Below are 50,576 nucleotides of genomic sequence, written 5' to 3' on the forward strand. Positions count from 1 at the left end.
GTTTCGGTAACTGCCGGGGATGACGACGCCGTCGGAGCCGCGGTCATAGGTGACCGAGCCGTCGGTGCCGGACAACACCGAGTCGAGCGACTCCTCCAGCCCCAGCAGCCCGTGCCCGTCCCAGTCGATGCCGCCGACGATGTTGGCCGCCAACGACCCGCCCGGATATTGCCGCAGATCTTGGCGCTCCGAACCGACCTCGGGGTACTTGTCGGAGATCGCGCTGGCCACCGCGGGGTCGACGGCGCGGGCCAGGTACACGAACGTCTCGTCGCTCTGCAGCTTCTTCAGCACCGTCGCGGAGTCCGGCTTGTTGCCCAGCCGGGTGGACACCTCCTTGGCGATGTCGCGCAGCCGCTGCGCGGGATCGGGCGCCACCGAGTTCTTGGCCTTGGCCTCTTCCAGCTGCTTACGAATCCGCTTGGGCTGCAACGTCAACGCGCGCGACTCGGTGGTGAACGCCAGCTGATCCTTATTGCGGTCGACGATGCTCCCGCGCACCGCCTTCTCGACGTCGGTGACCTTGAGCTGGCCCGCGGCCTGGGCGCGCAGCGTCGGCGCGTTGGTCACCTGCAGGACGAACAGCTGGACCGCCGCCACCACGACCAGGATCCCGATGGCCGCGTTGCCGGCCCGGTGCCGGAAGACGAACGACGCGCCGCGGGTGCCCGCCTGCACGAGCTGCCGGGTGCGCCGCTCCCGCGCCGAGTGACCGGTCGCCACCGCGTCCGGGGCATTCTTCGCGTCCTTGGCCTTGCCCTTGCCCTTGCGGAACCGCTTCGGTTCGCTCAGATCCTGCGCCTGTTGCTTCGCGCGGCGCTTGGGTTGCCGAATCCCCTTGGCGTCCTGCGCCTTCCGGGGTCCGCGGGTGGCCTGCGACCGGCGGGCCCGCCCGGAGTCGCCGCGGCTCATCGGGGCGCACCCGGCGCCGCGACTGGGCCCGGCGCCACGGGCTGCGGCGTGAGCACCGGCGCCGCAGGGACGACGGGCGCGGCGGGGATCACCCCGCGCTGCACCGGGACCGGCACCTCCGCGGGCAGCGGTGCGGGCACCTGGCCGGGCGGCGGAACGGGCATGCCGCCCAACGGGATCGGCACCTCGGCGGGCGAGGGGGTGCGCGCGGGCCCGGCCGGCGCGGGCAGCCCCGGCACCGGCGCGCCCGGCGTGGGCATCGCGGCGGGGGCCTGCCCGGTGACGGGCGCCCCGGGCACGGCCGGCGCGCCCGGCAGCTGCGGCGCGGTCTGGCCCAGGTGCTGGCCGCCGAGCGTCGATGACCCGTCCGGTGCGCGCAGCAGCGCCTCGGGGCCGGACCGGGCGGGGACGGGCGCCGCCGGATCGGGTTGCAACCGGATCGGCACCTCCGCCGGCGGCGCCGGCGGTGCCGGGGGCGCCGGCGGGCCCTGTTCGGGCAGTTTGCTGTTCAACGGAGGGGGCGGCACGCCGTCGGCGGGCTTCGGTGTGCCGACCACCACCCAGTTCCCGGACGGGTCCTGGACCAGGTGCGCGGTGTCCCGCGTCGGGATCATGCCCTGTTTGCGGGCCGCTTCGGCGAGCGCCGGCGCCGATTCCGCCTCGCGCACATCGCGTTCCAGCGCCTCCTTCTGCTGTTGCAGCAGCCGGGTCTTCTCGCGGGCGTGACTCAATTTGTAGGAGCGCTCGGCGGAGTCCGTGGACAACCACAGCGTGAGACCCAGCCCGACGCCGAGCGCACCGATGACCAACACGACAAACGGAACCTTGCTCGCCAGGGTGCGGGGCCGCAGGTCGATCGAGGCCAGCCTGGCCGCCAACCGTTCGCTCAGGCGGGGACGAACCACCTTGGGCGCCTTGGCCTTCCGCGCCTTGGCCCGGGCCTTCGCCTGACTCGTGCTCTTGGGCCGTGCCGGCCGCTCGACCGGCCGGGCGATGGGGCTGGTGTGCGGGCCGGACTTGGGCGCGCGGCTCTCACGCGTGGGCGCCGACGCCCGCCCCGGCCGGGTCCGACGCGCCGGGCCGGGATCGGTCGACGAGCGGCCGCTCCGCCGGGCGGAGCCGCCGCGCCCGCCGCGGCGATTCGGCGTCTCCCGCTTTGCTTTCATGCGTCGCCCTTTCCGGTTGCCTGCTGGACCCGTTGGACAGCTCGTAGTCGCACCGCGGCACTGCGCGGATTGCGCTCCACCTCGGCGGCGTCCGCACGTTCGGCGCCGTGCGTCAGCGACCGGAATCGCGGCTCGTGGCCGGGAAGTTCGACCGGCAGATCCACCGGCGTGCGGGACGCGACCGCGTCCGCGAACAGCCGCTTGACGATCCGGTCTTCCAGCGATTGGTAGGCCAGCACCACCATGCGTCCGCCCACGGCGAGCGCGTCCAGCCCGGCCGGGATCGCGCTGCGCAACGAGTTCAGTTCGTCGTTGACCGCGATCCGCAGGGCCTGGAAGGTCCGCTTGGCCGGGTGTCCCCCGGTGCGCCGCGCGGGGGCCGGGATCGCTTGGTAGAGCAGCTCGACCAACTCCGCCGTCGAGGTGAAGGGTGCGCGGGCGCGCCGGCGCACGATCTGCGCGGCGATGCGGCGCGCGAACCGCTCCTCGCCGTAGCGGTGCAGGATGTCGGCCAGCGCGGCCTCGTCGTAGGTGTTGAGGATGTCCGCCGCGGTCAACGGCGACTCGGGGTCCATCCGCATGTCCAGCGGCGCGTCCTGGGCGTACGCAAAGCCCCGCTCGGCGCGGTCGAGTTGCATGGACGACACCCCGAGGTCGAACAGCATCCCGTCGACCGATGCCGCTGGGGCGTAACCGTTTTCGGCCAGCGCGGCGGCGACGCCGTCATAGCGGGTGTGCACCAGCGTGATCCGGTCGGCGAATCGGTCGAGCCGCGCCCGGGTGATCGCCAGCGCATTGGGGTCGCGGTCTAGTCCGATCAGCCGCAGCCCGGGCAGGTCGCTCAGGAATCGTTCGGCGTGCCCACCCGCACCCAGGGTGGCGTCGAGCAGCACCGCGCCCGAACCGTCGGCGTGGTGACGGGTCAGCGCGGGGGTGAGCAGTTCGACGCAACGGTCCAGCAGGACGGGTACGTGCCCGAAGTCTCCCGAATCGTCAGCCACCGCAACACCTCCCCGGATCGGGCGAGACGCCCCTGCATCGAGGTCCCTGTCCGAAGGCACGAACCTGGCGTTGGGGAAGTACGCCAGGGTCGGTTCGGGCAGAGGCCACGTTGCACGGGCATGCGCCTCAGATGATGTCGCCGAGTGCTTCATCGCTGGCCGCGGAGAAGTTCTCTTCGTGGGTCTGTTGGTAGTCCTGCCAGGCTTGCGCGTCCCAGATTTCGAGGTAGTCGACCGCTCCGATCACCACGCAATCCTTGGACAGGTTGGCGTAGCGCCGGTGGTCGGCCGACAGCGTGATGCGCCCCTGCGCGTCGGGATGCTGCTCGTCGGTTCCGGCGGCGAGATTGCGCAGGAACGCGCGGGCGTCGGGGTTGCTCCGCGAGGCCTTGCTCGCCCGGCGCGCGAGCTGCTCGAATTCCCCGCGCGGGTAGACGGCGAGGCTGTGGTCTTGGCTCTTGGTGACCATCAACCCCCCTGCCAGCGCGTCACGGAACTTGGCGGGCAGCGTGAGCCGCCCCTTGTCGTCGAGTTTGGGCGTGTAGGTGCCGAGAAACACCTGCTCACCTCCCCTGTGGGGTCACCCAAACACTGCAGCCACCATACCCCACAATCCCCCACTCTGCCCCATTCCTGGAGTGTCGCGGCGGAGTTTTTCGGGTTATCCGCCACCTACGGCCGCTCCCATCCCGGCGCGGCGGCTTCCAGGGCCACGGCGCGCACCCCGGCGGCCGGAGGAAAACCCCACTTCAAGGCCTCGACACGGGGCCAGTGGGGCATAGTGGGGCCGCACGGTGGGGCCGGGTGGGGCGTGGGTCCTGCGCCAAAGCTCGGTTTGGGCTCGATCCGGCGTCAAAACGGCATCGACCGCCCGGCGGTCGCCGGCGGTCCGGGCCGCGTCGGCGATGATGGCCCCGCCGGCCCGCTATGGGCATGAAAAAGGGGTAGCCGCGGGGCTACCCCGATGGGTTGACGTTGCCGCTAGTCGTCGAAGCGGCGGCGGAACCGATCTTCCATCCGGCTGGTGAACGAACCCCCGCCGCCCTTGTTGCGGCGCTGGCGCGACGAGCCGGACGCCGATCCGGGGAGGTCGGGCCGGCCGGACAGCCGTGGGCCGGTGATGGCGAACACGACGCCGCCGAACATCACGATGAATCCGAAGACGCTGAGGATCGGGAAGTTTCCGATCATGGTGGCCTTGAACGCCACTCCTGAGACCAGCATCGCCAGGCCGATGACGAACAGCGCCGCGCCCTGCAGGCGGCGGCGCGCGGTCGGCGCGCGGAACCCCCCGCCGCGGACGCTCGACGCGAATTTGGGGTCTTCGGCATAGAGAGCGCTCTCGATCTGATCGAGCATCCGCTGCTCATGATCGGAGAGTGGCATTCGTCCCTCCTTGCCGACAGTTTGACGCGTAACTATCGATAGCACGCGGATGCCCGTTGCGGGGGCAACTATTCGAAATGATACGAGGTCAATCTGTGCCTTACCACTGGTTCGGTGCCGATTCTATCCCCGCCCCGGCCGGGCATCAGCCGCAGCCGCAACGTCGGTGCGCTACAACCGGCTTGCCGAACCGGCGCGGTTCCTCGGTTGATTGCCGTGACCGCTCGTCGGGGAACCCGCCGCGGGTCCGATAATGACGGTGGCAGCGCGCCGTTGGACCACGGGATGAGGAGGGCACCGCGAGTTGGCGATATTCCTCATCGATCTGCCGCCCACCGATATGGAGCGCCGTCTCGGTGACGCCCTGAAGGTGTATGTGGACGCGATGCGCTACCCGCGGGGCACCGAGAACCAGCGCGCGGCGATGTGGCTCGAGCACATCCGCCGCCACGGGTGGCAAGGGGTGGGCGTCGTCGATGTCGAACTGGCCGAGGGCGCGCCGATCCCGCCGGCGGCCGAACTGAGCAAGGCGCCGCTGCTCGGCGTGGCCTACGGCTACCCGGGGGCGCCCGGGCAGTGGTGGCAGCAGCAGGTCGTCCTCGGCATGCAACGCGGCGGGCTGTCGTCCCAGGAGATCGCCGGCCTGATGAGCAGTTATTTCGAGTTGACCGAACTGCACATCCACCCGCGCGCGCAGGGGCGCGGGCTCGGGGAGGCGCTGGCCCGACGGCTGCTGGCCGGCCGGGCCGAAAAGAATGTCCTGCTGTCCACCCCGGAGACCAACGGCGAGCCGAACCGGGCCTGGCGGTTGTACCGGCGGCTGGGTTTCACCGACGTCATCCGCCGCTACCACTTCGCGGGTGACCCACGGGCCTTCGCGATCCTGGGCCGCAAGCTGCCCCTGTGACCGTCGGCTCGAGGGCGCGCCCGGGCGGACGTGCCGAGGCGGCGCGCCGCATCTGGCACGATGACCTGGTGCGCGCCAGCCTCGCCCCGTGCCGAACCGCCGGATTCACCGCGCGGCGGCGCCGCTTGGTGGCCATCGCGATGCTGCTGATGCTGGTGCCGCTGGCCACCGGGTGCCTGCGCGTGCGGGCGTCGCTCACCATCTCGCCCGACGACCTGGTGTCCGGTGAGATCGTCGCCGCCGCTAAACCCAAGACGCCCAAGGACACCGGCCCGCAGCTCGACAGCAACAACCTGCCGTTCAGCCAGAAGGTGGCGGTGTCCAACTACGACAGCGACGGCTACGTCGGGTCGCAGGCGGTGTTCTCTGATCTGACCTTCGCGGAGTTGCCGCAGCTGGCCAACATGAACTCCGACGCGCAGGGCGTGAACCTGTCGCTGCGCCGCAACGGCAACCTGGTGATCCTGGAGGGCCGGGCGGACCTGACGTCGCTGACCGATTCCGAGGCCGAGGTCGAGCTGACCGTCGCCTTCCCCGGCGTGGTGACTTCCACCAACGGCGATCGGGTCGAGTCCACGGTGGTGTCCTGGAAACTCAAGCCGGGCGTGGTGACCACGATGACCGCCCAGGCCCGCTACACCGACCCGAACACCCGGTCGTTCACCGGGGCCGGCGTCTGGCTAGGCATCGCGTCCTTCGCGGCGGCCGGCGTGGTGGCGCTGCTTGCGTGGATGAACCGCGACCGCTCCCCGCGGCTCACCGCACCACGCGACCAGTCGCCGAGCTAGCCCTGCGGGGCGGGTGACCAGTACGCCAGCATCTCGGCGAACGTCTGGAAGGCGGGCGCCGAGACGCCGTAGGTCGCCTCCAGGTGGATGCTCAGCGGGAAGCCCAGCTCCGCGACCCCGTCGATCACGCGTTTGTACAGGTCGACCATCAGCCGGCGCTTCTCGGGCGGTTCGCTGGCGGCCAGCCGCCCGACGAATTCCTGCTCGGCGGCCACCGCCGCGTTACCCGGGTCCTGGATCAGCCAGTTGATCAGGCCGACCCGGCTCTCCATCTTCGGCACGAACCCGAACGACAGCAGGATCTCCGGCCGGTGGTCGGTGTTGGCGGCGAATTCGCGCAGGAATCCCACGATCGCGTCCGAGTACAGCAGCTGGGTCATGCCGTAGGTCGCGCCCTGGTCGCACTTGAAGTTGAACCGGCCCTGTTCGCCGTCCCGGGTGGGGATCAGGATCACCCCGCGGTTGGGCACCAGATCGCGGTAGATGGACAGGGCGTCGGTCGGGGCGACGCCGGAGCCTTCACCGTCGTTCATGGTGCGCGGGACGCCGACGAAGACCACGCCCTCCATTCCGGCCGCGCGCAACTCGGTCAGCCGCCGGCGCAGCGACGGCTCGTCGGAGAAGGCGGTCACCTGCGTGCACAGGCCGTGCAGCCCGGCCAGCTCGGGCTTGACGATCGACCAGAAGTCCAGCACGTCCAGTTTGGTTTTCATCGTGATCGGACGGTCGTCGTCCTCGGCGATTATGCCCGGGATCATCACGTGCCGCAGCCGGCCGTCCAGACCGGTTTCCGCCGAGAACTGCACCACTTTTCGCGCGTCTTCGAGCGCCCGCTCCCGGCCTTCGTCGGCGTTGGGCGGCACCAGCTCGAGCGCAATGGTGTTGAGTGTCACGCGGCTTCTCTCCATCCGACGACTAGCGGCTTGAGCTTCCCCGGCCGCACGGCAGTGGGCGGTCCCGGCACCCCGCCAGCATAGGCGGGGGGCTACTTGCCAAGATCCCCGGTGCGGCGCCGAATACACTGGTCGGGCCCGCGACAAACCGTGCGACGTCGAGCAGAAAGGGGTGCCGCGCTGAGCCCGAACGCCCCAGCGGCAGCGGCAACCGTCGAGTTGACCGGCGCGATCACCGATCGGCTTCGGCAATACCTGCGCGACCGCCGCGCCGACACCGCCTACATCGGCAGCGACTACGAACTCATGGTCTCCGCGCTCGAGGATTTCGTGCTCAACGGGGGCAAGCGGCTGCGGCCGGCCTTCGCCTACTGGGGCTGGCGGGCCGTCGCGGCCGGGGAACCCGATTCCGAAGTGCTGCTGCTGTTTTCCGCGCTGGAACTGCTGCACGCCTGCGCCTTGGTGCACGACGACGTGATCGACGACTCCTCGACCCGCCGCGGCCGGCCCACCGCCCATGTCCGGTTTGCGGCCCTGCATCGCGACCGGCAGTGGCGCGGCTCCCCGGAGCGGTTCGGGATGTCGGCCGCCATCCTGCTCGGCGACCTCGCGCTGTCGTGGGCCGACGACATCGTGCTTCGCGCGGGCCTGGCGCCCGACGCCGCGCGCCGCGTCCAGCGGGTGTGGGCCGAAATCCGCACCGAGGTGCTGGGCGGCCAGTTCCTGGACATCGTCGCCGAGGCCAGCGCCGCCGAGTCGATCGCGTCGGCGATGAACGTCGACACCTACAAGACCGCCTGTTACACCGTGTCGCGACCGCTGCAGTTGGGGGCGGCGGCCGCCGCCGACCGGCCCGACGTGCAGGAGGTCTTCGGCCGGTTCGGGACCGACATCGGGGTGGCGTTTCAGCTCCGCGACGACGTGCTGGGCGTGTTCGGGGATCCGGCGGTGACCGGCAAGCCGTCGGGCGACGACCTGCGGTCGGGTAAGCGCACCGTGCTGCTGGCCGAGGCGGTGGAGCTGGCCGAGCGGTCAGATCCGTTGTCCGCCAAGCTGTTACGCGATTCGATCGGCGCCCAGCTGACCGACGCGCAGGTGGACCGGCTGCGCGAGGTGATCGAGTCGGTGGGCGCCCTTGCCGCGGCGGAGCAACGCATCGCCGAGCTGACCCGACGCGCGCTGGCCGAGCTGGCGGCCGCGCCCATCGACACGGCGGCCAAAGCCGGACTCACCGACCTGGCCAGACTGGCCACCGACCGGTCCGCCTGAACCGATGACCACTCCGACGCACACCCCGCCCTCCGGCTCGCCGGTAGCGAAACCAGCTGGGGGCGGCCGCTTTTCGCGGTTGCGCGCGTTCGCGGTCTCCGAGGACGCCCGCCCCGCGAAGCTGGGCATGCTCGGCGCGGCGCTGATCACCGTGGGCGGCCTGGGCGCGGGCAGCACCCGCCAACACGACCCGCTGCTGGAATCAATGCACATGTCCTGGCTGCGTTTCGGCCACGGCCTGGTGTTGTCGTCCGTGGTGTTGTGGACCGGCGTGGGCCTGATGCTGATCGCGTGGCTGGGCCTGGGCCGGCGCGTGCTGGCCGGCGAAGTGACCGAGTTCATGATGAAGGCCACCACCGGCTTCTGGCTGGTGCCGTTGCTGGTGTCGGTGCCCGTCTTCAGCCGGGACACCTACTCGTACCTGGCCCAGGGCGCGCTGCTGCGCGACGGCCTGGATCCGTACGCCGTCGGACCGGTCGCCAACCCGAACAGCTTGCTGGACAACGTGAGTCCCATCTGGACGATCACCACTGCCCCCTACGGCCCGGCGTTCATTCTGGTGGCGAAGCTGGTCACCATGGCCGTCGGCAACAACGTGGTGGCCGGAACGGCGCTGCTGCGGCTGTGCATGCTGCCGGGGCTGGCCCTGCTGATCTGGGCCGCCCCCCGCCTGGCCCGCCACCTGGGCAACGACGGCTCGACGGCCCTGTGGATCTGCGTGCTCAACCCGCTGGTGCTCATCCACCTGATGGGCGGGGTGCACAACGAGATGCTCATGGTGGGACTGATGGCCGCCGGCATCGCGCTGAGTTTCGCCGGGCGCCACGTCTTGGGCACGACGCTGATCACCGTGGCGATCGCGGTCAAGGCCACGGCCGGGATCGCCCTGCCGTTCATGGCGTGGGTGTGGATGCGGCACCTGCGCGACCGTCGCGGTTACCGGTCGGCCACGGCGTTCGTGGCCGCCGCGGCCATGTCGCTGCTGATCTTCGTCGTCGTGTTCGGCATCCTCGACGCCGTGGCCGGCGTCGGGCTGGGTTGGCTGACGGCGCTGGCCGGTTCGGTGAAGATCATCAACTGGCTGACGGTGCCGACCGCGGCCGCCAACATAATCCACGCCGTGTTCAGCGGGTTCCTCCCGGTGCACTTCTACCCGATGCTGCGGATCGCCCGCCTCGTCGGGATCGCCGTCATCGCCATGGCGCTGCCGCTGTTGTGGTGGCGGTTCCGGCGCGACGATCGGGAGGCACTGAGCGGCATCGCGGTCTCGATGCTCGTCGTGGTGCTTTTCGTCCCCGCGGCCCTGCCGTGGTACTACTCCTGGCCGCTGGCGGTGGTCGCCCCGCTGGCGCAGTCCCGCCGGGCGATCGCGATCATCGCCGGCCTGTCCACGTGGGTGATGGTGATCTTCAAACCCGATGGCTCACACGGGATGTACTCGTGGCTGCACTTCTTGCTGGCCACCGCCTGCGCGCTGATCGCCTGGTACAGCCTGCACCGCGCCCCCGACCGGCGGGCCGGCCAAGCCGAGGAAGCCGCGCTCGCCGCTCAGTAAGCCATGGCCTGCGCCCGGCGCACGACCTCCCGCGCCTGATGCGCGTGCAGGGCGTCGACGGGGCGGGCGTTGCTGATGGCATCCCGGCTGCCGTCGTGGGTGATCGTCAGCGACGGGTCGGGGGTGAACAGCCACCGCACGATCTCCGTGTCGTGGTAGCCGCCGTCGTGCAGGATGGTCAGCAGCCCCGGCAGGCTCTTGACCACCTCACCGGACTTGGTGAAGAACACCTGCGGCACCACCACGCCGCCGTCGCGTTTCACCGCGACCAGGTGGCCTTCCCGGAGTTGCTGCTGCACCTTGCTGACCGAAATCCGGAGCAATTCGGCGACCCGCGGCAGGTCGTAGGTCGGCTCGTCGGGGTCCAATACATCGTCGCCGGCAGGAACACTGCTCACGGCGCAAGTGTAGGCCCTGCCACCGCCCTGTGAAGGCATGTTTTTCCGCCCAATTGCACCGTCACACCTACGATGGCCCCGTGGCCGGACCCCCGACGCGAGACCCTTTGGAAAGCGCGTTGCTGGACGGCCGCTACCTGGTGCAGTCCAAGATCGCCAGCGGCGGCACGTCGACCGTGTACCGCGGCCTCGACACCCGGCTCGACCGCCCCGTCGCGGTCAAGGTGATGGACTCCCGCTACGCCGGCGACGAGCAGTTCCTGACCCGCTTCCAGCGCGAGGCCCGCACGGTCGCGCGGCTCAAGGACCCCGGCCTGGTCGCCGTCTACGACCAGGGCCTGGACTCCCGGCACCCCTTCTTGGTGATGGAGCTCGTCGAGGGCGGGACGCTGCGCGAGCTGCTGGCCGAGCGCGGGCCGATGCCGCCCTATGCCGTGGCCGCGGTGCTGCGCCCCGTGCTGGGCGGGCTCGCGGCCGCGCACCGGTCCGGTCTGGTCCATCGCGACGTCAAGCCCGAAAACGTGCTGATCTCCGACGACGGCGACGTAAAGATCGCCGATTTCGGCCTGGTCCGTGCCGTTGCGGCCGCCGGAATCACTTCCACCAGCGTCATTTTGGGCACCGCCGCCTACCTGTCGCCCGAGCAGGTGCGCGACGGCGACGCCAGCCCGCGCAGCGACGTGTACTCCGCCGGGATCCTCGCCTACGAGCTGCTGACCGGGCGCACCCCGTTCACGGGTGACTCGCCGCTGGCCATCGCGTACCAACGGCTGGACACCGACGTGCCGCCGCCCAGCGCGGCGATCGACGGTGTGCACCCGCAGTTCGACGAGTTCGTGCGGCGCGCGACCGCGCGCGAGGCGGCCAACCGGTACGCCGACGCGATCGAGATGGGCGCCGAGCTGGACGCGATCGCCGAAGAGCTTGCGCTGCCGGACTTCTCCGTTCCCGCGCCCCGCAACTCCGCGCAACACCGGTCGGCGGCGCTGCACCACAGCCGCGTGAGCCAGCGTCCGGCCGGCGTGCAACAGCCCGCACCGGTCCGCCACCCCACCCGCCAGCTGACCCGCGGCCCCGAGGACTGGCCGGATCCCCCGCGCGCGCCGGTGTCCGATGACGAGCCCGACGAGGACTACGAATACTCCCCTGTCACAGGCGAATTCGCGGGCATTCCGATCGCCGAGTTCGCGTACGCCCGCCAGCGTGGCCGGCGCCTGGTGCTCATCTGGTTCGCGCTGGTGCTGGCGCTCACCGGGATGGTCGCCACCGCGGCGTGGACGATCGGCGGCAACCTGAACGGACTGTTCTAGTCGCGCAGCATCTCCGCGACCAGGAACGCCAACTCCAGCGACTGCTGGGTGTTCAGCCGCGGGTCGCACGCGGTTTCGTAGCGCCCGGCCAGGTCAAGGTCCGAAATGTCTTGCGCCCCACCGAGGCATTCGGTGACGTCCTCGCCGGTGATCTCGACGTGGATGCCACCCGGGTGGGTCCCCAGCGCGCGGTGCACCTCGAAGAAGCCCTGCACCTCGTCGACGACGCGGTCGAAGTGCCGGGTCTTGTACCCGTTGGACGACTCATGGGTGTTGCCGTGCATGGGGTCGCACTGCCAGATCACCTGGTGCCCGGTGGCCTGGACCTTCTCCACGATGGGGGGCAGCAGATCGCGCACCTTGTTGTTGCCCATCCGGCTCACCAAGGTCAACCGGCCGGGCTTGTTGTTCGGGTCGAGCCGTTCGACGTATTCGACGGCCAGTTCCGGGGTCATCGTCGGGCCGATCTTCACGCCGATCGGGTTGGCGATCACCTCCGCGAACGCGATGTGCGCGCCGTCGAGCTGACGGGTGCGCTCGCCGATCCAGACGGTGTGCGCCGACAGGTCGAACAGCTGCGGCTCGCCGTCGTCGCTTTCCGACAGCCGCAGCATGGCCCGCTCGTAGTCGAGCACCAAAGCCTCATGGCTGGCGTAGATTTCGGCGGTCTGCAGGTTGCGGTCGGCCACGCCGCACGCGCTCATGAACCGCAGGCCCCGGTCGATTTCGGTGGCCAGCGCCTCGTAGCGCGCGCCGGCCGGCGACGTCCGCACGAATTCCCTATTCCAGTCGTGGACCAGGTGCAGCGACGCCAGCCCCGAGGACGTCAGCGCGCGCACCAGGTTCATGGCCGCACTGGCGTTGGCGTAGGCGCGCACCAGCCGCGACGGGTCGTGCTCGCGGGCGGCCGCATCCGGCGCGAAGCCGTTGATCATGTCCCCGCGGTAGGACCGCAAACCCAGGGCGTCGATGTCGGCCGACCGCGGCTTGGCGTACTGGCCGGCGATGCGGGCCACCTTGACCACCGGCATGCTGGCGCCGTAGGTGAGCACCACGGCCATCTGCAGCAGCGCGCGGATGTTGCCCCGGATGTGGGGTTCGGTGTTGTCGGTGAAGGTCTCGGCGCAGTCGCCGCCCTGAAGCAGGAACGCCTCGCCCTTAGCCACCTGGGCCAGCTGCTCCTGCAGGCGCAGGATCTCCGACGGCACGGTGACCGGCGGCACGCTCTCCAGGACGGTGCGCATCGCCGTCGCCTGGTCGGCAGGCCAGCTGGGCTGCTGGGCCGCCGGCTTGGCCAGCGCGGCGTCCAGCCGCGCCCGCAGGTCGTTCGGCAACGGGGGCAGCGACGGCAGCTGGTCGATCGGGATGTCGACTGTCCAGTTCATCGGTCCATGGTAACCGGGCCGCGAGGGTGACTGATCAGCGCGAACGCCGTTCGGGCGATGCTCCCCCGTCCGGATGGCCCCCGTGGCCGCCGGCGTCCGCAGCGGTGATCAGACGGAATCGGCGCAGCTGGTCGCGGGCGTCGACCAGCGCGTCGTGGGCGTCGCGGGACCGCGGCGGCATCGGCGGGCACCCCCGGTCCTCCCACAGTTGCCGCAGGTCGCGAGTGAAGCGGGGCAGCGCTCGCGGCAACTCGGGCATCGTGCCCCACAGCTGGCACAGGGCCACGTGGTCGTAGGCACCGATCCAGGCCCACAACTCGATCGGCTCGGTGCCGGCGACGCCGAAGAACTCCTCCAGGTCCAGGCGAATCTGCCTGCGGGAGCGCCACAGCTGCGACGCCGGCGACGGCAGCTTGGGCAGCACGTTGGCGCGCACCCAGGCGCCGGCGCGCTCGGGGTCGAATTCCGTGGAGACTGCGTAATATTCGCGGCCGTCCTCGGCGACCACCCCGATCGAGATCAACTCGATGGTGCGGCCGTCTTCGATGAATTCGGTGTCGTAGAAGTACCGCACCGGAGCAAGCCTACGGCCGGCGACGGCGAGCGCGGGAACCGCGCGAGTGTGGGGGCACCCCATCGATACGGCCGGCGAGCCGGCTATCTGCCGATCAGGATCGGCTCGGTGGGCGGCGGGGCCGCGTGGACGTCGTGGTCGAGCTGGGCGTCGACCGCGCGTTCGTCGGGCAGGCTCGGGGTGCCCGCGATCGCACACTGGACCCACAACTTGGCCCGAACGACCGGGCGACGCAGCCGGCGTTCCCGCTGCAGCGCGCGCCGCATCTTGTCGGGCTGGACGGTATAGCGCCAGCGGGCCCAGGGCGCGTGCGGGCGCGACAACCGGATGGCGCCGATGACCAGCAGGACGACGATGAACATGCCGAGCAAACCGGTCCACACCTTGCCCTTGAGCACCACCACCACGGCCATCGGCAGCGTCAACACCAAGGCGCCGGCCACCGCGGCCCGCAGGGGCCACGAGGCGGCGCCCTCCCAGATCGGCAGGAAGAACATCAGCGGGTGCAGGCCCATGATCAGCAGACCGGCCACGCCCACCGCCGCGAACACCGCGTCCACCGAGGTGCGCCCATCCTCGGACCAGTAGACGTCCGACAGGTGCAGGATCAGCGCGTACTCGTCGAGCACCAGGGCGGCCCCGATCCCGAAAAAGATTGCGGCCAAGGTGAAGTCGGGCTCTTGCCCGTCGATGGACAGCGTGACCAGCGTCAGGCCCGACAGCAACACCAACACCACCCCGAACGTCACGTGGTGGATGTGGATCCCACCGACGTGCACGTTGCGCGGGTGCCACCATCGGGCGGGGCGTCCGGCGTCGGCGCGGTGGCGGATGAAGCGCACGAACGATCGGGTGACGAAGAACGTCAGGATGAACGCCACCAGGCAACACAGCAGGGGCAGCCGGCCGGCCTCGATGATGTCGTGCGCGAACCAGCGGGTCACCCGCAGCACGAACCAGTGGAGCACTCTTGAAACCTACGCCTGTGAGCGCCGACGCCGCGGGAGCCGCGCTGTGCCACATGCCACGCCCGCCCACCGATTACGCTGTTGTGCGACATGAGTAGATTGCGGGCGCCCGACCAGGGCTTACCAAGCAGACGTGGCCCCGGTCAGGTGCTGTTGTGGTGCGGACTTTGGCTGCTGGCGGCGGCGGGGCTGGGCTACGTGGGTTGGCAACTGTTCGGGCACATCCCCTACCGCATCGACATCGACGTGTACCAAATGGGCGCGCAAGCCTGGATGCACGGGCATTCGCTGTACCACGGCGAGGTGCTGTTCCACACGCCGATCGGCCTTGACCTGCCGTTCACCTACCCCCCGCTCGCGGCGATCGTGTTCTGCCCGTTCGCCTGGCTGCACATGCCGGCCGCCAGCGTCGCGATCACCGCGCTGACCTTGGTGCTGCTGGTGGTGTCGACGGTGATCGTGCTTACCCGCCTGGATGTCTGGGCCACCTCGTCGGCGTTGCCGGGCCCGGCCTGGCCGCGCCGCTGGTGGCTGGCCATCGTCATCACCGTCGGGGCGACGCTGTGGCTGGAACCCATCACCTCCAACTTCGCCTTCGGCCAGATCAACGTCGTGCTGATGACCCTGGTGATCGCGGACTGCATGCCCCGTCGCACGCCGTGGCCGCGCGGCCTGCTGCTGGGGCTGGGCATCGCGCTCAAACTGACGCCGGCGGTCTTTCTGCTCTACTTCCTGCTGCGCCGCGACAACCGTGCGGCGCTGACGGCGGTGCTGTCCTTCGTGGCGGCGACGACGGTCGGTTTCGTTCTGGCGTGGAGCGATTCATGGGAGTACTGGACGCACACCCTGCAACACACCGACCGGATCGGCGAGGCGGCGTTGAACACCGATCAGAACATCGCCGGGGCGCTGGCCCGGATCGCCCTGGGTGAGCAGCCGCGCTTCCTGCTGTGGGTGGCGGCCTGCCTGCTGGTGCTGGCGCTGACCGTATGGGCGATGCGCAGGGTGCTGCGGGCCGACGAGCCCGCGCTGGCGGTCGTGTGCGTCGCGCTCTTCGGCCTGGTGGTCTCGCCCGTCTCGTGGTCGCACCACTGGGTGTGGGGGTTGCCGACGGTCGTGGTGCTCGCCGTGCTGGCCTGGCGGCGCCGCAACGTGGCGCTGGCCGTAGTCGGCCTCGCCGGTGTCGCGCTGATGCGGTGGTCGCCGATCGACCTGCTGCCCAAGCACCACGAGGCGACCGCGGCCTGGTGGCGCCAGCTGGCCGGGATGTCCTACGTGTGGTGGGCGCTGGCGGTCCTGGTCGTGGCCGGGCTGACGGTCACCGCCCGCACGCCGTCACGGGATACGGCACCGCAGCAATTGACGCCGGTGACAGCCGCCGGCTAACCGAGCCGCCTAGCCGGCGGCGGTTTCCGGGATCCGCTCGGCCTGGCTGGACGATCCGTCACCGTTGCGGCTTTCCTTGAGGCTGGCGGCGTAGATGTCCACGTACTCCTGGCCGGACAGCCCCATCAGCTCGTAGATCACCTCGTCGATGACGGCCCGCTCGATGAATCGGTTGCCGGCCAGCCCCTCGAAACGGGAGAAGTCCATCGGCTTGCCGAAGCGCACGGTCACCCGCCCGAAGCGCAGCATGTTCGTGCCGGGCGGGTTGACGACGTTGGTGCCGATCATCGCGACCGGGATCACGGGCACCCCGGTGTGCAGGGCCAGCCGCGCCAGGCCGGTCTTGCCCTTGTACAGCCGGCCGTCGGGCGAGCGGGTGCCCTCGGGGTACATCCCCAGCAGCTTGCCCTGGGACAGCAGCCGTTCGGCGGTGGTCAGCGCGGCCTGCGCGCTGTCGGCGTCGGTCCGGTCGATCGGCACCTGGCCCACGGCGGTGAAAAACCAGCGCTGAAACCAACCCTTCAGGCCGGTTCCGGTGAAGTATTCGGCCTTCGCCAGGAAGGTGATCCGCCGACGCACCACCAAGGGCAGATAGAAACTGTCCATCACCGCCAGGTGATTGCTGGCCAGGATCGCCGGACCGGAGCTCGGAATGTGTTCCAGCCCTTCAACTTTTGGGCGGCCGAGCAAGGCCAGCAACGGGCCGAGGAGCACGTACTTGAATAGCCAGTACCACATGGCCCTCCCTCTCGCCCGCCGTTCTGCGCCAACTGTACCCATCGCTTGCGCACGGGACCACCTTCGGCGCAGGCGGTTACTCCTCGACGGTGACCGGGATCGGCTGGTAGCGGGTCCGGGTGGCGGCGTCCGGGGTCTGTGTTTCGGTGACGCCGTCGCCGGGCGGCCCGTCCGGCGGCGGGGGCGCCGCGCCGTTGACGTCGTCGAGCATGGCGCGTACCACCTCGAGCAGGGCGATGCTGTGGTCGGCGATCACGGTGATCAAGGGGTGCTGGTCGCCGGTCGCCAGCGCGGCCAGCGCGCACACCGGGCACCACACCTGCTGACACTTGCCCGTCCCGACGCCCCGGCCCGCCGTCAGCGCGGCCGCCGTCCGCATCGCCGGATCGATTCCGTCCAGGATCGCCTGGGCGAGCCTGCGCAGCTCCGGACCGATCTCGGAATGACCCTCACTCACTTAGGCCACACCTCCGGGTCTGGTCGAAATCGGACTGTCAGCTCGCCGCCCCGCAGGTGTGCGTCCAGCACCGTGCACCGCCGGAGCACAGATGCCAGCCGAACCCTGCGCCGCAATCCGCCCGCGCTGATGATGAGGTCGTCATCGACGCGACCCAGCGTCAGCCCAGACGGATCGAGTTGCGGCAACGCTAGCCGCATTCGGTAGACGGAACCAAGTCCCGTTCCGGATTCCAGGTCCACCGTCGGCCGCAGCGGTCCCGGCGGCGCGGTCCCGCCGCGCCGGCGCGCGCTGTCGAGCAACGCGCCCAGCGCCTTCGCGCCGATCGGCTCGCCGGACAGGTGCGGAGTCATCACCAGGGCCACCTCACCAATGGTGGCGTCGAGCTCGTCGAGAACACCACGTTGTTCGGAAATGCGTTCGGCGTACCAGTAAAACGCGGGGTGATCGGGCAGGTTGCGGTATTCGTAAGAATCGTCTTCGGTCAGAACCTGATTGACGATCAGCTCCTCGACGCGCACGCCCATCAACGCCAGCGAACCCAGCGTCCGGGCCGCCTCGGCCGCGACCACCCGCTCCGGGGTCAACACCAAATGCGCGCTGACCAATTCGCCGTCGGTCAGCAGGGCGCCCAGCCCCTCGACGCTGGCGCTGATGCGTTCGAGCAGTTCCACCACCGCCGCCGACCGGGCGTCGTCGGCGCCGATGGACAGCCGCCGATGCCGCGGCCACGCCCGCTCGACGTAGAGCCCGAAGGTGGCGGGCAGGGTCAACATGCGCAGCGCGTCGGCGGTCGAGGCGCAGTCCACGACGACGCGATCCCAGCGCCCGGAGACGGCCAGCTCACCGACCGCGTGCAGGCCGAGCACTTCCTGAACGCCCGGTAGTGCCGAAAGTTCTTCCGGCGCAATGGTACTCAGTTCGGATTCGGGGAACCGCCGATCCAGGGTGTCGACCACGTCGCGCCAGCGAGACTCGAGCAGGGCCAAGGTGTCCAGCGCCAGCGCGTCGAGGAAGCCCCCGCCGGCCTGTTCGTCATCGGCAAGCACCCGAACCAGTTCGCCCTGGCTCGGCGGAACGGGGACGCCGAACACGTCGCCGAGTGAGTGCGCCTGGTCGGTGGACACCACCAGCACCCGCTGGCCGGCGCTCGCGGCACTGACCGCGGTGGCGCACGCCAGCGTGGATTTTCCTACCCCGCCCTTGCCAACGAATAGACTGATCCGGGCCGGGGTGGACGCCCGCGATTCGTTGGACTCACTCAGCCCTCGACTCGTTTCTTCAGATCCTTCAACGCGGTGTCGGTCAGCCGGCGCTCGGCCTTGCGTTTGAGCAATCCGATCATGGGGACGGCGAGGTCGACCGAGAGCTCGTAGGTGACCTCGGTGCCAGATCCCTTGGGCGCCAACCGATATGTGCCCTCCAGGGAACGCAGCAACGAGCTGGAGACCAGCGTCCAACTGACCGACTGCCGGTCCTTTGGCCACTGGTAGGACATGACCAACGTGTCCTTGAGCACCGCGGCGTCCAGCACCACCCGCGCGACCTTGGGGTAGCCGTCGGCGTCCGTCTCCTGGACCTCGGCCTCCCGGTATTCGGAGATCCACTGCGGGTAGGAATCGATATCCGCGATCACGTCCATCACCGTGCCCGGGTCGGCCTCGATGTAGATGGTCTGCGACGTCTTCTCCGCCACCTGGTGTTGCCCTCTCTCCTGCAAGCGGTCGACGCCGCCGGCGGGGAAACTACCGTGCGGGTCTACCCCCCGGGCCTCCGGTCCGAAACGGTACTCTCCCCTGCAAACCTGACCCGGCTAAACTACCGGAGAAACTCCGACCGGGCGGAGGCGTTCCAGCGTCGTCTTCACCTCGAAGGCCATTTTCTTTCCCGCCACCCGACGGCGGTGTGTCATTTTCGCCAGATTGAGCTTCGCCAGCTGCCAGGCCGCCACCCCGGTGGGTTCGGCGTGCAGGAAATAGTGCAGCACCACCCCGTCCAGCGACGGTTCCAGCCAGATCTCCATGGTGCCGGTCAACGCGCCGGTGACCGCCCAACGGATGCCCTTGTCGGCGCGGTCCTCGACGACCTGCAGGCGCAGGTCCGGCCACCAGCGACGCCAGCTGGACTGATCGGAGACGGCGGCGCCGACCCGCGCGCCGTCGGCGGCGATGAACGTCTCGTCGGCGATCTGGATGCTGTTCACCACCTCAGCTTCACACACCTCGCCAAAGGCCCGGCAGACTGCCACCGTTCCTGCGTCAATGCGCGGATTAGGCTGGACGACATCAAGCCGTCCCCCCGGATACGTCACTAGCCAAACGAGGTCAGTAAGAGTGCGTGAGTACAGTGTCCCCGCCCGCTTCTCCGTCGGCGAGCACGACAACATCGCGGCCATGGTCTTCGAGCACGAGCAGCAAGACCCCGGCTTCGTCATCTTCCGGCGCCAGGTCGACGGCGTCTGGACCGACGTCACCTGCGCCGAGGTGGCCCACCAGGTTCGCTCGGCGGCGCTGGGCCTGATCGGGCTCGGGGTGCAGGCCGGTGACCGGGTGTCCATCTTCTCGGCCACCCGCTACGAGTGGGCGATCATCGACCTCGCGATCCTGTCGGTGGGCGCGGTCACCGTGCCGATCTACGAGACGTCGTCGGCCGAGCAGGTGCGCTGGGTACTGCAGGACTCCGAGGCGGTGCTGGCGTTCGCCGAAACCGACGCGCACGCCGCGATGGTCACCGAGCTCACCGCCGAGCTGCCGGCGCTGCGCCGCGTGCTGCACATCGACGGCTCGGGCCCGAAGGCGCTGGACCAGCTCGTCGAGGCCGGCGCGTCGGTCGAGCCCGCCGAGCTGACCGCCCGCCAGGAGGCGCTGCGCGCCGACGACCCGGCCACGCTCATCTACACCTCGGGGACCACCGGGCGGCCCAAGGGCTGCCAGCTGACCCATTCCAACCTGCTGTACGAGACCCGGGGCGCCAAGGAATGCCTGCCCACCCTGCTGGATGAGGGGCAGCGGCTGCTGATCTTCCTGCCGCTGGCCCACGTGCTGGCGCGCTCGCTGACGCTCTCGGCGTTCGCCAACAAGGTGACGGTCGGGTTCACCAGCGACATCAAGAACCTGCTGCCGATGTTCGCGGTGTTCAAGCCGACGGTGGTGGTCTCGGTGCCGCGGGTGTTCGAGAAGGTCTACAACACCGCCGAGCAGAACGCCGTCAACGACGGCAAGGGGCGGATCTTCGCGGCCGCCGTGCAGACCGCCGTCGACTGGAGCCAGGCGCAGGACCGCGGCCGGCCCGGGCTGGTGCTGCGCGCCAAGCACGCGCTGTTCGACCGGCTGGTCTACCACAAGTTGCGCGCCGCCCTGGGCGGTGAATGCCACGCGTCGGTCTCGGGCGGGGCCCCGCTGGGGGCGCGGCTGGGCCACTTCTACCGCGGCGTGGGTTTGACGATCCACGAGGGCTACGGCCTGACCGAGACCAGCTCGGCCATCACGGTCAACCAGGTCGGCAACGTCAGGATCGGGACGGTCGGAACGCTGTTGCCGGGCAACAGCATGCGCATCGCCGAGGACGGCGAGCTGCTGGTGCGCGGCGGCGTGGTGTTCAGCGGCTACTGGCGCAACGAGCAGGCCACCAACGACGCGTTCACCGACGGCTGGTTCAAGACCGGCGACCTCGGCGCGCTGGACGAGGACGGCTTTCTGAAGATCACCGGCCGCAAGAAGGAGATCATCGTCACCGCCGGCGGCAAGAACGTCGCGCCGGCGGTGCTCGAGGACCAGCTGCGGGCGCACGCCCTGATCAGCCAGGCCATGGTGGTGGGCGACGCCAAGCCGTTCATCGGCGCCCTGATCACGATCGACCCCGAGGCGTTCGGCGCCTGGAAGGAACGCAACCACAAGGCCGCCGACGCGTCGGTGGGCGACCTAGCCACCGACCCCGACCTCGTCGCCGAGGTGGACGCGGCCGTCAAGCACGCCAACCTGGCGGTGTCGCACGCGGAGTCCATCCGCAAGTTCCGCATCCTGCCGGTCGACTTCACCGAGGACACCGGCGAGCTGACGCCGACGATGAAGGTCAAGCGCAACGTGGTCGCCGAGAAGTTCGCCGCCGACATCGAGTCGATCTACGAGAAGGAATAGCTAGGCCCGCAGCAGCTCGGCCAGCCGCGCCGCGAGCACGTCCCACCGCCAGTGGGCCAGCGCCCACTCGCGTCCCGCCGCGCCCATCGCGGCCGCCCGATCCCGATCGCCGAGCACCTCGCTGACCGCGCCGGCGACGGCGTCCCGCGAGCGGCCATCGACCACCAGCCCAGTCTTGTTGTGCTGCACGGCTTCTGGAGCGCCGCCCGAGTCGCCGGCGATCACCGGCTTACCCGTCGCCGACGCCTCGAGGAACACGATGCCCAGCCCCTCGACGTCCATGCCTGCGCCGCGGGTGCGGCACGGCATGGCGAAGACGTCGGCCAGCGCGTGGTGGGCCGGGAGCTCGGCGGCCGGCACGCCGCCGGTGAACGTCACCTGGTCGGCCACCCCGCAATCGCGGGCCAGCTTGCGCAGCGAGTCCAGATAGGGGCCGCCGCCGACGATCACCAGGGCCGCCCCGGCGACCTGCTGCCGGATCACCGGCAGCGCCTTGATCAGCATGTCCTGGCCCTTGCGCGGGACCAGGCGGGACACGCACACGACGGTGGGCCGCTCACCGAGCCCATACCGCTCGCGCAGCGCGGCGCCCGCGGCGGGGTCGGGCCGGAACCGGTCGGTGTTCACCCCCGGCGGCAGGTATTCCAACGAGGCGTGCGGCCCGAACGCCGGCGCGAACCGGTCGCGGGTGTAGCGGCTGACGAAGGTGACGACGTCGGTGGTGTCGCCGATGCGGCGCAGCACCGACCGCGCGACCGGCAGCATCGACCAGCCCACCTCGTGCCCGTGCGTGCTGGCCACCACCCGGGTCGCGCCGGCCGGGCGGGCGCGCTGCGCGAGCAGCGCCAGCGGCGCCGCCGCGCCGAACCAGACGGTGTCGATGCCGTGGTCGGCGATCAGCCGGCGCATCCGGGAGTCGACCGCCCGCCCCGGCAGCATCAGCGTGCCCGGATGGCGGACCACCCGATAGCCGGCCGCTTTGGCGGAGTCGTCGAAGGCGTCGGCGCCCTTCCACTGCGGCGCGTACACGGTCACCGAATGCGACCCGGCGTCGACCAGCCGACCGACGAAGTCGTTGAGGTAGGACTGGATGCCGCCCGGCCGGGGCGGAAAGTCGTTGGTTACCAGCAGGACCCGACTCACTGCGACAGGCTAGCCTGGCGCCGCGCGCGGGCCGTGCGGGGCATCCGTCAGGCCGGGTGGGTCAGCCAGCCGTGCCAGCGCACGAGCAGGCCCGGCGTATCGGTGGCCAGGACGTCGTGGACGGCGGTGGGCACGTCGGTGTGGCCGACCCCGCAGACCGCCAGATACAGGTCGCGCAGCTTGGCGGCCCCGTAGGTGTCCGCGACGAAGCGGGCGAACCACCACGCGCGGTCGTAGGAGAGTGAGCGCTGCGGCCCGGGCGCGTCCAGGTCGGTGTCCGAGGGCAGCGTCAGCGGCACCGGAAGCGCGTCGGGGGGGACCGGCGTCTGGGGCCGGGCGATGAAGTCGGCCACCCCTTCGGCCAGCCATCGGGGCGCATCCGGGGCGGTGTCCACGCGCGCGGCGTAGTGAAAAAGCTCGTGTGTCAACACAATTCGTAGCGCACCCGCGGTCATGCTGGCCGCACCCGGCGCGAACACGATCCGCTCATTGATGGCCACCCGGCGCGCGGGATCGACACGGTCGACGACGGTTACCGCCGCGATGTCGGCCCATTGTGCCGGCGGGCCCCCGCCCGCGGCGGCGCGGAACTCCTCGTCGGTGCGGGCCGCGATCACCGCGATCTCCCGCGACCAGTCGACACCCCAGAACGCCTCGACCGCGTTGATCGCGCCGCCGATATCGGCGGAGACCCGCGACAGCAGACGGTCGCCGCCGAGTCCCAGCAGCCGAACGGTGCGGTCGCCGGCGACTTGCGACCTGGTCGCCGCGGCGACCTCGCTAGGCGCTGGAGTGATCAGCTGCGCGGGGCGTGCGCGGCTGTCGCGTTCGGCGTCGAAGGGCACGGCCGCGGCGACGATCAATTCGACGACGAATACCCAGGCCAGCAGCATCGTCAGCCGCTGGCGCGGCGTCCGGGGGCCCCTGCTAGTAGCGGCGGGCGTCGTGGACCGGGCCTGCGGCATTCATCGGCACCACCCGCACCGGCTGGCCGTAGGTGGAGGAATGGATCACCATGCCGTCACCGACGTAGAGGCCGCTGTGTGACGCGTCGTTGTAGAAGGTGATCACGTCACCGGGCTGCAGGTCCGACAGCGACACCGGTTGGCCGCCCGTGGCCTGCGCCTGGCTGGAGTGCGGGAGGGAAATGCCGGCCTGCTGGAACGCCCACATCACCAGCCCGGAGCAGTCGAACCCGCCGGGTGCGGCGCCACCCCACACGTAGGGCGAGCCGACCTGGGTCAGCGCCGCCTGCACGACGGTCGCGCGGTCACCGCCGCCGGCCCCGCCGCCGAACGGTCCGGACATTCCGCCGGGCGGCGGCGCCTCACCGGGTACCTGTCCGGCCGGTGGCGGCGCGCCCGGCGGCGCGGCCTCCGGCGCGGGCGCGCCGGGTGCCGGGAGCCCGGCCGGGATGGGGCCGGGATCGGCGAGCGCGGTGCGCTGCTCGGGCGACAGGGATACGTATTGCGACTTGACCACCGCGATCTGCACCTGCAGCTGACTCTGCTTGGACTGCAGGCTCGCTCGCACCGCGGCGGCCTGCTCGGCCGCGCTCTTGGCGTCGGCGGCGGACTTCGCGGACTCCCGCTCGGCCTTGGCGGCCTGCTCGCCGGCGACCCGGAAGTTCGTCATCTGGTCGGACATCTGCGTCGCCATCAGCCGCTGCATGGCCAGCTTGTCGATCAACCCCTGCGGCGATCCGGCGGTCAGCATGGCCGTCATGCCGTCGACCCGGCCGCCCATGTACGTCGCGGCGGCGAGCTTGTTCACGGCGCCCTGGAACGACGCCAGGCGGGCCTTGGCCGCATCGACGGCGGCCTGGGCGTCGTCGTGCTTCTTCTCCGCCGCACGCTGGGCGACCAGCTTGTTGTTCAGGTCGAGCTGCGCGCTGTGCATCGCCTCGGTGGTCTGCTCGGCCTGGCGGGACAGCTCGTTGAGCTTCGCCAGCGCGTCCTCGGCCGGGTCGGCCGAGACGTTCGCGGCAACGACGCCGGAAAAGACCGTGAAGCCCGCTAGGGTCCCGATGGCAATTCGTGTGAGGACACGCGCAAACGGGTATCTAGAGTCAAGCCTCAAGATTTTGCTTCCTTAAACGGCCATCGACGACCGCGCGTCGTCGAGCTGGTTTAGGTCTCAAACAGGTTACGAAACGATATCGACGTTTGTCCAAAGCGAGCGGTTAAGAAATTGGAAAGATTTCTGTCATAACCATGTGAACGCCGATGTCCCCCTCGTAAACCTTTGGCACACAAAGCATCCTAAGCCACGCCAAAATCGTGTCCGCGGCGGATGGGTACCAGCCGCAATCGCGGTGCCAGTCCCGCATCGGCAAGAACCGCCAATGCAGCGCATTCGTCCTCCAACAAAGTTTCCGGGACCCCGAGTAACACGCTGACGACGCAGTCGCGGCATCCCGGGCCGCGCACCGCGCAGTCGTCACAGTCGATCACCACCGGCGCCCCCGCTTCCGGCACCATCGCGCCGTAGCTGTCGGGCCCACTGCTTCGTGCCATCGGATCGGTCCTCTCGGTCAGGCTTGGCGAACGTCAGGTCGGACTACCCGAACGGTAACCGCGGCCACCGACAACCCGCCGGGGTCGCGTTTGGGCTGGCACCGGGCCCGGTTCGATCGGCGTGGCGGCCGCGCTGGTGTCGGTGGTGGCGCTTAACGTCGCGGCCATGGGTGCCGGTGGTGCGACTCAGCTCAGCTTCGCCGAGTTGGGGCCGTCATTTGCCAGCACCGAAGTCCCGCTGCGGGACACCACCTTCGTGGTGGTCGACCTGGAAACCACCGGCGGGCGCACGAAGAGCACCGACGGAAGCGTTCCCGACGCCATCACCGAGATCGGGGCGGTCAAAGTCCGCGGCGGGGTGGTCCTGGGCGAGTTCGCCACGCTCGTCGATCCGCAGCGCAGCATCCCGCCCCAGATCGTGCAGCTCACCGGCATCACGACGGCGATGGTGTCCGACGCCCCGACCATCGACGCGGTGCTGCCGATGTTCCTCGAGTTCGCCGGCGATGCGGTGCTGGTCGCCCACAACGCCGGGTTCGACATCGGGTTCCTGCGCGCCGCGGCGGCGCGGTGCGATATCGCCTGGCCCCGGCCGCAGGTGCTGTGCACGGTGCGGCTGGCCCGCCGGGTGCTCAGCCGCGAGGAAGCGCCCAGCGTGCGGCTGGCCGCCCTGGCGCGGTTGTTCGCCGTCGCCACCCAGCCCACGCACCGCGCGCTCGACGACGCCCGCGCCACCGTCGACGTGCTGCACGCGCTGATCGAGCGGGTGGGCAATCAGGGCGTACACACCTTTGCCGATTTGCGTTCCTACCTGCCGGACGTGACCCCTGCCCAGCGGCGCAAGCGGGTCCTCGCCCACGGCCTGCCCCACCGGCCGGGGGTCTACCTGTTTCGGGGGCCGTCCGGCGAGGTGCTCTACATCGGCACCGCCGTCGACCTGCACCGCCGGGTCGGCCAGTACTTCACCGGCGCCGACCCGCGCGGCCGGATGAAGGAGATGGTCAACCTGGCGACCGCGGTCGACCACGTCGAGTGCGCCCACGCGCTGGAGGCCGGCGTCCGCGAGCTGCGGCTGCTGGCCGCGCACGCCCCGCCCTACAACCGCCGGTCGAGGTTCCCGCACCGCTGGTGGTGGGTGGCGCTCAGCGACGAGGCGTTCCCGCGTCTGGCGGTGGTGCGGGCGCCCCGGCACGACCGCGCCGTCGGCCCGTTTCGGTCCCGCGCCGACGCGGCCGACACCGCCGACCTGCTCGCCCGCTTCACCGGCCTGCGGACGTGCACCGCCCGGCTGGGCCGCTCGGTCCTGCACGGCCCGCGCTGCGCCGAGGCGGAGGTCTCGCCCTGCCCCGCGGCCCGCGACATCACGGCCACCCAATATGCCGCGGCCGTGGCGCGCGCCGCCGCGTTGATCGACGGAATGGACAACGCCGCCCTGTCGGCCGCCGTGGACCAGGTCAGCGCGCTGGCCGACCGGCACCATTTCGAGAGCGCCGCGCGCCTGCGCGACCGCACCGCCACGGCCGTCGAAATATTGTGGCGCGGCCAGCGATTGCGGGCCTTGGCCGCGCTGCCCGAGCTGATCGCTGCCGCACCCGACGGCGAGGGCGGCTACCACCTCGCCGTCGTGCGGCACGGCCAGCTCGCCGCGGCCGGCGCGGCGCGCCGCGGGGTGCCCCCGATGCCGGTGGTCGACGCCATTGTGGCTGCGGCACAAGCGATCTTGCCCACCCCGGCGCCCCTGGGCGGCGCGTTGGTGGAGGAATCCGCGCTGATCGCGCGCTGGCTGGCCGGTCCGGGCGTGCGCATCGTCCGCGTCGACGACTCCCCCGACGCCGCGGGCTGGGCTTCGCCATTGCGTTCGGCCGGCGTGTGGGCGGCGTGGGCGGCCTCGGCACGCTCGGCGCGGCTCGCGTATGAGCAAGTGGCCCAACGCGACTCAGAGCTGCTGGCTGAACCGCACCCATCGCGCGAGCAGCTGTTCGGCCGCACCGGAGTCGATCGCCGCGCAGGCGCGTTGCAGCCCGTCCTCCCAAGCCGGCAGCCATTCAGCGCGGCTGGATAGCCCGGCGTGCGCGACGATCGCCCCGGCCGCGTTCAGCACGACGGCGTCCCGGACCGGACCCTTGGCGCCGGTCAGCACCGCACGCACCTCCGCCGCGTTGGCTTGCGCGTCACCGCCCAGCAGGTCGCCGAGATCGGCTCGGGCGAAACCGAATCCGGCCGGATCGAAGGTCAACTTGTCCACCGTCCCGGCCTGCACCCGCCAGATCGTGCTGGTGGTCGTCGTGGTCAGCTCGTCCAGCCCGTCGTCGCCGTGCACCACCAGCACGCTGGATCGACGCGCCGCGAACACCCCCGCCATCACCTCGGCCAGGTCGGCGAACGCGCAGCCGATCAGGCCCGCCCGGGGCCTGGCCGGATTGGTAAGCGGCCCAAGGAGATTGAACACCGTCGGCACCCCGACCTCGCGGCGCGCCGCCGACGCGTGCCGGTACGACGGGTGAAACAGGGGCGCGAAGCAGAACCCGATGCCGACTTCGGTCAAGCTCCGCGCGACCTGCTCGGGTCGTTGCTCGATGCGCAGCCCGAGCGCCTCCAGGGTGTCGGCGCCGCCGGACAACGACGAGGCCGCCCGGTTGCCGTGTTTGACCACCGGCACGCCCGCGGCCGCGACCACGATCGCGGCCATGGTGGACAGGTTGACGGTGTTGACGCCGTCACCGCCGGTCCCGACGACGTCCACCGTGTCGTCGCGCATGCCGGCGGGCATCGGCAGCGCGTGGCTCAGCATGACGTCGGCCAGCTCGCTCACCTCGGCCGCGGTCGGCACCTTCATCTTCATCGCGACCGCGAACGCGGCCACCTGCGCCGGGCTCGCGTCACCGGCCATGATCTGCTCCATGGCCCAGGCGGCCTGGCCTCGCGCCAGATCCTGACCGTCGGTCAACCGGGCCAGCACCCCCGGCCACGACGGCGCCGCGCCCGCGGCGGAACCGCCGAGGGGCGAAGCCTCAGATGACAGAGCCACGCGCCGATGGTCCCACGAGGAGCGAACCTCCCCCAACCGGCGCGGACGGCCGCCCGCGTCCGGCGCGGTCGCGACGCGAAAAGATCAAATGCCGCCCCGGGTGGAGTTCAACAACTACAAAGCGTCATACTTGCGGATGTGACCAGCGCTGTAGGGACCTCGGGTACTGCAATCACGTCGCGGGTTCATTCGTTGAATCGACCCAACATGGTCAGTGTCGGCACGATCGTCTGGCTCTCCAGCGAGCTGATGTTCTTTGCTGGCCTGTTCGCGATGTACTTCACCGCGCGTGCCCAGTCCGGCGGCAAGTGGCCGCCGCCGCCGACCGAACTCAACCTCTACCAGGCCGTGCCGGTGACGTTGGTGCTGATCGCGTCGTCGTTCACCTGCCAGATGGGGGTGTTCGCGGCCGAGCGCGGCGACGTCTTCGGGCTGCGCCGCTGGTACGTGATCACCTTCCTGATGGGCCTGTTCTTCGTTTGCGGGCAGGGCTACGAGTACTTCCACCTGGCGACGCACGGCACCACCATCCCGGGCAGCGCGTACGGCAGCGTGTTCTACCTGGCGACCGGCTTCCACGGCCTGCACGTCACCGGCGGCCTGATCGCCTTCATCTTCCTGCTGGCCCGCACCGCGATGAGCAAGTTCACCCCGGCGCAGGCCACCGCGAGCATCGTCGTCTCCTACTACTGGCATTTCGTCGACATCGTCTGGATCGCGCTGTTCACCGTGATCTATTTCATCCGATGAGCCGACGGCTCCGAATAAAGCAATGAACAGGAGTGCTCGGTTGAAGAAGCTGGGGTCCATGCGAAACCGGAAGCCGCGACAAGCACAGCGTGACCGCTCCCGGCGTCGGCTGCGCCGCCGCCTGTCGGGCGGGCTGTTGCTGCTGATCGCGCTGACCATCGCCGGCGGCCTGGCCGCCGTGCTCACGCCCCGTCCGCAGGTGGCCGTCGCCGACGAGTCGTCCTCGGCGCTGCTGCGGACCGGCAAGCAGCTCTTCGAGACCTCGTGTGTGTCGTGCCACGGCGCCAACCTGCAGGGTGTGGCCGACCGCGGCCCCAGCCTGATCGGCGTCGGCGAGGCGGCCGTGTACTTCCAGGTGTCCACCGGCCGGATGCCCGCGATGACCGGCGAGGCCCAGGCGCCGCGCAAGGAGCCGATCTTCGACGAGGCGCAGGTGGACGCGCTGGGCGCGTACGTGCAGGCCAACGGCGGCGGCCCGACCACGGTGCGCAACCCCGACGGCAGCCTGGCGATGAAGTCGCTGCGCGGCGAGGACACGGGCCGCGGCGGCGACCTGTTCCGGCTCAACTGCTCCTCGTGCCACAACTTCACCGGTCGCGGCGGGGCGCTGTCCTCGGGCAAGTACGCGCCGCCGCTGGAGGCGCCGAACGAGCAGCAGATCCTGGCGGCGATGCGGACCGGCCCGCAGAACATGCCGAAGTTCTCCGATCGCCAGCTGTCCTTCGAAGCCAAGAAGGACATCATCGGCTACATCAAGGCGGTGACCGAAGAGCGCCAGCCCGGCGGCTACGGCCTCGGTGGATTCGGGCCCGCCCCCGAGGGCATGGCCGCGTGGATCATCGGGATGGTCGCCGCCATCGGTTTGGCACTGTGGATTGGGGCACGAGCATCATGAGCGAAAACGACGTTCGCGGCTCGGACACCGACAAGGGCGCCGCGCCAAACGAACCCGACGAGGCGGCCCTGGCCGCCATGTCGCAACGGGAGCTGGTGGCGCTGGGCGGGCGGCTCGACGGCGTCGAGACGATCGTCAACGAACCCCGCTGGCCCGTCGAGGGCACCAAGGCCGAGAAGCGCGCCGAGCGCGGCGTCGCCGTCTGGCTGTTGCTCGGCGGCGGTTTCGGACTGGCGCTGCTGTTGGTCTTCCTGTTCTGGCCGTGGGAGTACAAGCCCAAGGATTCCGCCGGCAGCCTGCTGTACGACCTGGCCACCCCGCTGTACGGCCTGACCTTCGGGATGTCCATCCTGTCGATCGCCGTCGGCACCATCCTGTATCAGAAAAGGTTTATCCCGGAAGAGATTTCGATCCAGGATCGCCACGACGGCGCTTCCCGGGAGATCGACCGCAAGACGGTCGTGGCGAACCTGACCGACGCCCTGGAGGGCTCGACCGTTCGGCGCCGCAAGGTCATCGGGCTGTCGCTGGGGCTGGGCCTCGGCGCGTTCGGCCTTTCGACTCTGGTGGCGTTCGCCGGCGGCCTGATCAAGAACCCGTGGAAGCCGGTGGTGTCCACCGCCAACGGCAAGAAGGCCGTGCTGTGGACGTCCGGCTGGACCCCGCGGTATCAGGGCGAGACCATCTTCCTCGCGCGGGCCACCGGATCCGCGGGCGCCTCGCCGTTCATCAAGATGCGTCCGGAAGACCTCGACGCCGGTGGCATGGAAACCGTCTTCCCGTGGCGGGAGTCCGACGGTGACGGCACCACCCCGGAATCGCAGGAAAAGCTTCGCGCGATCAACCAGGGCGTGCGCAACCCCGTGATGCTCATCCGGGTCCGGCCGACCGACATGCCCCGCGTGGTCAAACGCCAGGGCCAGGAAAGCTTCAACTACGGCGAACTGTTCGCCTACACCAAGGTCTGCTCGCATTTGGGTTGCCCCGCATCGCTTTTCGAGGAGCAGACCTACCGGATCCTGTGCCCCTGCCACCAGTCGCAGTTCGACGCCCTGCACTTCGCCAAGCCGATCTTCGGTCCGGCGGCGCGTGCGCTGGCGCAACTGCCCATCACGATCGACACCAACGGGTATCTGGTCGCCAACGGTGACTTCATCGAGCCCGTCGGACCGGCATTCTGGGAGAGGACGACAACATGAGTCCAAAACTGAGTCCCCCGAAACCGCCGAAGATCGGCGATGTCCTGGCCCGTCAGGGCGAGGACATCGACACGCGTTATCACCCGTCCGCGGCGGTGCGCCGGCAGCTCAACAAGGTCTTCCCGACGCACTGGTCGTTCCTGTTGGGCGAGATCGCGATGTACAGCTTCATCGTGCTGCTGCTCACCGGCGTGTACCTGACGCTGTTCTTCGACCCGTCGATGGCCGAGATCACCTACAACGGCGTCTACCAACCGCTGCGCGGCGTGGACATGTCCAAGGCCTTCGCCTCGACGCTGGACATCTCGTTCGAGGTGCGTGGCGGTCTGTTCGTCCGGCAGGTACACCACTGGGCCGCACTGATTTTCGCCGCGTCGATCATGGTTCACCTGGCGCGCATCTTCTTCACCGGGGCGTTCCGGCGGCCGCGCGAGGCGAACTGGGTGATCGGCTCGCTGCTGTTGATCCTGGCCATGTTCGAGGGCTACTTCGGCTACTCGCTGCCCGACGACCTGCTGTCGGGCATCGGGCTGCGCGCCGCGCTGTCGTCGATCACGTTGGGAATGCCCGTGATCGGCACCTGGCTGCACTGGGCGTTGTTCGGCGGCGACTTCCCTTGCGGCGGTGTGGGTGACGAGTGCGCCGCGGCGGGCTACATCATCCCGCGCATGTACGCCCTGCACATTCTGCTGATCCCGGGGATCATCCTGGCGCTGATCGGCCTGCACCTGGCGATGGTCTGGTTCCAGAAGCACACCCAGTTCCCCGGCCCGGGCCGCACCGAGCACAACGTCGTCGGCGTGCGCGTGATGCCCATCTTCGCCGTCAAGTCCGGCGCGTTCTTCGCCGCGATCGTCGGCGTGCTCGGCCTGATGGGCGGCCTGCTGCAGATCAACCCGATCTGGAACCTGGGCCCCTACAAGCCATCTCACGTCTCGGCGGGCTCGCAGCCCGACTTCTACATGATGTGGACCGAGGGCCTGGCCCGTATCTGGCCGCCGTGGGAGTTCTACTTCTGGCACCACACCATCCCGGCCGCCGTCTGGGTGGCGCTGATCATGGGGCTGATCTTCATCCTGCTGATCGTCTACCCGTTCCTGGAGAAGCGGTTCAGCGGCGACTACGCGCACCACAACCTGTTGCAGCGGCCGCGTGACGTCCCGGTGCGGACTGCCATTGGCGCCATGGCGATCTCGTTCTACATGCTGCTGACGCTGGCGGCGATGAACGACATCATCGCGCTGAAGTTCCAGATCTCGCTGAACGCGACGACCTGGATCGGCCGCATCGGAATGGTCATCCTGCCGCCGGTGGTGTACTTCATTACCTACCGGTGGTGTATTGCCTTGCAGCGCAGCGACCGCGAGGTGCTCGCGCACGGCATCGAGACCGGCATCATCAAGCGGCTGCCGCACGGGGCGTACATCGAGCTGCATCAGCCGCTCGGCCCGGTCGACGACCACGGCCACCCGCTGCCGCTCGAGTACCAGGGTTCGGCGCTGCCCAAGCGGATGAACAAGCTGGGCTCGGCGGGTTCACCGGGTAGCGGCAGCTTCCTGTTCGCCGACCCGGTGTCCGAGGATGCGGCGCTGCGCGAGGCGGCACACGGCTCCGAGCAACGCGCTCTGACCGCCCTACGCGAACACCAGGAGAGCACCGTCGGTTCGCCGAACGGCAAGAACGGCGAGCACCACTAGGTTTCGCGCCGGTCCGGCTTCAGGCCGTCGCGCACTGTTGCTGGGCCGCCCGCAGGATGGAGCCGGCGGTCAGGAACGCCTGCTTCGTCTGGTCGCGCGCTTCGACGGGAAGGTCTGCCGCGCAACGCAACACCATCAGGGCAAGCGCGCTGTGGGTGGCGTACGGGATGACCAACAGGTTGATGCTTGCGTCTCCCCCGACGAGGGTCATCACGTGCTGGCGTTTGCGTTCCCAGCCCGACCAGTTCAAGTCGGGCGGCCGTTGCAGCGGTGGCCAGTTGACGTTGATGGAGCGGATGTCTCCCAGCAAGGGAGTCAAAATCGCTACCAGGCCGGGCAATTCGTTGGTGATGCGGTCCGCACGCGGCCACCACGCACCGTCGATGACGCGACCGAGTTCGCGTGCCACCGACAGCCGGACCGGATTGGTCCCGCGTCGTCGTTCAAGCGATTCGGTCATTCCACGGCCTGGTGAACTCGGCCAGGCAATTTCCCAGCATCCACGGGCGTCCCTTCAGTCGGCGTCGTCCGCCCCGGCGAGCGCGGGCGGACGGAGGAATCGCATTCCCCGTGGGCGACCTCCGCCCGGGGGCGGGGGAAACCTCTGACAACGAAACAGCTCGCGGTCGACGCTACGCCACGGGTGAACGGTCGCAACCGCCAGGGTTGACGGCTCAGCCCGCGGGCGATCGCGATGGTGGGCTCGGCCCGGGCTTGCACTACAGTGGCGAGTGCCTGACCGTGGCGCTGTCCGGGTGAGCGGGGGGCCGACACCGTGAGGATGGGCCTAAGTGGCGATACAAGACTGGGGCGACGCGCCGGAGATCCATCCCTCGAAGATCCGGGTCGGTGACATCATCGGAACGCTGCGCCCCACGCAGCTGCGTTACACCGTCAAGATGATCAGCGAACCGCGCTCGGTTCCCCGGCGCTGGACCTTCTTCGGCCGCGACGACAACGGCACTCAGCACACCGGAACGTTCAGCGAGGACGAACTGGTCCGCAGGTACGCCAAGGCGTCCTGACCGGCCCCTAAGTCGCGGCGACCGCGCGGCGCAGCTGGCGAACGTGCAGCCACTCGATCGCCGGCATGCCCGCGGTGATCGCGCCGGCGATCCCGTAGGCGACCCAGGACGGGCCGTCGTGACCGACTGCCATCAGGTAGGTGGCCGTGGCGACCGCGACCAGCGCCGCCCCCATGGCCCCCACAAGCAACACGGTGCCGCGCAACCACGCCCGGTCGACCGCCTCGCCCGACCAGTCGGAGTCGGCCGTCGGAGCCGACGCCTGCACCTTCGGTTGCCGCGCCCGTTCGGCCGCGGTGCGCGGCGCCTGCGACATCAGCCGCACCGGCGGCCGGTTGGGCGCGGTCATCCCCCGGGCGGCCGGGTCGGTCTGGGCCATCCGGCGGGCCCGCAGCAGCATCGGGATGGCCCCGGCGATGATCAGCGCGGACACGACGATCACGGCATACAGCACCCACGAGGTGCTGTGGGTGCCACTGGACGCTTTGTGGAAGCCCCGCCCGAGGTCCGACAGCGCGACGGCCGCAGCCACGCTCACCCCCAGCAATATCAGCCAGACGGCCGCGCAGGCGCCGATCAGGATGCGGTCGACGACGTCGGGCGAGATGGTGTCGTCCCCGACCCCACGGCGGTACGCCGCCGAGTATCTGCCGACCATCAGCAGCTCGTCTGCGGCGCGTCGTTGGTGTTGGACGAGAGGACCGTCCCATCGCTCGTCGTGATCGAGCAGTTGAGCCGGCTCACCCGGAACAGGCTGGACGCCTCGACCGAGCCCACGTCGGACTGGGAGATCGGCGTCACGGTCATCGACCACGGGATGTACACGTTGTGCTGGGTGCGCCGGCGCCCGGACGCGTCGACGTACGTCACCGAGATGATGTCGCCGGGCGCCTTGGTGCCGGTCACCGAATAGGTGACCTGTCGCGGTCCGGCCGGTGTGGTCGGCGGCGGTGGGGGCGGTTTGGTGGTCGTTATCTCGTCCTGCAGCGGCGGCGTCGACGGGACGGTGGTCGTGGTGTTGGGGTTGGCCAGCTTGTTGGTGTAGGTGCGCGCGAACAGCAGCGACACCGACACCACGAGCGCGATGGCGGCCACAATGGCGGCGACCCCGACCACCCACGGCCAGCGGGGTGCGCCGTGGGTGTCCTCGTCGTCGACCGACTCGTCGAAGGCGTCGTAGTCGTAGAGCCGCAGATCGGCCGGCAGGTACGGTCCGCTGATGAAATGCTCCGACTCCGGGGCCGAATAGGCCCGCGAGTAGGCGTCGGTCTGGCCCGTCTGGTCGGCCGCGGGCTCGGCCGCCTCGTCCAGGGGTTCGAGCTCGTCGTCGGGACCGGGTTCGGCGACGTCCGCCGGCTCGGCACCCGGATCCGGTTCGTGGGGAGCCTCGTTCACGGAATCGGGTTCCTCAGGTTCCCATTCCGGGGGTTTCGGCCCGCTCATCGTTTCCTGCCCTGTCCAACTGCCTCACCAGCGCGCAAGGCACCACGGCTATCTGGTTGCGCGCGCGCTTGGGAAATTCTCATTTGCCTGGGCAAAACATTACCGAACGGACAGGGGCAGAGAAGTCCTGGCGAACCCGCCACAGAGCACGTGATCTGATTGTGACCTTAATGCCGGCGAATCAGTGCTTCTCGGGACCGACGTAATACTCGAAGACCAATCCGGCGACCGAAGCGAGGATGAACATCACCCCCGCGGTGATCAGCCACGGCAGCCACAACGCGATGCCCACCGCGGTCACCGAGCCGGACAGCGCGATCAGGATCGGCCACCAGCTGTGCGGGCTGAAGAAGCCCAATTCACCTGCTCCGTCGCTGATTTCGGCGCCCTCGTAGTCCTCGGGCCGGGTGTCGATGCGGCGTGCCACGAACCGGAAGAAGGTCGCGACGATCAACGCGAGCCCGCCGGTCAACGCCAGCGCGGTGGTGCCCGCCCACTCCTCGCCGCCGGTGGCGAAAAGCGCGGTCAGCACGCCATAAAGCACGGCAACCAGAATGAAAAACCCGGCGACGAATTCGAAAAGCCTGGCTTCAATATGCATTTGGTGTCCTTACCTACTGACTTCCGGACAACTGGCCGCGCTTGGTGTCGAACGGATGGGTGGTCACCGCGAGCGGCTGCTGGCCGATCGCCTGCAACGCCTGCGCGTTGCTCTTTCCGTCCATCCGCTGCTGCAGGTAAGCCTTGAAGTCGTTGGGCGGCACCACCCGCACCTCGAAGTTCATCATCGAGTGATAGGTGCCACAGAACTCCGCGCAGTGTCCGACGAAGGCGCCCGGCTTCTGGATGTCGTCGACCTGGAAGACGTTGACGGAGTTGTTCGCCTCGGCGTTGGGAATCACGTCGCGCTTGAACAGGAACTCCGGCACCCAGAAGGTGTGGATGACGTCGGCGGAGGCCAACCGGAACTGGATGCGCTTGCCCGTGGGCAGCACCAGCACCGGGATCTCGTCGCTGGTGCCCAGGATCTCGACCTTGTCGAAGTTCAGGTAGGTCCGGTCCGAGGTGTTCAGCCCGCGCACCGGGCCGACGAGCTCCTCGCCGTGGGCGTCCTTGCCCTCGGGCCTGGACACCATTGCGTTTTTGCGCGCCTGATCGACGCCGTCGTAGGTCAGCGTGCCGTCCTTGAAGTCGACGCGCTGGTAGCCGAACTTCCAGTTCCATTGGAAGGCCGTGACGTCGACCACGACCTCGGGGTCCTTGTCGACGTGCAGCATCTTCTCCTGCACCACCACGGTGAAGTAGAACAGCACCGAGATGATCAGGAACGGCGTCACCGTCAGCACCAGCTCCAGCGGCATGTTGTAGCCGAATTGGCGCGGCAGCTCGGTGTCGGTGGCCTTCTTGCGGTGGAACGCCGAGGCCCAGAAGATCAGGCCCCACACGATGACGCCCACGACCAGCGAGGCGATGGTCGCTCCGACCCACAGCTCGCGGTTGATCTGGGCCTGCGGGGTGATGCCCTTCGGCCAGCCCAGGCCCAGCACATCCGACCAGCTGCATCCGCTCAGGGTCACCGCCAATACGGCGAAGGTCCCGGCCAGCGCCAGCGGCCGCAGTCGACGCCGCAGACCCTTACCAACGCCCCCGGACCGGCTGCGAAAAAGGCCCCGAAAACTGCCCTGCGACAAACGTTGCGAACGGGCCTGCTCGCGAGGTGTCACGTTGGCGCCTCCTGCTCGGATATCGAATACTACGCAGCGTAGACCACGCCGCTCAGCGGGGCGCGGGTGCGTCCGCCACGGGCGCGTCCAAAGTGCGGCATACTGGGGCGCCGTGTGTGGTCTGCTGGCGTTTGTCGCTGCCCCGGACATTGCCAGTGCCGACTCTGCCGCCCGGGCCGACGATGCGATCGCGCGCGCGTCGCACCTGATGCGCCACCGCGGCCCCGACGAGCCGGGCACCTGGACCGACCCCGGCGCCGACGGATCCGTCGTTTTCGGCTTCAACCGGCTGTCCATCATCGACATCGCGCATTCGCACCAGCCGCTGCGCTGGGGACCGCCGGAGGCGCCCGACCGCTACGTGCTGGTGTTCAACGGGGAGATCTACAACTACCTCGAGCTGCGCGCCGAGCTGGCCGACGCGCACGGCGCGGTCTTCGCCACCGACGGCGACGGCGAGGCCATCGTCGCCGGCTACCACTATTGGGGCGCCGGGGTGCTCACCCGGTTGCGCGGCATGTTCGCCTTCGCCCTGTGGGACACCGCGACGCTCGAATTGTTCTGTGCGCGAGACCCTTTCGGCATCAAGCCGCTCTTCATGGCCACCGGCGCCGGCGGCACCGCCGTGGCCAGCGAGAAGAAATGCCTGCTGGACCTGGCCGAGTTGGGCGGATTCGACACCCGGATCGATGAGCGGGCCGTCCAGCACTACACCGTGCTGCAGTACGTGCCCGAGCCCGAGACGCTGCACCGCGGGGTGCGCCGGCTGGAATCGGGCTGTTACGCGCGGATCCGGCCCGGGCGGCCGCCCGAGGTCACCCGATACTTCGTGCCCCGCTTCGCCGCCACACCGATCACCCGCGACACCGAACAGGCCCGCTACGACGAGATCACCGCGGTGCTCGAGGATTCGGTGGCCAAGCACATGCGCGCCGACGTCACGGTCGGGGCGTTCCTGTCCGGGGGCATCGACTCCACCGCCATCGCGGCGCTGGCCATCCGGCACAACCCCAAGCTGATCACGTTCACCACCGGTTTCGAGCGCGAGGGGTTCTCCGAGATCGACGTCGCGGTGGCCTCGGCCGAGGCGATCGGCGCCCGCCATATCGCCAAGGTGGTGCACCCGGACGAGTTCGTGGCCGCCCTGCCCGAAATCGTCTGGTACCTCGACGAACCGGTGGCCGACCCCGCGCTGGTGCCGCTGTTCTTCGTCGCCCGCGAGGCCCGCAAGCACGTCAAGGTGGTGCTGTCCGGGGAGGGCGCCGACGAGTTGTTCGGCGGCTACACGATCTACCGGGAACCGTTGTCGCTCAAGCCATTCGACTACCTGCCGCGGCCGTTGCGACGGTCGATGGGCAAGGTGTCCAGGCCGCTGCCCGAGGGGATGCGGGGCAAGAGCCTGCTGCACCGCGGCTCGCTGACGCTCGAGGAGCGCTACTACGGCAACGCCCGCAGCTTCTCCGACGCCCAGCTGCGCGAAGCGCTGCCCGGCTTCCGGGAGGACTGGACGCACACCGACGTCACCGCCTCGGTGTACGCCGAGTCGGTCGGCTGGGACCCGGTGGCCCGCATGCAACACGTCGACCTGTTCACCTGGCTGCGCGGCGACATCCTGGTCAAGGCCGACAAGATGACGATGGCCAACTCGCTGGAGCTGCGGGTGCCGTTCCTGGACCCCGAGGTGTTCGCCGTCGCCTCGCGGCTGCCGGTCGAGGCCAAGATCACCCGCACCACCACCAAGTACGCGCTGCGGCGGGCGCTGGAGCCGATCGTTCCCGCGCACGTGCTGCACCGGCCCAAGCTGGGGTTCCCGGTGCCGATCCGGCATTGGTTGCGCGCCGGCGAACTGCTGGACTGGGCCAACGGGATGGTGGCGTCGTCACAGGCCGGTCACCTCGTCGACCTGGCCGCCGTGCGGCGGATGCTCGACGAGCACCGCAACGGCGTCAGCGACCACAGCCGCCGGCTCTGGACGCTGCTGATTTTCATGCTCTGGCACGCGATCTTCGTCGAGCACAGCGTGGTGCCGCAGATCAGCGAGCCGGTGTACCCCGTCCAGCTCTGAGGCGCGTCGGCTTTACGCCGAGTGTGCGATGAGGGCTTCGAGCGTGCGTCCTGGGCGGAGATTTCTCGGATCTCGCGCCCTCAGCGCACGCGCGAAGCCGCGAGCGCACACTCGACGGGCGCGCCGCCGTCAGGCGAGTACGGCGGCGATCTCGTTGGCCGCGTCGTCGCCGTAGGCGCCGGCCAGCCGGCTCACCGCGGTCTCGCGGTTCCAGTCCCAGTTCTGCGTTCCGGTGGATTCCAGCACCAGCACGGCGACCAGCGAGCCCAGCTGCGCCGAGCGCTCCAGGCTCAGGCCGGCGCTGCGGCCGGTGAGAAACCCGGCGCGGAAGGCGTCGCCGACGCCGGTGGGGTCGGTCTGGCTGGTCTCGGGCACCACGTCGACGTGCGTCGTCGTGCCGTCGGGCTCGACGATGTCGACGCCCTTGGGGCCCAGCGTGGTCACCCGCAGGCCGACCTTGCCCTGCACGTCGGCCTCCGACCAGCCGGTCTTGTTGAGCAGCAGCTCCCACTCGTAGTCGTTGGTGAACAGGTAGGCGGCGCCGTCGACGAGCTTGTCGATCTCGTCGCCCGACAGCCGGGGCAGCTGCTGGGAGGGGTCGGCGGCGAAGGGCAGCCCGAGCTTGCGGCACTCCTCGGTGTGCACCACCATCGCGTCCGGGTCGTTGGCCCCGATGATCACCAGGTCCGGCTCACCGATGGAGGACACCACGTCGGCGAGCTTGATGTTGCGGGCCTCCGACATGGCGCCGGGGTAGAACGACGCGATCTGGGCCATGTCCTCGTCGGTGGTGCAGGTGAAGCGCGCGGTGTGCGCCGTCTTCGAGATGAGCACGTTGTCGCAGTTGACGTTGTGCGACTCCAGCCACTGCCGGTAGTCGTCGAAGTCGTCGCCGGCCGCGCCGACCAGCGCCACCTCACCGCCCAGGACGCCGATGGCGTACGCGATGTTGCCCGCCACGCCGCCGCGGTGGATCACCAGGTCGTCGACCAGGAAACTGAGCGATACCTTCTGCAGATGCTCGGCCAGCAGGTGCTCGGAAAATTTGCCGGGGAACCGCATCAAGTTGTCGGTCGCAATCGAACCTGTCACCGCGATCGTCACGAATATCTCCGCCCTTCGTTAGCAAGGTTATCTAGCTTACGCACGCGTTCGGACCGTCGCTGTGTCCACGGTCGGCGCGAAGCGGTGCGCTAGCCTCCCTAGGGAACTCGCTCGCGTCGCGGGAAACGATGCTCGGTCGGGGTATCCCGCACCCAGCCCCGCTGACAAGTCCCGTCTACCACCGTAGGAGACCACGATGGCAGGTCCGCACTCGCCGAACCATAGCGTCGGTGGAAGCGGACCCAGCGGGCCTGAATCCCCGGCCGAATCACAGCCGCTCGAGTTCCCCGACGACCCCCGCTCCGGCGGTCCGCCGCCCGCCAATTATGCCGGGCAGCCTCCCCCGCCGATGCCCTACCCGCCGCGACGGTCCAAGCGGCGGCTGATCATCGGCCTGCTGCTGGCCATCGCGCTCGCGGCCGCCCTGACCGTCGCGATCGTCTACGGCGTGCGCACCAACGGGGCCAACACCGGCACCTCGTTCTCCGAGGGCGCGGCCAAGACCGCGATCCAGGGGTACCTCGACGCGCTCGACCACCGCGACATCGAGGAGATCGAGCGCAACGCGCTCTGCGGCATGTACGACGCCGTCCGCGACAAGCGGTCGGACCAGGCGTTGGCCAAGCTGAGCAGCGACGCCTTCCGTAAGCAGTTCTCCCAGGTCGAGGTGACCTCGATCGACAAGATCGTCTACCTGTCGCAGTACCAGGCCCAGGCGCTGTTCACGATGCGGGCGGCGCCCGCGACCGGGGGCCCGCTGCGCGGTGAGTTGCAGGGCATCGCCCAGCTGCTGTTTCAGCGGGGCCAGATCATGGTGTGCTCGTATGTGCTGCGCACCGGCGGCTCGTACTGAGCACGAGCCGCTACCCGGTCAGTTGAACGAGTCGCCGCAGGCGCACGAACCGGTGGCGTTGGGGTTGTCGATCGTGAAGCCCTGCTTCTCGATGGTGTCGACGAAGTCGATGGACGCGCCCTCCACGTAGGGCGCGCTCATCCGGTCCACCGTCAACTTCACCCCGCCGAAGTCGGCGGTGAGGTCGCCGTCCAGCGTCCGGTCGTCGAAGAACAGGTTGTAGCGCAGGCCCGCGCACCCGCCGGGCTGGACCGCGATACGCAACGCCAGGTCGTCCCGCCCCTCCTGGTCGAGCAGGGACTTGGCCTTGGTGGCGGCGGCCTCGGTCAGGATCACGCCGTGCGTCTTGGCGTTCGACTCGTTTTGCACCGTCATTGCCTCTCCTACATGCCTCATCGTCGGGTGGGTCCGTCATGCCTCGCTGTTGGGGGCGCCCGGAAAAAGCCCACAGGGTCAACGGTACCTTGCAGGACCGCTATTCCCGAGTCGCGCCGCTACCACCGAGGCCAGACCCATGAGCTGATTGGCCGCGTCGGCCTGGGCCAGCCGCACCGATCCGGCGTGATCGGCGATGGACAGGGCGGACATGATGCCCGCCGAGCGCACCGTGGCGTTGTCCAGGCCGACCTGTCCGGCCAGCACGATCACCGGCACTCCCCGCGGCCGGGCCGCGTCGGCGAGGTAGCCCACCACCTTGCCGTGCAGCGACTGCTCATCGAACCGGCCCTCGCCGGTCACGATGAGCTCCGCGACGTCCAGGTCGTCCGCCAATCGGGTGTGATGGGCGATGATCGCCGCGCCCGACTCGCACCGGCCGCCGAGCGCCAGCAGCCCGGCGCCGATGCCGCCGGCCGCCGCCGCGCCCGGTTCGGAACTCACGTCGCGGCCGGCCACCGCTTCCAGGATCAGCGCCCATGCCTGGAGTCGGACCTCCAGGGCCGCGACCGTGACGGTGTCCGCACCCTTCTGCGGGCCGAACACCCGGGCCGCGCCCCACGGCCCCAGGAGCGGATATTCGGTGTCGGAGGCGGCGATGAGCTCCACGTTGGCCAGCTGGCGGCGGGCCGAATCCAGCCCGCCGAGCTCGGCGATCATGCCCTGCCCGCCGTCGGTGCACGCGCTGCCGCCCAGCCCGACCACGATCCGCGTCGCCCCGGCCCGCAGCGCCTCGGCGATCAGCTGCCCCACTCCCCTGCTGTGGGCCGCCATCGCGGTCTCCGGGGTGGGCGGACCGCCCAGCAGGGTCAGGCCGCACGCCTGCGCGCATTCCAGGTAGGCCGTGGTCGTGGCGGGGTCGAACACCCACTTGGCCTCGACCATGGTGGACAGCGGGCCGGACACCCGCAGCCGGCGCGCCTTGCCCAGCCGGCTGGCGAGCACCTCGACGAAGCCCGGGCCGCCGTCGGACTGCGGGGCGACGATGAACCGGTCGCCCGGGCGGCACCGGGTCCACCCGGTCGCGATGGCCGCCGCGGCCTCCACCGCCGTCATGCTGTCGCCGTAGCAATCCGGGGCGACCAGCACGAGCATGGCCGGCAGCTGCAGACGGCCGGGAGCGAGGCCCAAGGCACCGTCATCCGAGGCCATCGACCCGTCGTCCATCAGCGGCAGCCGTTCATCACGTGTAAGAGTAGGGCCAAGTGACGTGCTGACGCAGGTCTAATAGCAAGGCACTCCAAGCCAATTCCGGGGCGGCCCAGCAGCGAAGTAACCTGGCTCCTGTGAAGCTGATGGGCCGTAAGAAAGGCCAAGACGAGGACCTCGACGGGGGCGCGGCGGCGCTCGACGCCGAAGGTGCCCCCGAGACGACGGCGCGCGGGTCGCGCGGGACGAGCCCCAAGGGCCGGCCCACCCCCAAGCGCGACCAAACGCGGCGCAAGGGTCCGGTTGCCCCGGCACCGATGACCGCGGCCGAGGCGCGGGCCCGCCGCAAGTCGCTGTCGGGCCCCAAGCTCAGCCGCGAGGAGCAGAAGGCCGAGCGGGCGGCCAACCGCGCCCGGATGTCGGAGCGCCGGGAGCGCATGATGGCCGGCGAGGAGGCGTACCTGCTGCAGCGCGACCAGGGCCCGGTGCGGCGGTATGCGCGCGACGTGGTGGACTCCCGGCGCAACCTGCTGGGCCTGTTCATGCCGGCGACGCTGTTTTTGATGTTCGCCATGTTCACCACGCCGCAGCTGCAGCTCTACGTCTCCCCGGCGATGCTGCTGCTGATGGCCGTGATGATGGCCGACGGGCTGCTGCTGGGCCGCAAGGTGAGCAAGCTGGTGGACGCCAAGTTCCCGGACAACACCGAAAGCCGGTGGAAGCTGGGCCTGTACGCCGCCAGCCGGGCGTCGCAGATGCGGCGGTTGCGCACGCCGCGGCCCCAAGTGCAGCGCGGCAGCCGTGTCGATTAGCCGGAAAGCCGCCTGAGCGCGGTGCGCACGCTGGTGCTCGGCGGGATCCGGTCGGGCAAGTCGCGGTGGGCCGAGGACGCGATCGCCGGGGCGCTGCCGGCCGGCCAGCCGGTTTGCTACCTGGCGCCCGGCCCGACCGGCGGGGGCGATGCGGCCTGGGCGGACCGGGTCGCCGAGCACCGCCGTCGCCGGCCCGGGCATTGGTCGACGGTCGAAACCGAGGACATCGCAAGCCAATTGCGCGCGTCGCCGGACACCCCGACGCTGGTCGACGACCTGGGCGCCTGGCTGACCGGAGCGCTGGACCGCCACGGCTGGGACGGCGGGTCGGTGGCGGCGCCGGTCGGCGACGTGCTCGCCGCGGTCAGCGACTTCAACTCCACGCTCGTGCTGGTCAGCCCGGAGGTCGGGTTGGCCGTCGTCCCGGCCACCGCGTCCGGGCGCCGGTTCGCCGACGAACTGGGCAGCCTCAACCAGCGCGTCGCCGACCTGTGCGACCGGGTGGTGCTCGTGGTGGCCGGGCAGGCGGTCCCGATCAAGCCGTCGGGGGCCTGATGGAATTCGCCCCGGTATCGCCGCCCGACGCGGGCGTCGCCGCAGCCGCCCGCGCCCGCCAGGACACGCTGACCAAGCCCCGGGGCGCGCTGGGCCGCCTCGAGGACCTGTCGGTTTGGCTCGCGTCGTGTCAAGGACATTGCCCGCCAAGGCAATTCGAGCGCGCCCGGGTGGTGGTGTTCGCCGGCGACCACGGTGTCGCCCGGTCCGGGGTCTCGGCCTACCCGCCGGAGGTGACCGCGCAGATGGTCGCCAACATCGACGCCGGCGGGGCGGCGATCAACGTGCTGGCCGACATCGCCGGGGCGACGGTGCGCGTCGCGGACCTGGCGGTCGCGGGTGACGCGCTGACCGACCGGATCGGCGCCCACAAGGTGCGACGCGGCAGCGGCGACATCACCGTCGAGGACGCGCTCAGCGCCGAGGAGACCGTCGCCGCGATCGCCGCGGGCCGGGCCATCGCCGACGAGGAGGTCGACACCGGCGCCGACCTGCTGATCGCCGGCGACATGGGGATCGGGAACACCACCCCCGCCGCCGTTTTGGTGGCGGCGCTGACCAACGCCGAACCGGTCGCGGTGGTGGGCTTCGGCACCGGCATCGACGACGCCGGCTGGTCGCGCAAGACGGCCGCGGTGCGCGACGCCCTGTTCCGGGCGCGGCTCGTGCTGCCCGATCCGGTGGCACTGCTGCGCTGCGCCGGCGGGGCCGACCTGGCCGCGCTGGCGGGCTTCTGCGCGCAGGCCGCGGTGCGGCGCACCCCGCTGCTGCTCGACGGGATGGCCGTGACCGCCGCCGCGTTGGTCGCCGAACGGCTGGCCCCCGGTGCCCGGCTGTGGTGGCAGGCCGGTCATCGGTCCACCGAGCCCGGCCACGCCCTGGCGCTGACCGAACTCGGCCTGGAGCCGATCCTGGACCTGCGGATGCGGCTGGGCGAGGGCAGCGGCGCCGCGGCGGCGGCGCCCGCGGCGCGCGCCGCCGTCGGCACGCTGTCGTCGATGGCCACGTTCACCCAGGCCGGCGTGTCCGAGCGGGCCGCTCCCCCACTGTGATCCGTTCGCTGGCAACGGCTTTCGCGTTCGGCACGGTGCTGCCCGTGCCGGGTTCGCGGCATGGGCCGATGGGCCGCGGCGCCCTGACGGCGCTGCCGGTGGTGGGCGCCGCCCTTGGTGCGCTCGCCGCCGCCGTGACGTGGGGCGGGGCGCACGCGTTCGGGGCGTCCAGCCCGCTGTCCGGACTGCTCGCGGTCGCGGCGCTGCTGCCGGCCACCCGCGGCCTGCACCTCGACGGCGTCGCCGACACGGCCGATGGGCTGGGTTGCTACGGGCCCCCCGAGCGCGCCCTGGCGGTGATGCGCGACGGGTCGACCGGGCCGTTCGGCGCCGCGGCGATCGTGTTGGTGATCGCGCTGCAGGGGCTGGCCTTCGCGGCGCTCGGGGCGGCGGGCGGGCCGGGGATTGCCGGCATCGCCGTGACGGTGTTCGCGGGCCGGGTTGCCGCGGTGCTGGCCGGGCGCCCGTCAGTGCCGGCGGCCGCGGGCAGCTCCCTGGGGGCGCGGGTCGCCGGCAGCCAGCCGGTGGCCGTGGTGGCGGCGTGGGTCGCGATGGTGCTCGTCGCCGCGCTGGCGGCCGGGCCGCGGTGGTGGCAGGGACCCGTGGCGGTGCTGGCGGGTCTGGCCTGTGGCGCCGTGTTGGAGCGGCACTGCGTGCGCCGGTTCGGCGGCATCACCGGTGACGTGCTGGGCGCCGTCATCGAGCTGACCGCGACGGTGAGCGCCGTGGCGCTCGCCGCGCTGGTGCGCTGCTAGCCGGGCGAGCGACCTAGCCCAGTTGGGCCATCCAGCCGTGGGTGTCGGCGAAGGTGCCGCGCTGAATGCCGGTCAGGGTGTCGCGCAGCGCCATCGTCACTTCGCCGGGCTTACCGTCGGCGACGGTGAACTCCGTATCGCCGTACTTGACGTGCGAGACCGGGGTGATGACGGCGGCGGTGCCGCAGGCGAACACCTCGGTGATCTCCCCGGCGGCGGCCTTCTTCTGCCACTCGTCGATGTCGATCTTGCGCTCCTCGACGGAGAACCCGGCGTCAATCGCCAACTGCAGCAACGAATCTCGGGTGATCCCCGGCAGCAGCGAGCCGGACAGTTCCGGGGTCACCAGGCGCGCCGACCCGCCGCTGCCGAACACGAAGAAGATGTTCATACCGCCCATCTCTTCGACGAAGCGGCGTTCCACGGCGTCCAGCCACACCACCTGGTCGCACTCGTGCGCGGCGGCCTCGGCCTGCGCCAGCAGCGAAGCGGCGTAGTTGCCGCCGAACTTGGCGGCCCCGGTGCCGCCCGGGCTGGCCCGCACGTATTCCGTCGACACCCACACGGTGACGGGGTTGATGCCGCCCTTGAAGTACGCCCCGGCCGGCGAGGCGATCAGCAGGTAGCGATACCGCTTGGACGGCCGCACGCCCAACCCGGGCTCGGTCGCGATGATGAACGGGCGCAGATACAGCGCCTCTTCGCCCCCGGCGGCGGGAACCCAGGCGTTGTCGACGGCGATCAGCTGACACAGCGAGCCCATGAACAGCTCGTCGGGCAGTTCGGGCATGGCGAGCCGTCGCGCGGACGACCGCATCCGCGCGGCGTTGGCCTCGGCCCGAAACGACACCACCGAGCCGTCGGCCCAGCGGTAGGCCTTGAGCCCCTCGAAGATCTCCTGCGCGTAGTGCAGCACGATCGCCGAGGGGTCGAGCTCGATCGGGCCGTACGGGATGACGCGCGCGTTGTGCCAACCCTGGTCGTCGTCGTAGTCGATGGACACCATGTGGTCGGTGAAGTACTTGCCGAAACCGGGCTCGGCCAGGATGGATTCACGCTCGGCGTCGGAAACGGGGTTGGCCGACCGTGAAACCGTGAACTCAGGGGAGTCGCTGGCCATGGCGCTGATTGTATATCCGCCTGCGATCGGGCTTTTCACCCGAACCTGCGGCGCTAACGGGTTTTCGCCTCGACGAAGGGCGGCCGCACGACCTCGCATTCGGCGGCGCGCCCGCGGATGTCGACCGTGACGCGCTGGCCGTCCTCGACGCCGGCGTCGGCGTCGATCAGCGCCAGCGCGATGCCGACTTGCAGCGTCGGGGAGAAAGTCCCGGAGGTGGTGACCCCCACCGGCGTCTCCCCGGCGAGCACGGTCAAACCGGGACGCAGCACGCCGCGGCCCACCATCCGCAGGCCCCGCAGCAGCCGCCGCGGTCCCGCCGCCTTCTCCGCCAGCAGGGCGTCCCGGCCGAAGAACGCGTCCTTCTTCCAGCCGATCGCCCACCCGCATCGGGCCTGCAGCGGCGAGATGTCCAGCGCCAGTTCGTGCCCGTGCAGCGGGTAGCCCATTTCGGTGCGCAGCGTGTCGCGGGCGCCCAGGCCGGCGGGCTCTCCCCCGGCGGCCGTCACCGCCGCAGCAAGCCCGTCGAACACCACCCCCGCGGAGTCCCACGGCGGCAGCAGCTCGTAGCCGTGCTCGCCGGTGTATCCGGTGCGGCAGACGCGCACCGGTACCCCGGAATACGAGGCGTCGGTGTAGCCCATGTAGTCCATGTCGGTCGGCAGGCCCAGCTCGCCGAGCACGTCGGCCGATCGCGGGCCCTGCACCGCCAGCACCGCGTAGGAGCGATGTTGGTTGGTGATCGTCAGACCGGCGCCGGCGGCCGCCTGCAGCGCCTCGACCACCGCCGCGGTGTTGGCGGCGTTGGGCACCAGAAAGATCTCGTCGTCGGCGACGTAGTAGGCGATCAGGTCGTCGATGACGCCGCCGGATTCGTTGCAGCACAACGTGTATTGCGCCTTGCCGGGCCCGATGCGGCTCAGGTCGTTGGTGAGCGTCGAGTTGACGAATTCGGCCGCGCCCGGCCCCCGGATCAACGCCTTGCCGAGGTGGCTGACGTCGAACAGGCCGACCGCGTTGCGGGTGGCGTTGTGTTCGCTGACGGTGCCGGCATACGACACCGGCATCAGCCAGCCGCTGAACTCGGCGAAGCTGGCCCCCAGTTCGCGGTGGCGGTCTTCCAGCGGGCCGTGCTGTAGGTCATCGGTCACGACGGTTCACCCTAATCCCGGGAGCTGGCACACTTGGCTGGGTGGTCGATTCCTGGGACTTCGAAGCCCTTGAGGCTGCCGGAATCGCCAATCCGCACGAGCGGGCCGACCTGATCAAGTACCTCGACGAGCTCGGGTTCACCGTCGACGAGATGGTGGAGGCCGAGCAGCGCGGCCGGCTGTTCGGCCTCGCCGGGGACGTTCTGCAATGGTCGGGACGCCCGACCCACACCATCGCGACCGCCGCCGAACAACTCGGCCTGTCGGCCGAGGAGGTCGCCCACGCCTGGGGTTTGCTCGGCCTGACCGTGGCCGGCCCCGACGTTCCGGTGCTCAGCCAGGCCGACGTCGACGCCCTGGCCACCTGGGTCGCGTTGCGAACGGTCGTGGGCGAGGAGGGCGCGTTCGGGCTGCTGCGGGTGCTCGGCGCCGCGATGGCCCGGCTCGCGGAGGCGGAGTCGACCGCGATTCGCGCCGGGACACCGGACATCCAGATGACCTACACCAACGACGAGCTCGCCACGGCGCAGGCGTACCGCGCGGTCGCGGAGTTCGTCCCGCGGATCGGCGCGTTGATCGACGTCGTTCACCGTCACCACCTGACCGGCGCCCGAACCCACTTCGAGGGCGTGCTCCGCGACACGTCGGCAAGCGTGGTGTGCGGCATCGGTTTTGCCGATCTGTCCGGCTTCACCGTGCTCACCCGCGCGCTGGCCCCCGCGCAGCTTTCCGCGTTGCTCAACGAGTTCGCGGGAACCGTCGCCGACGTGGTGCATCGCGACGGCGGCCGGGTGGTGAAATTCATCGGCGACGAGGTGATGTGGGTGAGCGCGTCCCCGGAACGCCTGGCCAGGGCGGCGGTCGACCTCGTCGACCATCCGCGGGCCCGCGAGGAGGGGCTGCAGGTCCGCGCCGGCCTCGCGTACGGCGCCGTCCTGGCGATCAACGGGGATTACTTCGGCAGTCCGGTCAACCTGGCGGCGCGCCTGGTCGGAGCCGCGGCACCCTGCCAGATCCTGGCCGATTCTGCCCTGCACGAACGGTTGCCGGATTGGCCGGCGACGGCCCGTGGCCCCTTGCAGCTCAAGGGGTTTGACGTCCCCGTCACCGCCTACGAGCTGCAGCGTGGGGGCGCCGCCGATCCCGGCGCGGGCTCCGGCGATTAGGGTAAAAGCCCGTGACCACCGAATTGAGCTATCAAAGCCCCTCCGTAACCGCCGCCACGTCGCTGCCCAAACGCGGGGCGGGCTCTTCGGTATTGGTCGTCCCGGTCGTGTCCGCCGGCGACGAGGACTCACCCGGCGCGGCGGTTGCCCCGGGCGAGTCGCTCCTGCCCGCGGACGCGATCGCCGAGATCGAGTCGGGCCTGCGGGCGCTGGACGCGACGGGCGGCAGCGAGCAGGTGCACCGCCTGGTGGTGCCGTCGCTGCCGGTGTCCAGCGTGCTGACGATCGGGCTGGGCAAGCCGCGGCCCGAATGGCCCGCCGACACGATCCGCCGCGCCGCCGGGGTGGCCGCGCGGTCGCTGGGCACCGCCGAGGCGGTGATCGTGACGCTGCCCGGTGACTTCAGCGCCGACGTCTGCTCGGCGACCGTCGAGGGGCTGATCCTGGGCAGCTACCGGTTCACCGAGTTCCGCAGCGACAAGACGGCGCCGAAAGACAAAGGGCTGCGCAAGATCACCGTGTTGTCCGCCTCGAAGGACGCCAATGCGGCCAGCGCGCACGGCGCGGCCGTGGCGACCGCGGTGGCCACCGCCCGCGACTTCGTCAACACGCCGCCCAGTCACCTCTTCCCCAGCGAATTCGCTAGGCGGGCAAGGTCTTTGGGTGAATCGGTGGGCCTTGAGGTGGAGGTGCTCGACGAGAAGGCGCTGCAAAAGGCCGGGTACGGCGGGGTGATCGGCGTCGGCCAGGGCTCGTCGCGCCCGCCCCGGCTGGTGCGGCTGACGCACCGTGGTTCGAAGCTGGCCAAGAAACCCAAGCAGGCGAAGAAGGTGGCCCTGGTCGGCAAGGGCATCACGTTCGACACCGGCGGCATCTCGATCAAGCCGGCGGCATCCATGCACCACATGACGTCGGACATGGGCGGCGCGGCCGCGGTCATCGCCGCGGTGGCGCTGGCCGCGCAGTTGCGGTTGCCCATCGACGTGATCGCGACCGTGCCGATGGCCGAGAACATGCCGTCGGGCACGGCGCAGCGCCCCGGCGACGTGCTGACGCAGTACGGCGGAATCACCGTCGAGGTGCAGAACACCGACGCGGAGGGCCGGCTCATCCTGGCCGACGCCATCGTGCGCGCGTGCGAGGACCACCCGGACTACCTGATCGAGACGTCAACGCTGACCGGCGCGCAGACCGTGGCGCTGGGCGCCCGGATCCCCGGGGTGATGGGCAGCGACGAATTCCGCGACCGGGTCGCCGCGATCTCGCAGCGGGTGGGCGAGAACGGCTGGCCGATGCCGCTGCCCGACGAACTCAAGGACGACCTGAAATCCACGGTGGCCGACCTGTCCAACATCAGCGGCCAGCGCTTCGCCGGCATGCTGGTGGCCGGGGTGTTCCTGCGCGAGTTCGTCGCCGACGGCGTGGGCTGGGCGCACATCGACGTGGCCGGCCCGGCGTACAACACCGGCGGGCCGTGGGGGTACACGCCCAAGGGCGGCACCGGTGTGCCGACTCGCACCATGTTCGCGGTGCTCGAGGACATCGCCGAAAACGGCTAGCGCCTACCGCCCGCCGAGGTGGGGCTACCGCCCGCTTGCGGGCGTCACGCCAGCGTGGCGCTGGGCCGCGAGCGTCACGCTGGCGTGGCGCCCCGGGGGGAGAAATGGCGTTACGGGGCGGCAGGAGCAAACAGGCCCGGCGCAGATTCGC

General features: G+C 70.1%; 50 protein-coding genes and 1 pseudogene (1 of these 51 only partly in view). 21 read left to right on the forward strand and 30 right to left on the reverse strand.

Features of this window, described 5'->3' with window-relative positions:
- The 5 genes from A5730_RS12645 to A5730_RS12665 form a co-directional block, all read right to left on the reverse strand.
- Positions 1–912, reverse strand: the start of a protein-coding gene (locus A5730_RS12645; protein WP_067900498.1) for a penicillin-binding protein 2. The gene continues 1,140 nt to the left of window position 1, outside the view; 912 of the gene's 2,052 nt are visible here — the first part of the coding sequence; the start codon lies at positions 910–912; its stop codon lies off the left edge, out of view.
- Positions 909–2,078 (reverse strand): hypothetical protein, encoded by a 1,170-nt coding sequence (locus A5730_RS12650; protein WP_067900500.1) that lies wholly within the window; start codon positions 2,076–2,078, stop codon positions 909–911. The genes A5730_RS12645 and A5730_RS12650 overlap by 4 nt, the downstream gene beginning before the upstream one ends.
- Positions 2,075–3,232 carry a 16S rRNA (cytosine(1402)-N(4))-methyltransferase RsmH gene (gene rsmH / locus A5730_RS12655; RefSeq protein ID WP_156745787.1) on the reverse strand — a complete coding sequence of 386 codons (1,158 nt, stop codon included), beginning with the start codon at positions 3,230–3,232 and terminating at the stop codon, positions 2,075–2,077. The genes A5730_RS12650 and rsmH overlap by 4 nt, the downstream gene beginning before the upstream one ends.
- The gene (gene mraZ, locus A5730_RS12660) at positions 3,207–3,638 is read right to left on the reverse strand and encodes a division/cell wall cluster transcriptional repressor MraZ (protein ID WP_007170790.1); all 432 of its coding nucleotides are present in this window, start codon (positions 3,636–3,638) and stop codon (positions 3,207–3,209) included. The genes rsmH and mraZ overlap by 26 nt, the downstream gene beginning before the upstream one ends.
- 422 nt (positions 3,639–4,060) lie before the next feature.
- Entirely contained in the window at positions 4,061–4,465 is a 405-nt protein-coding gene (locus A5730_RS12665; protein ID WP_055400975.1) for a DUF3040 domain-containing protein, read from the reverse strand.
- A gap of 304 nt (positions 4,466–4,769) precedes the next feature.
- Between A5730_RS12665 and A5730_RS12670 the strand changes: the two genes are divergently transcribed.
- Complete coding sequence (locus A5730_RS12670) at positions 4,770–5,372, forward strand: N-acetyltransferase (RefSeq protein WP_067900507.1); 603 nt, start codon at positions 4,770–4,772, stop codon at positions 5,370–5,372.
- A 140-nt stretch (positions 5,373–5,512) separates the two neighbouring features.
- Positions 5,513–6,160, forward strand: coding sequence for a DUF3153 domain-containing protein (locus A5730_RS12675; RefSeq protein ID WP_055401055.1), 648 nt, complete (start codon positions 5,513–5,515; stop codon positions 6,158–6,160).
- Here the strand turns inward: A5730_RS12675 and A5730_RS12680 are convergent.
- Positions 6,157–7,053: a mycobacterial-type methylenetetrahydrofolate reductase gene (locus tag A5730_RS12680; protein ID WP_067900510.1), complete on the reverse strand. Its 897-nt coding sequence runs from the start codon at positions 7,051–7,053 to the stop codon at positions 6,157–6,159. The two genes, A5730_RS12675 and A5730_RS12680, sit on opposite strands and share 4 nt — an antisense overlap.
- A gap of 219 nt (positions 7,054–7,272) precedes the next feature.
- On the opposite strand from A5730_RS12680, the gene idsA2 reads away from it, so the two are divergent.
- Entirely contained in the window at positions 7,273–8,322 is a 1,050-nt protein-coding gene (idsA2, locus tag A5730_RS12685) for a bifunctional (2E,6E)-farnesyl/geranyl diphosphate synthase (RefSeq protein ID WP_067900511.1), read from the forward strand.
- Positions 8,323–8,326: 4 nt separating this feature from the next.
- Complete coding sequence (locus A5730_RS12690) at positions 8,327–9,877, forward strand: alpha-(1->6)-mannopyranosyltransferase A (protein WP_067900514.1); 1,551 nt, start codon at positions 8,327–8,329, stop codon at positions 9,875–9,877.
- On the opposite strand, the gene A5730_RS12695 is transcribed toward A5730_RS12690, so the two are convergent.
- Positions 9,871–10,275, reverse strand: coding sequence for an Rv2175c family DNA-binding protein (locus tag A5730_RS12695; protein WP_067900517.1), 405 nt, complete (start codon positions 10,273–10,275; stop codon positions 9,871–9,873). The two genes, A5730_RS12690 and A5730_RS12695, sit on opposite strands and share 7 nt — an antisense overlap.
- Positions 10,276–10,355: 80 nt before the next feature.
- Here A5730_RS12695 and A5730_RS12700 point away from each other — a divergent pair, with 80 nt between their 5' ends.
- Complete coding sequence (locus A5730_RS12700) at positions 10,356–11,585, forward strand: protein kinase (RefSeq protein ID WP_197506242.1); 1,230 nt, start codon at positions 10,356–10,358, stop codon at positions 11,583–11,585.
- On the opposite strand, the gene A5730_RS12705 is transcribed toward A5730_RS12700, so the two are convergent.
- The 3 genes from A5730_RS12705 to A5730_RS12715 form a co-directional block, all read right to left on the reverse strand.
- The gene (locus A5730_RS12705) at positions 11,582–12,970 is read right to left on the reverse strand and encodes a class II 3-deoxy-7-phosphoheptulonate synthase (RefSeq protein WP_067900524.1); all 1,389 of its coding nucleotides are present in this window, start codon (positions 12,968–12,970) and stop codon (positions 11,582–11,584) included. The two genes, A5730_RS12700 and A5730_RS12705, sit on opposite strands and share 4 nt — an antisense overlap.
- A gap of 34 nt (positions 12,971–13,004) precedes the next feature.
- On the reverse strand, positions 13,005–13,544 hold the full coding sequence (locus A5730_RS12710) for a polyadenylate-specific 3'-exoribonuclease AS (protein WP_067900527.1): 540 nt from the start codon (positions 13,542–13,544) through the stop codon (positions 13,005–13,007).
- Between the two features lie 83 nt (positions 13,545–13,627).
- Positions 13,628–14,494 carry a hypothetical protein gene (locus A5730_RS12715; protein WP_197506244.1) on the reverse strand — a complete coding sequence of 289 codons (867 nt, stop codon included), beginning with the start codon at positions 14,492–14,494 and terminating at the stop codon, positions 13,628–13,630.
- 108 nt (positions 14,495–14,602) lie between these two features.
- On the opposite strand from A5730_RS12715, the gene A5730_RS12720 reads away from it, so the two are divergent.
- A complete protein-coding gene (locus A5730_RS12720) occupies positions 14,603–15,898 on the forward strand; it encodes a glycosyltransferase 87 family protein (RefSeq protein WP_067900532.1) in 1,296 nt (431 codons plus the stop codon).
- Between the two features lie 9 nt (positions 15,899–15,907).
- On the opposite strand, the gene A5730_RS12725 is transcribed toward A5730_RS12720, so the two are convergent.
- From A5730_RS12725 to A5730_RS12745, 5 genes are all read right to left on the reverse strand, one after another.
- Positions 15,908–16,636, reverse strand: coding sequence for a 1-acyl-sn-glycerol-3-phosphate acyltransferase (locus tag A5730_RS12725; protein ID WP_067822285.1), 729 nt, complete (start codon positions 16,634–16,636; stop codon positions 15,908–15,910).
- Between the two features lie 76 nt (positions 16,637–16,712).
- The gene (locus A5730_RS12730; RefSeq protein ID WP_067900536.1) at positions 16,713–17,093 is read right to left on the reverse strand and encodes a hypothetical protein; all 381 of its coding nucleotides are present in this window, start codon (positions 17,091–17,093) and stop codon (positions 16,713–16,715) included.
- Complete coding sequence (locus A5730_RS12735; RefSeq protein WP_197506245.1) at positions 17,090–18,358, reverse strand: ArsA family ATPase; 1,269 nt, start codon at positions 18,356–18,358, stop codon at positions 17,090–17,092. The genes A5730_RS12730 and A5730_RS12735 overlap by 4 nt, the downstream gene beginning before the upstream one ends.
- Entirely contained in the window at positions 18,355–18,789 is a 435-nt protein-coding gene (locus A5730_RS12740) for an SRPBCC family protein (RefSeq protein ID WP_055401004.1), read from the reverse strand. The genes A5730_RS12735 and A5730_RS12740 overlap by 4 nt, the downstream gene beginning before the upstream one ends.
- Before the next feature lie 117 nt (positions 18,790–18,906).
- A complete protein-coding gene (locus tag A5730_RS12745) occupies positions 18,907–19,296 on the reverse strand; it encodes a polyketide cyclase / dehydrase and lipid transport (RefSeq protein WP_067900618.1) in 390 nt (129 codons plus the stop codon).
- 130 nt (positions 19,297–19,426) lie between these two features.
- Between A5730_RS12745 and A5730_RS12750 the strand changes: the two genes are divergently transcribed.
- Entirely contained in the window at positions 19,427–21,229 is a 1,803-nt protein-coding gene (locus A5730_RS12750; protein WP_067900541.1) for a long-chain fatty acid--CoA ligase, read from the forward strand.
- Here A5730_RS12750 and pimB read toward each other — a convergent pair whose 3' ends face one another.
- From pimB to A5730_RS25175, 4 genes are all read right to left on the reverse strand, one after another.
- Positions 21,230–22,372, reverse strand: a complete 1,143-nt coding sequence (pimB, locus tag A5730_RS12755; RefSeq protein ID WP_067900544.1) for a GDP-mannose-dependent alpha-(1-6)-phosphatidylinositol monomannoside mannosyltransferase — start codon at positions 22,370–22,372, stop codon at positions 21,230–21,232.
- A 47-nt stretch (positions 22,373–22,419) separates the two neighbouring features.
- On the reverse strand, positions 22,420–23,265 hold the full coding sequence (locus A5730_RS12760) for a hypothetical protein (RefSeq protein WP_067900547.1): 846 nt from the start codon (positions 23,263–23,265) through the stop codon (positions 22,420–22,422).
- Positions 23,266–23,299: 34 nt separating this feature from the next.
- A complete protein-coding gene (ripC, locus tag A5730_RS12765) occupies positions 23,300–24,451 on the reverse strand; it encodes a peptidoglycan hydrolase RipC (protein ID WP_067900550.1) in 1,152 nt (383 codons plus the stop codon).
- A 182-nt stretch (positions 24,452–24,633) separates the two neighbouring features.
- The gene (locus A5730_RS25175) at positions 24,634–24,888 is read right to left on the reverse strand and encodes a hypothetical protein (protein ID WP_082946815.1); all 255 of its coding nucleotides are present in this window, start codon (positions 24,886–24,888) and stop codon (positions 24,634–24,636) included.
- A gap of 166 nt (positions 24,889–25,054) precedes the next feature.
- On the opposite strand from A5730_RS25175, the pseudogene A5730_RS12770 reads away from it, so the two are divergent.
- Positions 25,055–26,887: pseudogene (locus tag A5730_RS12770) on the forward strand (DEDD exonuclease domain-containing protein); the annotation flags it as partial.
- Here the strand turns inward: A5730_RS12770 and trpD are convergent.
- Positions 26,825–27,916, reverse strand: a complete 1,092-nt coding sequence (trpD, locus tag A5730_RS25180) for an anthranilate phosphoribosyltransferase (protein ID WP_231994679.1) — start codon at positions 27,914–27,916, stop codon at positions 26,825–26,827. The pseudogene A5730_RS12770 and the gene trpD overlap by 63 nt on opposite strands.
- 138 nt (positions 27,917–28,054) lie before the next feature.
- Between trpD and A5730_RS12775 the strand changes: the two genes are divergently transcribed.
- The 4 genes from A5730_RS12775 to A5730_RS12790 are packed head-to-tail and all read left to right on the forward strand — an operon-like array spanning position 28,055 to position 32,457.
- A complete protein-coding gene (locus tag A5730_RS12775) occupies positions 28,055–28,666 on the forward strand; it encodes a heme-copper oxidase subunit III (protein ID WP_055401014.1) in 612 nt (203 codons plus the stop codon).
- Positions 28,667–28,706: 40 nt separating this feature from the next.
- Positions 28,707–29,561: a c-type cytochrome gene (locus A5730_RS12780; RefSeq protein WP_369808504.1), complete on the forward strand. Its 855-nt coding sequence runs from the start codon at positions 28,707–28,709 to the stop codon at positions 29,559–29,561.
- Positions 29,558–30,760 carry a ubiquinol-cytochrome c reductase iron-sulfur subunit gene (locus A5730_RS12785; protein ID WP_067900552.1) on the forward strand — a complete coding sequence of 401 codons (1,203 nt, stop codon included), beginning with the start codon at positions 29,558–29,560 and terminating at the stop codon, positions 30,758–30,760. Before A5730_RS12780 ends, A5730_RS12785 begins: the two co-directional genes overlap by 4 nt.
- Entirely contained in the window at positions 30,757–32,457 is a 1,701-nt protein-coding gene (locus A5730_RS12790; RefSeq protein WP_067900557.1) for a cytochrome bc complex cytochrome b subunit, read from the forward strand. Before A5730_RS12785 ends, A5730_RS12790 begins: the two co-directional genes overlap by 4 nt.
- Positions 32,458–32,476: 19 nt before the next feature.
- Here A5730_RS12790 and A5730_RS12795 read toward each other — a convergent pair whose 3' ends face one another.
- The gene (locus A5730_RS12795; RefSeq protein ID WP_067900560.1) at positions 32,477–32,917 is read right to left on the reverse strand and encodes a DUF5994 family protein; all 441 of its coding nucleotides are present in this window, start codon (positions 32,915–32,917) and stop codon (positions 32,477–32,479) included.
- Between the two features lie 331 nt (positions 32,918–33,248).
- Between A5730_RS12795 and A5730_RS12800 the strand changes: the two genes are divergently transcribed.
- Positions 33,249–33,482 (forward strand): hypothetical protein, encoded by a 234-nt coding sequence (locus tag A5730_RS12800; RefSeq protein WP_055401022.1) that lies wholly within the window; start codon positions 33,249–33,251, stop codon positions 33,480–33,482.
- 7 nt (positions 33,483–33,489) lie between these two features.
- Here A5730_RS12800 and A5730_RS12805 read toward each other — a convergent pair whose 3' ends face one another.
- From A5730_RS12805 to A5730_RS12820, 4 genes are all read right to left on the reverse strand, one after another.
- Positions 33,490–34,140, reverse strand: coding sequence for a DUF2561 family protein (locus tag A5730_RS12805; RefSeq protein WP_067900561.1), 651 nt, complete (start codon positions 34,138–34,140; stop codon positions 33,490–33,492).
- A complete protein-coding gene (locus A5730_RS12810) occupies positions 34,140–34,925 on the reverse strand; it encodes an MmpS family transport accessory protein (protein ID WP_067900564.1) in 786 nt (261 codons plus the stop codon). Before A5730_RS12810 ends, A5730_RS12805 begins: the two co-directional genes overlap by 1 nt.
- Before the next feature lie 181 nt (positions 34,926–35,106).
- Positions 35,107–35,526: a cytochrome c oxidase subunit 4 gene (locus tag A5730_RS12815; RefSeq protein WP_055401027.1), complete on the reverse strand. Its 420-nt coding sequence runs from the start codon at positions 35,524–35,526 to the stop codon at positions 35,107–35,109.
- Positions 35,527–35,539: 13 nt separating this feature from the next.
- Entirely contained in the window at positions 35,540–36,649 is a 1,110-nt protein-coding gene (locus A5730_RS12820; RefSeq protein ID WP_156745789.1) for a cytochrome c oxidase subunit II, read from the reverse strand.
- Between the two features lie 112 nt (positions 36,650–36,761).
- On the opposite strand from A5730_RS12820, the gene asnB reads away from it, so the two are divergent.
- Complete coding sequence (gene asnB, locus A5730_RS12825; protein ID WP_067900567.1) at positions 36,762–38,714, forward strand: asparagine synthase (glutamine-hydrolyzing); 1,953 nt, start codon at positions 36,762–36,764, stop codon at positions 38,712–38,714.
- Between the two features lie 129 nt (positions 38,715–38,843).
- Here asnB and A5730_RS12830 read toward each other — a convergent pair whose 3' ends face one another.
- On the reverse strand, positions 38,844–39,818 hold the full coding sequence (locus A5730_RS12830) for a carbohydrate kinase family protein (protein ID WP_067900569.1): 975 nt from the start codon (positions 39,816–39,818) through the stop codon (positions 38,844–38,846).
- Between the two features lie 196 nt (positions 39,819–40,014).
- Here A5730_RS12830 and A5730_RS12835 point away from each other — a divergent pair, with 196 nt between their 5' ends.
- On the forward strand, positions 40,015–40,671 hold the full coding sequence (locus tag A5730_RS12835; protein ID WP_067900571.1) for a hypothetical protein: 657 nt from the start codon (positions 40,015–40,017) through the stop codon (positions 40,669–40,671).
- 18 nt (positions 40,672–40,689) lie between these two features.
- On the opposite strand, the gene A5730_RS12840 is transcribed toward A5730_RS12835, so the two are convergent.
- Entirely contained in the window at positions 40,690–41,046 is a 357-nt protein-coding gene (locus A5730_RS12840) for an iron-sulfur cluster assembly accessory protein (protein ID WP_055401035.1), read from the reverse strand.
- Between the two features lie 78 nt (positions 41,047–41,124).
- Positions 41,125–42,201 carry a glycerate kinase gene (locus tag A5730_RS12845; protein ID WP_067900626.1) on the reverse strand — a complete coding sequence of 359 codons (1,077 nt, stop codon included), beginning with the start codon at positions 42,199–42,201 and terminating at the stop codon, positions 41,125–41,127.
- Between the two features lie 191 nt (positions 42,202–42,392).
- Between A5730_RS12845 and A5730_RS12850 the strand changes: the two genes are divergently transcribed.
- The 4 genes from A5730_RS12850 to A5730_RS12865 are packed head-to-tail and all read left to right on the forward strand — an operon-like array spanning position 42,393 to position 45,429.
- The gene (locus A5730_RS12850) at positions 42,393–43,067 is read left to right on the forward strand and encodes a DUF3043 domain-containing protein (RefSeq protein ID WP_067900574.1); all 675 of its coding nucleotides are present in this window, start codon (positions 42,393–42,395) and stop codon (positions 43,065–43,067) included.
- A gap of 21 nt (positions 43,068–43,088) precedes the next feature.
- Positions 43,089–43,622, forward strand: coding sequence for a bifunctional adenosylcobinamide kinase/adenosylcobinamide-phosphate guanylyltransferase (locus A5730_RS12855; RefSeq protein WP_067900577.1), 534 nt, complete (start codon positions 43,089–43,091; stop codon positions 43,620–43,622).
- Positions 43,619–44,674, forward strand: coding sequence for a nicotinate-nucleotide--dimethylbenzimidazole phosphoribosyltransferase (gene cobT / locus A5730_RS12860; RefSeq protein ID WP_156745795.1), 1,056 nt, complete (start codon positions 43,619–43,621; stop codon positions 44,672–44,674). The genes A5730_RS12855 and cobT overlap by 4 nt, the downstream gene beginning before the upstream one ends.
- The gene (locus A5730_RS12865) at positions 44,671–45,429 is read left to right on the forward strand and encodes an adenosylcobinamide-GDP ribazoletransferase (RefSeq protein WP_067900582.1); all 759 of its coding nucleotides are present in this window, start codon (positions 44,671–44,673) and stop codon (positions 45,427–45,429) included. Before cobT ends, A5730_RS12865 begins: the two co-directional genes overlap by 4 nt.
- A 13-nt stretch (positions 45,430–45,442) precedes the next feature.
- On the opposite strand, the gene A5730_RS12870 is transcribed toward A5730_RS12865, so the two are convergent.
- The gene (locus A5730_RS12870; RefSeq protein ID WP_067900586.1) at positions 45,443–46,549 is read right to left on the reverse strand and encodes a branched-chain amino acid aminotransferase; all 1,107 of its coding nucleotides are present in this window, start codon (positions 46,547–46,549) and stop codon (positions 45,443–45,445) included.
- A gap of 53 nt (positions 46,550–46,602) precedes the next feature.
- A complete protein-coding gene (gene gcvT / locus A5730_RS12875) occupies positions 46,603–47,700 on the reverse strand; it encodes a glycine cleavage system aminomethyltransferase GcvT (protein WP_067900589.1) in 1,098 nt (365 codons plus the stop codon).
- Positions 47,701–47,741: 41 nt separating this feature from the next.
- On the opposite strand from gcvT, the gene A5730_RS12880 reads away from it, so the two are divergent.
- Together A5730_RS12880 and A5730_RS12885 are read left to right on the forward strand one after the other, a co-directional pair.
- On the forward strand, positions 47,742–48,866 hold the full coding sequence (locus A5730_RS12880; protein WP_067900591.1) for an adenylate/guanylate cyclase domain-containing protein: 1,125 nt from the start codon (positions 47,742–47,744) through the stop codon (positions 48,864–48,866).
- Between the two features lie 11 nt (positions 48,867–48,877).
- Positions 48,878–50,425 (forward strand): leucyl aminopeptidase, encoded by a 1,548-nt coding sequence (locus tag A5730_RS12885; protein WP_067900596.1) that lies wholly within the window; start codon positions 48,878–48,880, stop codon positions 50,423–50,425.
- The last annotated feature ends 151 nt before the right edge of the window (positions 50,426–50,576 follow it).

Origin of the sequence: Mycobacterium sp. ACS4054, from assembly GCF_001667275.1 — a bacterium.
Classification (GTDB): domain Bacteria; phylum Actinomycetota; class Actinomycetes; order Mycobacteriales; family Mycobacteriaceae; genus Mycobacterium.

Bases quoted from the DNA above. Each gene is read 5' to 3' on its own strand.
- A5730_RS12790 (WP_067900557.1), top strand. From the start codon at position 30,757: ATGAGTCCAAAACTGAGTCCCCCGAAACCGCCGAAGATCGGCGATGTC.
- A5730_RS12650 (WP_067900500.1), bottom strand. From the start codon at position 2,078: ATGAAAGCAAAGCGGGAGACGCCGAATCGCCGCGGCGGGCGCGGCGGC.
- A5730_RS12785 (WP_067900552.1), top strand. From the start codon at position 29,558: ATGAGCGAAAACGACGTTCGCGGCTCGGACACCGACAAGGGCGCCGCG.
- A5730_RS12690 (WP_067900514.1), top strand. From the start codon at position 8,327: ATGACCACTCCGACGCACACCCCGCCCTCCGGCTCGCCGGTAGCGAAA.
- A5730_RS12805 (WP_067900561.1), bottom strand. From the start codon at position 34,140: ATGGTCGGCAGATACTCGGCGGCGTACCGCCGTGGGGTCGGGGACGAC.
- A5730_RS12720 (WP_067900532.1), top strand. From the start codon at position 14,603: ATGAGTAGATTGCGGGCGCCCGACCAGGGCTTACCAAGCAGACGTGGC.
- A5730_RS12705 (WP_067900524.1), bottom strand. From the start codon at position 12,970: ATGAACTGGACAGTCGACATCCCGATCGACCAGCTGCCGTCGCTGCCC.
- A5730_RS12795 (WP_067900560.1), bottom strand. From the start codon at position 32,917: ATGACCGAATCGCTTGAACGACGACGCGGGACCAATCCGGTCCGGCTG.
- A5730_RS12845 (WP_067900626.1), bottom strand. From the start codon at position 42,201: ATGCTCGTGCTGGTCGCCCCGGATTGCTACGGCGACAGCATGACGGCG.
- A5730_RS12870 (WP_067900586.1), bottom strand. From the start codon at position 46,549: ATGGCCAGCGACTCCCCTGAGTTCACGGTTTCACGGTCGGCCAACCCC.
- A5730_RS12810 (WP_067900564.1), bottom strand. From the start codon at position 34,925: ATGAGCGGGCCGAAACCCCCGGAATGGGAACCTGAGGAACCCGATTCC.
- rsmH (WP_156745787.1), bottom strand. From the start codon at position 3,232: ATGAAGCACTCGGCGACATCATCTGAGGCGCATGCCCGTGCAACGTGG.
- A5730_RS12815 (WP_055401027.1), bottom strand. From the start codon at position 35,526: ATGCATATTGAAGCCAGGCTTTTCGAATTCGTCGCCGGGTTTTTCATT.
- A5730_RS12725 (WP_067822285.1), bottom strand. From the start codon at position 16,636: ATGTGGTACTGGCTATTCAAGTACGTGCTCCTCGGCCCGTTGCTGGCC.
- A5730_RS12675 (WP_055401055.1), top strand. From the start codon at position 5,513: ATGCTGCTGATGCTGGTGCCGCTGGCCACCGGGTGCCTGCGCGTGCGG.
- A5730_RS12665 (WP_055400975.1), bottom strand. From the start codon at position 4,465: ATGCCACTCTCCGATCATGAGCAGCGGATGCTCGATCAGATCGAGAGC.
- A5730_RS25175 (WP_082946815.1), bottom strand. From the start codon at position 24,888: ATGGCACGAAGCAGTGGGCCCGACAGCTACGGCGCGATGGTGCCGGAA.
- A5730_RS12760 (WP_067900547.1), bottom strand. From the start codon at position 23,265: ATGCTGCTGGCCTGGGTATTCGTCGTCGAATTGATCGTCGCCGCGGCC.
- A5730_RS12840 (WP_055401035.1), bottom strand. From the start codon at position 41,046: ATGACGGTGCAAAACGAGTCGAACGCCAAGACGCACGGCGTGATCCTG.
- A5730_RS12835 (WP_067900571.1), top strand. From the start codon at position 40,015: ATGGCAGGTCCGCACTCGCCGAACCATAGCGTCGGTGGAAGCGGACCC.